The organism is Bergeyella anatis (assembly GCF_036016955.1).
Taxonomy (GTDB): domain Bacteria; phylum Bacteroidota; class Bacteroidia; order Flavobacteriales; family Weeksellaceae; genus JAYWXI01.
On record NZ_JAYWXI010000003.1, the window covers coordinates 1 to 57671 of the forward strand.

The window sequence follows — 57671 nt, forward strand, 5'->3', positions numbered from 1 at the left end:
ATATATCGTACCTTTGTCGTATTGAGTTCCGATGAAAATCAATGAAATCAAAAGAAGCAAGTTGAGTTACTAATTCGTTACCTGAAATTGAAAAAATGCTTATAATTTTTTATATATCAATAACTTAATGAATTAGTGTGAATTTTAAAATATAAATCATCTTCGTTAATTGTGAAATCATTTATACGGATTTGATTTTTTGATATGATATTGTTTACAATTCCTATAGATGTTATTTTTTCTGATAATTCTGCTGCTGACCTATTGTTTTTATGATTCAGGTAAATAAATCTTGTAAGGATATAGACGGAACAAATTGGGATAGCTATGCTGAAAGCATAGAAAAACATATACAAAAAGTTTAGAAAACTTAATTGTACTTTGCTAATTATCAAAGAATTGTAGAAATATCCGAGTGTAGAACATAATAGAATAATGACTATTATCTTGGTGATTTCTTTTCCTAAATTCCATTTTTTTATTTTTTTTAGTGAAAATAAATTTACAAAATAGAATACCGAAAAAACAATCAGAGAGTAAGGAAATAATATTTTGACAAGTTTAAAGTCTGATATGGAATTTGTTCCGAAAGGTTGAAAAACTAACAGGAATGAATAAGCGGAAATTCCGACAAGAATTGATGAAATGAATATCTCTTTTTTGGATTCGGATTTTGGATAAGATAAATCAAATATCATTATTTTTCTTTTATGGTACGTAACAATGGATTATCCGAAATAGGCTTGGATTTTTTCGATTTTTAATTCGTCAAAATCGTAAACGAGTAAATCGGCAGTGTCGTAGTTTTGGCGTAAAGAATGTTTACTGGCGTAGGCGGCGCAAAAAATTCCTGCGGCATTAGCGGCCTTTATTCCGTTGGTGGAATCTTCGATGACCAAGCATTCGTTCGGATGGGCATCGGCCAACTGGGCGGCCAGCTGGAAAATTTCCGGATGAGGCTTGGATTCCTTTAGATCGGCTCCGCTGACTTTTGTTTTGAAAAAAGAATTTAAGCCGAATTTTTCAAAAACCCAGTGGATGGTGTTCATGTGTGCCGAGGAGGCCAAAATCAAGGTAAGGCCGTTGCGATGGTAATGTTCGATGAGGGCACGGACACCGGGAATTAAGTCGAATTCGGGATCGGTATCAAAAAAATGTTTGAAATAGTTTCTTTTGATTCCAGCTAAATCCTGCCATGTGAAATCCAAATTGAAATGAGCGATAAGTTTTTCGCAAACGCTTTGGGTGGATGCTCCGGTAAAAGAGGCGTAGAGGTCGTCTTCCACTATAAGGCCCAATTCACTGAACATTTTGTAATAGGCTTTTCGGTGGAGGGGTTCGGTGTCTACAATGACTCCGTCCATATCGAAGAGCACGGCTTTTAATGGCATGATTTTTTGGTTTTTACAAAAATAACAATTCGTTTCGGAATGGGAAAGGTTTTATAAAGGGATAGTGGCAAAGAGCATTTTGGACAGGAGTTCGGCGGAAACGATGCCTGCGGCAAAGGCCAGCCAGGAAGACCATTTTTTTTGCATTGACCGCTGTTTTGAAGCCGAAAAAAAGGAGAAGGATTTGATAAAGACTTAATAAAAGCAAGGCGGAAGCAAAGATTAAAAGAAAGACTATTTCCGAAAGCAGGAGGTTTAATTTTTCGGGGGATTGGGTGGCATTCAAAAGTTTAGGCGTCAGGGCGTCGATAAAAGGGTTGTTGACGAAAACGGCCGAGAGATAGACTGGAATACGGCTGATGAGCGAGACATTGAGCAGGTCGATGGCTCTGGTTTTGGCGTTTATGGATTTGCCTATCACAAGGAGAACGACGAAGACCAGGGTGGTGTTCACGAGGTTTTCGAGGAGGCTGGTGGAGAAAGAGGAAGAACCTAAGTGCACGTCCATTACCCCGTCGTAGCGTACATTGTTGAAAGCTCCGATTAGGCTTCCGATTAAAAGAGCAGAGGTTCCTAAAATCAGGAGGATTTTTTCGTTAAATTTTTCAAACGGATTCAGGAAAAATTTGGCTTTCATAAGAGGTTATTTTTCAATGGTGATTGAAGGATTGATTTTACGGAGTTCGGTTTCGAAGGTTTTAAGATTGTCGGGAGAAATGATGAGGTGATTTTCATCCCAGTATAAACTTATACGTCCGAATACGCTTGGGGCGGGGGAAGCAATGAGATTATTGGTTTTTTTTATTTTGCGAATGCGGCGGATATCGATGGTAGTGGTTTCGAAGATGGAGTTTTTGACGACCAAATCATGCCCTCGGATATGATACTGGATGGATTTCATCAGGAGAAGTACGGCTAAAAGAAGCCCTCCGTTGAGAATCAAGGGGAAGTAATGCTTTTGTTCATAGGCGTCGATGGAACTCGGAAGGATAAGCAAACCGATGAAGATTAATACTTCCCATCCCATTTTGGTTTTTATTTTTTTCATGAGTTAAGGGGTTAGGGTTAGTTGTTTTATTTTTTCGATTAAATCGTCCATTTTATTCCGCATGGTCGGGTAAGATAGTTCGGCTTGTTTAGCCATTTCCTTGATGCTGCCACTGGAGAGGAAGAAGTTGAGGATGAAGTCCTGTTCTTCCGGGGTTAATTTAAGGTAGAGAGGGAGTTTGTAGGTGCCCTGAATTTTGGTTTCGCAATTGGGGCAGGCCAAGTGGCTTACGATGAGTTGGTTTTCGCAACTGGGGCAAATTACAGGAAGTTTCATTTATTTTTTTGTTTTCTCAAATTTAAAAATATTTTTAATAAAATTAAAATTAATTTTATTAAAATAAAAAAAAGACTACGTATTGTAGTCTTTTGTATTGGTTTTTTCTGTTTTTTTTAGGGTAAAACATCGGCTTCGATGAAGCTGTCCCCGAAAATTTTGATGAAGGCTTTGGTGTAGTCTTCTTTGGTGGCTAAGTTTACGTTGTCGATGTATTTTTGAGGGTTGACGGTAAACAAAGGGAACCAGGTGCTGGCGATTTGAATTTGAATTCGATGGCCTTTTTTAAACGTGTGGACAACGTCTTGCAGGGGGAATTCGATTGGTGTTTTTTCATTGGGGACCAATGGTTTCGGGGTTTCTTTGGATTCGCGGAAGCGGGCAGGCATAATTTCGCTGCGCACCATTTGGTGGTAGTTTCCGTAGACGATGCCTTCTTTCTTTTGAACGGGCTTAAAGTCTTCGGGGTAAACGTCTATCAATTTTACGACAAAATCGGCATCGTCGGAGGAGGAAGCGATGTTTAACCGTGCCATGAGCTCTCCGGCAAAGGTAAGGTCTTGGGTTAGGACTTCGGAGGTGAATGTTAGAACGTCGGGACGGCTTAGGGCAAAGCGTTGATCTTCGGTCATGTAATTTCTTGGAGTGAAGCCGTTAAAGCCCTTCAGGTCGGTGGAACTCGGGACGGGATTTTCGGGATCGCTGTAGTACTGCGTATAGGAATCGGAAGGTTCTGTTTTCAGGGTTTTATCCGCCAAGTGAAATTTTATTTTTCGGGTTTCCTTTGGAGGGTATGCGTCGAAAGCTCTCCATTGTTTGCTGCCGGTGTCGTACATCATGGCTTCGGGTAAGGCGGCTTTTGCTTTGGTATTGCCTTTTAGGTAATGGTTGAAAAAAGGGGTTTCCAGGTTTTTTTGATAAAAGGTGGCAAGGCTGTCTCCGAAGTAAATGGCATTGTGAAAGTGGGAGCCTTGTTCTTTGGACCATCCGCCGTGGGAAAAGGGGCCCATGACAATGGTGTTTTGGGCTTTGGGGTTGTTTTTTTCAATGGTTTTATAGATGTTCAAAGGGCCGTAGAGGTCTTCGGCATCGTACCATCCGCCTACGGTCATTACTGCATGAGAAATGCCTTTCAGGTGGGGAAGGAGGTTTCTTTTTTGCCAAAACTCGTCGTAGTTGGGGTGTTGCATGATTTGGGTCATAAAGACGTTGTCTTTGTAATATTTTTCGTAGCCTTCTTTCAGGGTTCCCAGCTCTCGGTAAAATTTCAGACCGTCTTCGGAAGAGGTTTTAATCATGGAGTCGCTATACCATGCTTTGTTTTCGGCTTTGGTTTTGGGAACGCCAAAGACGGGAAACGTACGGAAATACCCTAGCATAAACCTTCCGTTGTGCATGAAGTCGTCGTGCCAAAAATCCGCAATGGGCGCTTGGGGGGAAGAGGCGACTAAGGCTGGATGTCGGGAGAGGGTGCCTACCGCGGTGTAAAATCCGGGATAAGAGGTGCCGTATTGTCCTACTTTGCCGTTGTGGTGAGGGATGTTTTTCAAGAGCCATTCGATGGTATCGTAGGTGTCGGTGCTTTCGTCGACGTTTTGACGGGTCTTACGGCTAACTTGCGGCGTCATGTTGGTGAAAGTGCCTTCGCTCATGTAACGGCCGCGTACGTCTTGGTAAACGAAAATGTATTTTTCTTTCATTAGGAAAGGGTTGGGGCCTAGAGACGAGCGGTACTCGTTTTCGCCGTAGGGGGCAATGCTGTAGCAGGTTCGCTGCATGAGAAAAGGATATTTTTGGCTTTTGGCGATGTCTTTCGGGATGTAGATGGCGGTAAATAGCTTTATGCCGTCTCGCATGGGGATATAGACTTCTTTTTTGTCGAAGTGTTCTTTAACGTAATCGGAGTTTTGGGAGGATTGAGCCAGTCCCCAAAACGAGAAAATAAAAAAGATAAAACGGAAACCAAATTTCATAAGACTATTTTTTGCGAAGGTAGTGATAATGTGGTTTACAGAGAAAATTTAAAGGCAGCGGCTTTGATGGGAATGCTAAATAATATGTTTGGTTTTAAGCGGGTTAGTTTAAAATTAAGAAAACTTTAAAGGTTTTCGTAAGTCTTGGTACGAATTTTATTATTACATTTGATAACAACTAAACATTGAACAATAACGTAATTTAAAAAGACTATGAAAAAAACATTTGCAATGGCGGCTTTGGCTGTCGCAGTCTCTTTCGGATCAATTGCTTGTAAGAAAAAGGTTTCGGATGCGGAGCTTCAGACTCAGGCTACAACGGTAGTAACTTCCAACCCTACGGCTTCTGTGGAGGTGAAGGATGGGGTTGCTCATCTTAGCGGTACGTTTGCTTCTCAGGAAGAGAGAGATGCCATGATTGCTTCCTTGAAAGCGATTTCCGGAGTTAAAGACGTGCACGATATGACGCTTGTTCAGGCTCCTGCACCGGTGGTGGTGAACGAGGTTGATGCGGCGGTTCTTCAGAGAGTTCAGGATGCGGTAAAGGATTTTCCTTCCGTTAAGGTAGAGGTGGTTAACGGAGAGTTGACCCTTACCGGGAATGTATCGGCGGCTCAGGCTAGAAAAATCAAGGAATCTGTGGATGCTTTGAAGATTGGAAAATACAATAACAATTTGGTCGTAAAATAATTTAAAAAAATAATTAAGAAATGAGTACATTACAAGATAAATATTCCGGCGTAATTTCTGCGGCTCAGGCGGCGGGCGTATCTAATCTTTTGGTTCGCGAGCAGGATGGGATTCTTTACGTTTCGGGAGAGGCTTCTTCCTCGGCGGTTAAAGATGCCGTTTGGAATGCTTTGGGAGCTATTGACCCGACTTATTCTGCAACGGATATTAACCTGGATGTTCAGGTTTCGGGGCTTGCAGCGGGGGCTAACCTTACGGTGGCTACCGAAGAATCCAATCTTAACATTCGTCAGGAGCCTTCAACAGAGGCCTCTATTGTAGGAAAAGCAGGAAAAGGCGAATTGGTGACTTTGGTGGAGCAGAGCTCTAGCGATTGGTGGAAGATCAGAACTTCCTCAGGCGTGGAGGGGTATGCTTATGCCCGATACCTTAAAGCCTAAACGGTAGAATCGTTAAATTAAAAAAAGAATCTGCGGCAAGTTATCTTGTCGTAGATTTTTTTTGAGGTTGAATCCGTATTTTACTTATCGGAGACGAAACGGAATTAAAAAAGGCTGTCCAATATGGGCAGCCTTTTTGGAGATAGAAGTTTCGTTTTAGTGTGCGTTGGAACTTTCTTCGCCAATATTCCAAGTCAAACCGAAGCGAAGGGTATTATCCAATGCCGTATTGATTTTGGAGGTATTGATAAGGTAGGAAAGGTCCAATCCGAAAGACTGGTATTTTAGCCCTACGCCGACAGTGGCGTATTGGCGGCCGCCTTGTTCTGCGCTTTCGTGGAAATAACCGGTCCTTACGGCAAAGGCGTCATCGTAGGCGTACTCTAATGCTCCACTAAACATGACGCTTTTTGGATTATTGAAGGACTTGCCTACACCGCTAAGGACTCCTACGTTTGGAATATCGTAGACGGGGTTATCGTTAATGTCGGTTCCCACTTGAACGGATCCGGGAGCCAAAATTTTACTGGCTTCGGCGGTAATACCGATTTTGTTGTAGTCATCCAAGTAAAGATCGTAACCGGCGCCTAGTCTTGCCATGGTCGGAAGGTAAGAGCGGGAAGCTTCGTCACCGGTGTAGTCTAATCGGGGGCCTAAGTTCTGAATGCTCCATCCGGCACGAGCTTGCCCTTCGTAGTCTCCGAAAGACGAATGTTTTTCGGACTGGAAAAACCCGGATACATCAACGGCAAAGGAATTGGCTGGTTTCAAGGTGTTATTGCTGTTGAATCCACCTGAAAGATCGGATCGGATATAGCGCCCTGTAACGGCCATGGAATAATGGTCGGATAGTTTTAGTCCGTAGGCGATGTCTATGGCAAATTCGTTAGGTTTGGCAATACCGTCGCTAACGACTTCTGTTCCTACGATTCTGGACAAATCGACTTCCCCCATATTGAAATAGTAAACACTGGCCGAAAGGGTCGAACGTTCTTCTTGCCCTAAAAACTGATGGTATGAAGCATAGAGCAGGAAAATATCGTTGGTCAATTTACTCATGTAAGGCGTGTAGCTTACCCCTACCGCGGAGGTCGTTTTACTGAAAGGGTATTTAGCCGCATTCCAATATTGGGAAAATGCATCGGTGGAGGTGGCTACCCCTTGGTCGGCCATACCGCCTGCTCTTGCGTCAGGGGAGATTCTAAGAAACGGTGCACCGGTCAGTACGGGGCGTACGTTTCCGATTTGTGCGGAAGCGAAACTCGCTAATCCCAGCCCGAGGCCTAAAAAAAGTTTTGATTTTAATTTCATAGTTTTGATTTTGATCATCTGAATTTCTATTTTAAAAGTACCATTTTTTCCACTGCACTTGCGCCTCCTTTGCAGCGATCTTGGTTTTGACTTTTGGCAAAGACCTTAAAAATATAAGTTCCTTTGCCCACACTGTCGCCAAAATCGTCTTTTCCGTCCCAAATAATGGCTTGTCTTGGGGTGCGGTATCCTTCCATAAACGGTTCGGCACTTACCGGGATGCTTAGCGTTCTTACCAAACGCCCTGTGAGGGTGTAGATTTGAACGTTAACCTCCAAGACATCGTCGCAATTGTGCTCGAACTGTATCGAGGTGTGGCTGGTAAAAGGATTGGGCCAGTTTAGCAGTCGGTTGATTTTCAACTTTTGGTCGCTTTCGTCCTTTACTACAAAGTTTAACGTGGAGGTGGTGGAATTATTGTTTATGTCCCAGACTTTGAATGTCAATTGATGCGTTCCGGGCGTGAGGTTTCGGAACGGATAAGTTACGGAGCCTTTTTGGTAGTCGGCCAAAGAGGGATTAAGGCATCCGTTGGATTCGCCTGCGGCAAAAAAGTCGTTCAGCACGATGGTGTTTACGACTTCGCCATCCAAGATGACTGTAATGTCGTGCCCGATACCGGATCCTGTGGAGTTAATGCCGGTATTGTCGGTAATACAAGCCAAAAGGGTCGGATTTTGGTCGGTAATTCCACCGTCTGCGAAGTGGGTGTTGTTCATGTAGAGGTGGACTTTCGGAGGTTCTTTGTCGTTTAATCCGTTTTCATTGATGCCTCCGATGTTGAGGTTTTGGTTGTTAAAGACGTCATAGGCGGCAGATTTGGCTGTTTCGAAGTTATCAGCATACAAAAGTAATCGACCTTCTCCTAAATCGTAGTTGATGTCTTTGGGGACATAGAACTCCATGGTGAATGTTCCGTTTACTACTTTTGACGCAGCTTTTACAATGGCGCTTCCTTCTTCCGTAAATTTCAGTTTTGGAAGCATATTGGAGCTGTTGTCGTTATTTAGGGTTTCTTTTTGGAGTTTCTTGTCAAAGACACTGGCTACGGCTTTTCCGTTAAAAGTTTGATCCAAAGTGCCGTCTTCCCGGAGGACTTTTCCCGTGATTTTAACAAAATCCAATGCTCTTAGTTGGCCATCCACTGGAGTTTCAATTTTGTCGATGGAAAGAAGTGGTTTGGGGCGGCTTAGTTTCATGGCCGGGTCGCCGAGGAAGTTTACCCTTAGGTGGTTGGAGTCCAGTCCTTTGCGTTTTTTTGCCGCTAGGAAAGCATCGCCTAACCGCAAAAAGTCGTTATTCTGGAGTTGAAACATATATTGGGTAAAAATATCGGTAAATTGCCGGCCGTAAGGAACCCCGATAGCCCTGCTGGAGGTAATCATGGTTGCCGCTCCGCCGCTGTTGTGTTTAATAACCTGTTCGCCTGCCGATTGGACTTCGGGCTCGTCCCATAGCGTGAATTCGCAAGTAATGGTGGAAACCAATGGAAATCGGCTGTAAACACTGGTGAAATTATTGAAATTTTGGATGTCGTTTACGGTCAATACCCTTTCTTGAGCCCAACCGTTGATTCCTCCATGGCCGAAGTAAAAGAGATACAAACTATTGCCCACCGCATTGCTGATGGCTTGGTTGATTTGAGGAAAACGTTGCCCTGCGGCCGTGGCTTGGGCGGGGTAGGCATCCAAATACAATTTTCCGATATTATATTCTTTGCGTAAACTTCCCGTTTCAAAGGTATTGATTAACGAGTTTTCCATGACGTTATGGAAAGGGCTGCCTCCATCGTAATCGTCATCGACAACGAAGTTCAGATTCATCCGCCAAGCTCCGAACGGAGAGGATTGTCCGGGAAGAGCGTTGTAGTAGGCCAAGGTTTTGTCGACAAGTAGTTTAGCTTGTTGAAGATTGGAGGCTGGTAATCTTCCCACGGGAATATCAGGCATATTTGCGGCGATTGAAGAGGCTGTTTGAGGGGCCGTCATAGCAAAATAATCGTCCGTGACGTAACTGTTGATGAAATTACCGCTTTCTTCGCTTTGATAGGCGGGGATAATGTTGTCGTTAAGTGGGGTTTTGTTTTTGTAGTCGTAACTGGTATCTCCCAGTAACAGGAGGTATTGGAGGTTTCCGGTTTCGTTTTTCAGGCGGGAAACAAAATCTCTTATGGCTGTGATGTCTTTGCTTCCGCTGCTGAATTCGTTGTAAATAGCTTCGACATCAACGACGGCTGTGCGCCAGTTGTTATTGGTTTCGTGGTGGGAGGCCAGTCGTGCGGCTTGTGGTATCATGGCTTTGCTGGTGACGATAAGGTAGTCGATGTTTTGGAGGCCGTGTAGATCCTGAGGGTCGATTCTTCCCAAGAAATGGGGCGAATAGGCAGAAGCGTGTTTGAAGGCGACAAATTCGTTATTAAACACTTCCGAATCTGCATTGTAGGCAAAGCTGTATGTGCCGTTAGAGGATGACAGGTTAATTTTCCTTTTGACGTTGGTAAGGTCGGATACGTCCCATACCTGCTCTGCTCCGAGTGCATTGGATAAGGCGAAACCGTAGCGGGTGCCAGTCCCTTCCCTTACGTCGTACGAACGGAAATTCATTTGAGTTCCATTATAGTCTAAATCTTCTTTGTAAATTATTTCCGCGTAATCAATGTAAAATAGTCCCGCGGGATTGGCCGTGAGGTTCGGCGTAATGTTGATTTGGATATCGGTTCCGCTGAATCCGGTGGTAGAGCCGTTGTAAGAGGTGTATTTTACCAGATCCGAAATGGGAGAGCCCACATTTTGCGTTAAGGGAGAGAGGCCGTTGATATCGAAGGCGATGCTGGTGTTTTGGGCTTTATAAGCGGCTACGGCTACCCGGTAAATCAGGACGTCATCAGGGCGGAAGGGCGATCGTTTGGAAAACTTGACCTGGTATGGCGAGGTAATGGCGTCGCCGAGCCATAACCTACCGATTTTAAGGATATTGGTTTTATCTTCGTTGATGTATTGGTAATCATCGTATCGGGTCAACAGGGTGGTGGGTAGAGTGGTGGTGTCGTCCAAAATCCGTTTGCCTTCTCCCAAATCGAAATTGATGAAGTAATACGCGTAATCGTCGTAGATGTTAACGAAATTATGGCTACGGTCGGTTCGGGTTTCGGTTCGGGTATTTCTCAAATAGGCTTGATGACCGGAATTATATACATTGAAACCGTGTGGTCCTTGGGCATAAAAGAGAATATAATCTTCTTCATTGAAGACGCCGTCTTCTTCGCCAACCACTTGAATGGCATTTTCTTGGAGAGAGGCGTAGCGGCTGTCTTCATTGAATTCGGGTAAGGCAAGCCCTCCGTTCCCGTAAATACGGATATTTTTAGGGTTGATGGAGGACGGATTAATGCCGTTGTTTCTTAAAAATTGGGGGGTGATTTTGAAAATCCCGCTTTTATCGACTCTTATTTTGTAAAAGGTTCCGTTTTTTAAAGGATTTTCGGTGGTTCCTATTATTTTGGAGGTGTGGCCTTTTGTTTTGGCGGGCGAGGCCGTTTGATCGACAAGCGTAAAGGAACGTAAACGGTAGATTTTTCCGTTTTCATTTTTTAGGGCGGCCAAACGTGCCGTGAAAATTTCGGTGTTATCGGGGGAGAGATGGTAGTTGATGTTGGTTTCGTCGTTTTGGGGAAGTTCATTGGCGGAGAGGCCGTAGAGTTCCTTTGGGGATATTTCTTCCCATGCCAGCGAGGCGATTTGGTATTTTTTGCCATTGGAAGCGATTTGGTGGTTGAGATATACGGTCAACCCGGATGCTTCGTAGCCTTTGTTTTCAAATTTGGGATAGACTATCTTTTCGCTACCGTAGTCTACGGTTTCGGTGTCGTTCCATACCAAATCGACCTTCTGAGCCGTCAAAAAAGAAGCGGAAAAGAGGGCAGCTAAAAAAAATAATTCTCTCCTCATGGTTTATTTGAAGCACAAATTACGTGAAATTTTACAAAAATAACGATAAAACAAAATAAAAATTATTTAAGCCCGTTAAGCTAAAAAAGTCTCTTGAGGATTTGATTAATTTAATTTTTTAGTTTTTCTTTGTACTTTGAAACTTTTTATATCCGATATGAAAAAAATAAAGTTGTTTTCTCTGATGGCTCTTAGCTCTGCCTTTTTGTTGGTGAGTTGTGGAGGAGGGAATACCAAAAACGGAGGCGGTACCAAGCGGTTCACCAGTAAAACCGGATGGAAGCCGAACGACCAAAAGGGGTGGTTCTTTTCCGGTAAGCAAGAAAAAGTTAAAGGTTGGCCGGGGATGGTTTATGTAGAAGGGGGGACTTTTACCATGGGATTGGTGAAGGACGATGTGATGCACGATTGGAATAATACGCCTCGTAGGATGCAGGTGAGCTCTTTTTTTATAGGGGAAACCGAGATTACCAATTACGAATATAGAGAGTATGTTACGTGGCTGAAATATGTTTTTCCTCCTTCCGATCCGAGTTTTAAGGAGATTTACACGGGAGCACTACCGGATACTTTGGTTTGGAATAACCGTCTTTCCAGAAACGACTTGGCGGAAACTTATTTCCGTTCGCCGGAGTATGATTATTATCCTGTGGTGGGGGTTTCGTGGCAACAAGCGAACCGCTACTGCGAATGGTTAACGGATCGGGCCAACGAAAGAGCATTGATGGATAAAGGGGTTTTGTCGAAGGATCTTTACGTAAGCGATACGGGGAACCAAGGGGAGAGTTCTTTTACCTTGGATAAGTATAAGGCTAATGACCCGGCGATGCAAGAATATATTAATCAGCAGAGGGCTCAGAAAGCGACGGGAATTCGTACGAAGAATCAAAGAATTTTGGCAGCCAATAGAAATGCAACTTCCGGCGTGGTGGAGAAGTTTCGTCTTCCAACCGAGGTGGAATGGGAGTTTGCGGCTTTGGGCTTGCAAAAGAATAGGGATTATAACAATTATTTGGAGAAAAAACCAAAGATTGAGGAGCTTCGTGGTCGTAAAGGAAGAAATCGCGGAATGTTTTTGGAGAACTTTAAGTATGGGGTGGGCGACTATTCCGGTGTAGCGGGGTGGAAGAACGACGGTTCGGCCATCACGGCGGATGTGAAGCAGTACCCTTCCAATGATTTGGGGATTTACGGAATGTTTGGCAACGTTGCCGAATGGACGGCGGATGTTTATCGTCCGATTATCGATCAGGAAGGAAACGATTTTAATTACTACCGAGGGAATGTGGTTAAGCAGACGGTTCGTAATGCGGACGGAACGTATGAAACCATCAATGGAAGTAATCTTAAATACGATACTTTGGCGGATGGGCGTTTGGTTTATCGGGGACTTCCGGGGCAGTATCAGAGGGAAGTGGTAGCGGATTACCGTAACTTTAGGGACGGGGATTATAGGTCTTCACTTGAGGTGGGTTACGGCCGCGAAGCGGATAGTGCTTCCTCTTCCTCATACAATATGTATAATGCGCCTGCTAGACGTTTTATCGTGGATAACAAGGGGCGTGTCATTTTGGAAAAAGACACCAAACAGAGAACGTCCAACATTACCAATGAGGTTCGTGTGATTAAGGGCGGCTCTTGGATGGATACGGCTTATTGGCTGGATCCGGGGCAGCGTCGTTATCGGGATCAGTCTAAGGCTTACGGCTGGGTTGGTTTCCGAGTGGCGCAAGATGCTAAGGCTTCCAAAAAAGGAAGAACCAAGAGGTAATTTGGGTTAAAATATTTTATCGTCCTCCCTTTAAAAACGGGAGGATTTTTTTATTTTTGGCAGATGAACGTAGCAGATTTTTACGCCTTGTTTTTACGCTGTGGCAAGGTAACGATAGACAGCAGAACGATTGAGAAAGGCGATTTGTTTTTTGCTTTTTCGGGGGATAATTTTAATGCGGCGACCTTGGCCGAAGCCGCGATGGACCAGGGGGCTTTGGCGGTGGTTGTGGAGCAGGAGGCTTTTGAAAATCGGGAGCGAAATATTTTTTATGTACCTTCTACTTTGGCTTTTTTGCAGGAGTTGGCTCGCTACCATAGGGAGCGTATTGGCATTCCTGTTATAGGTTTAACGGGAAGTAATGGGAAGACAACGACCAAAGAATTGATTTCTGCGGTGCTTTCTAAAAAATATAATGTGCAATATACCAAAGGCAACCTTAATAATCATATTGGTGTTCCGCTGACATTACTTTCCATTCGTTCCGAGCATACAATGGCGGTGGTTGAAATGGGCGCTAACCATCAGGGCGAGATTGCTTTTTTATGTGAAATAGCTCGTCCGGATTATGGTTATATTACGAATTTCGGAAAAGCTCATTTGGAGGGATTTGGAGGATTTGAAGGGGTAATTAAAGGGAAATCGGAACTTTACGATTATTTGAAAGCCAATGGTAAGACGATTGTGTACAATACTTCGGATGCATTGCAAGTGGGGAAAGTAGAGGGCTATGCTCCTACGGTATCCTTTGGTGTTCGAGATTCGGATTATTGTTTTGAGCGTCTTTCGAAGGATCAGTTCGTAGGGATTCGTTTGTCGGAACATTCGGTGGTTACGAATCTGACCGGAGAATATAACTTTACCAACCTCTGTGCGGCGGCAGCTTTGGGGCTTCATTTTGGCGTTGAAGAAGAAGCGGTTGCATCGGCTTTGGCGGAGTATATGCCTACCAATATGCGTTCGCAAGTGATGGAAAAAAACGGGAAAATTTTAGTGTTGGATACTTATAATGCCAACCCGAGCAGTATGACGGTTTCGTTGGAAAACTTTAGCGAATTTAACGGAAGCAAAACGGTAATTATGGGCGATATGCTGGAGCTTGGGGAGGCCAGTGGAGAAGAGCATCGGTCTTTGTTGGCTTTGGCCGAGTCGTTAGGATTTGAAAGGATAATCACGGTCGGAAAACATTTTCAGGCGGTGCATTCAGGGGAGGCTTTTACCGGTACGGATGAACTTAAAGCGCATTTGTCGGAGCATCCTATAACGACGGATAATGTTTTGTTAAAAGGTTCTCGAGGCGTTGCATTGGAGCGGATGGTTGAGGTGATTTAAAGCCATATAAAACAAAAAATAAACCCGTCATTCGGAACAATGACGGGTTGTTTATTATTTTTTCAGCACAGCCCATGCTTCACTGATTTTATTTTCTTTTAGTAGTGTTTTGGCTTTTAGATGAACGGCCGTATCGGAGTGGAACTCGGCATGGGGAAGTTTTTCGATATTGGCCAACATTCCCAAATCGTTACCGGAGAACACGGTGCTGTAGCGGATGGTTTCGGGAAGTTCGTCGAAACCGATGCCTAAAGTGGCTAAAGGTTTTGGTACTTCGAAAAGGCTTTCGCCCGAAGATCGGGAATACCAATTGCTTCCAAGCCTTGCAACCAAATCGAGACGGTGTTGATCCAAGAGTCCTTCAGAATTCAAATACTTTTCGTTCAAGTGAATTTTAACGATTTCACAAATGACCAAGTTGCCTGCCCCACCTTCGTAGCCTAAGGGTTTTACCTCCAGTACTTTACACTCGAAATTTACAGGGCATTCTTCGATGAGTTTTGGGCGGACGCACTCGGCTTCTTTCATGGTGAGTCCTGATTTGACGAATTCGTTTATGCCGTTCCCATATTCGGTGGAGGACAGCGATACTTGCTGCACCATGTCGAAATTTACGTTTCCAATGACGACCTCGGGCACTTTCAAGAGGTTTTCCAAGGTATGTTTGGTGGTGTTATCTCGTACCCGCCTTGCCGGAGAGAAAATGAGAATTGGCGGAACGGTACTAAACATATTGAAAAAACTGAAAGGCGAAAGGTTAGGGGTTCCGTTCTCGTCAATGGTTGAAGCCAAAGCGATTGGGCGTGGTGCGATGGCCGCCTGCATGACCATCTGCAGCTGGGCCGCAGAGAGATCTTTGGGAGAAAGCGTTTTAATCATAATTACAGTATTTTACAATGACGGAAGTAGGGTTCCACTTACTTCTCCAAAACCGACACGTATGCCGTCTTTTTCGGCCCAACCTCGCATAATTACGGTATCGAGATCTTCAATAAATTGCCTTTTTTGGCCGTCATTCAGAACGATAGGTTGTGTGCCTCTCCAGGTGAGTTCCAGCATGGAGCCGTACGAGTCGGGGGTTTGCCCGGAGATGGTTCCTGAGGCATACATATCGCCCACCTCCATGTTGCATCCGTTAATGGTGTGATGAGCCAATTGTTGGCACATGTTCCAGTATAGGTATTTGTAGTTGCTTTGGCAGATGAGGGTTTCATTTCCTTTATCGGGAGCGATGGCGACTTCCAGTCGGATGTCGTAGTTTTTGTCCCCTTCGAACTTAAGATAATCTAATACTTCAGGATTTTGTTTTGGAGAAGCGCAACGGAAGGGTTCCAAGGCTTCCAGAGTAACAACCCAAGGGGAAATGGAACTGGCGAAATTTTTGCCCAAAAACGGCCCTAAAGGAACGTACTCCCAGCTTTGGAGATCTCTTGCAGACCAATCATTGAAGAGAACCAAACCGAAAATGGCTTCTTCGGCTTGAGAGGTGGAGATGCTTTCGCCCATTTCGGTATTTCGATTAAGAATGAAGGCCATTTCCAGTTCGAAATCCAATTGTACGGACGGTCCAAAGACCGGTTTATCGCTGTCGGCTGGCTTTCTTTGCCCTTTGGGACGGTGGATATTCGTTCCGGATACCACAATCGAGGAGGCTCTTCCGTGATAGCCGACGGGAAGATGCTTCCAGTTGGGGAGCAAAGCGTTGTCCGGATCGCGGAACATTTTACCAACGTTGGTAGCGTGCTCCATGCTGCTATAAAAGTCGGTGTAATTTGGGATATGGACAGGCATGAGCATTTTGACCTCGTCAAGTTGGTAAAAGCACTCTTCGATGGTTTTTTCGTCGTTGGCCAGTTTGGAGTTTTCCAAGAACAGATTTTGCAATCGTAGTCTTACGGCATTGGTTACGGGCTTGCCTAATTCGATGAACTCGTTTAAGGTATAGGCTTCAAAGACGTTATCGTTGAGCCCCTCGATGTCGTCTAAATAACCAAAGTCGTAGAGGGTGGCTAAATCGACGATTACATCGCCGATACGGGTAGCGCAAGCAATGTACTCTTTATTGAATACGGCCACACCGAAAGGAATGTTGTGAATGGAAAAATCAGATTTGGGAGAATAATTAACAAAAGATTTCATTTGTCAGTTTTTATTTTAGTAGGGTTTAGTTTGAAATCAAAAAGGTAAAAAAGCTCGGAACCCTAAGGTTCCGAACTTGGTTGGTATGGATTATTTCCGTTTGGGCTTTAGGGCAGATTCTTCGATCCAGCGTTCTTTGGTGGTAATATCCATCAGGTAAAGAATGTTTTTTTGCCGGGTTAGAAGAAGGTTTTTGGTTAAGGGCAAGGCCAGTTTGCTCCCCTCCAAACGATCGAAACGAAACGATAGTAGGTTTGCCTCGGTACGAACCACATCTCCCGTAAAAACGTTGGAAGAGCTTTCTCCGTCTTTTTTATCATCGAAAACTTCAGCATAGGTGGCTTGGTTTCCGTTAATGGAGATGAAGAGCCGTTCGGTATGGTCGTCAAAATTTTTGATCAAAACAAACTTTTTATGATCAATATTTTCGTTTTTTAGCTCTTGGTTTAGCCCTTTTTTTTGTTCCAGCAAGCAGAGTCGGGCAATAATTTCCCCGTACTGTGCACTTACCGTCATGGAAGTCGTAATCAGGCACAAGGCCACTATCAGTTTATTCATACGTCGGTTTTAGATTGGTTACCCCATCAAAGATGATGCCTTTTAAGCCGCTGTAAACGGAATTTTAAAGGTTTCCTCGCCGGGCTTGTTCTTTTTCCAAGGCCTCGAATAACGCTTTGAAGTTACCGGCTCCGAAGCTTTGGGCTCCGTGGCGTTCGATGATTTCAAAGAACAGAGTGGGGCGATCTTCCACGGGTTTAGTGAAAATTTGCAAAAGATAACCTTCTTCATCCCGGTCGATAAGGATGCCTAATTCCTGAAGTTTTTTGAGATCTTCGCCAATAGGACCGACGCGGTCGGGAACCATTTCGTAGTAGGCTTGAGGAGGTGCAGATAGGAACTCGACCCCTCTTTTCTTAAGTTCGGAAACGGTATGAATAATGTCCTTGGTTGCCACAGCAATGTGCTGTACGCCCTCGCCTTCGTAAAAATCCAAATACTCTTCTACTTGGGATTTTCTTTTGCCTTCAGCGGGTTCGTTGATGGGAAATTTGGCGTAACCATTGCCATTGCTCATGACTTTCGACATTAATGCCGAATATTCCGTATTAATCTGTGTGTCGTCGAAGCTTAGGATGTTTACAAATCCCATGACATCCTCGTACCACTTTACAACGGGAAGCATGCGATTCCAACCGACGTTTCCTACGCAGTGATCCACGTAGAGCAATCCCGTTTCAGTAGGATTGTAATCGCTTTGCCAAGGCTCGAAACCAGGCATAAATGCTCCTTTATAGTTCTTCCTTTCCACGAACATATGGACGGTTTCTCCATAGGTGTAGATTCCGCTCATGCGAACCTCACCGTTTTCGTCGGTTAGCGTAACAGGTTCCTGATAAGGTTTTGCTCCACGGCGGGTGGTCTCTTCGAAAGCCTTATAGGCATCGTCAACCCAAAGAGCGAGCACTTTAACCCCATCGCCGTGCTTGCGGACGTGTTCGTTAATGGGAGAATCCGATTTTAGCCCTGTAGTAAGCACCAGGCGGATTTTACCCTGTTGCAATACATAAGACGCCCGATCCCGAACGCCGGTTTCCGGGCCGGCGTAAGCCAGACTTTGGAATCCAAAAGCTGTTTTGTAGAAGTGAGCTGCTTGTTTGGCATTCCCGACATAGAATTCGATGTAGTCGGTTCCGTTAATGGGAAGGAAATTTTCGGCCTGCGCTATTTTTTCCGCAAAAGTGAGTGTTGACATTTTTATTCTTTTTTTAGATTGAGCCAATATAATCAATTTTAGCGAAATGAATTTTAGGATAAACCGAAATTCTTTTTTCAGAGTTTTGATGTACAGCAAAAAAAGAGTTTGTTTTGGGATGAAAAGGATAGCTTTGTACGGTAACGTTCGCTATTGAAAGGAAAAGCCAATGTATTGGAAAAAGATGGCTCTTTTCTTAAAAACCGTTTTTTTGAGAATAAACCTATAGTCCTTTAAAATTTCAAGGCTCAAAGCTTTCAAAAGTGCCGTCTTCAAAGAAAAAAACAATACGTTTTATTTTATTTTCCTGATTTTCAGTAGATTGTTTTACCGTAGGGGATTCTTTTTCGGCTAATCGCTGAGAATCGTCTATTTTTTCGCTGGCTTGACTAGGAGGGGCTATAGGAGATTCTCGCGAAGTTTCTGAGGACTGGGATAAAACTGGAGAGGGAGCCTCTTTTTTGTTTTGAGGGGCCTCTTTCCCAAAATGCTCATCGTCAATAATTGTAAATAAGTCGGGCAGAGGCGAAGAGGGTTTGGACGTTTCTTCTTTTTCCGAGGTTTGCGTTAGGGGAGGAAGTAGCATGTCGCCCTCTCCGTTAATCAGCCAATCCCATCCGATTTCTGGAAATTGTTCTTTTACTTTCATCAGAAAATCCAAGGAGGGTTTGTTTCTTCCCGAAGCAATATGGGAAATGGTAGCCCGAGGAACTTCAATGGTATCGGCAAACACGGAAGCCGATAAGCCGGAATAAGCAATAATTTGGGTGACTCGTTCGTTAAGACTCATCGGAAAAAGAATAATTTACATTTACAAATGTAAAAATAAATAAACGGCCAACAAAATACAAATGTAAAAAAATGAGTCTTTAATATATTTTACAAAAGTAAAATCCAGTATTTAATACTGGATTTTAATTTATTATGTGATTTACAAATTTATATTTAATGCCTAAGATGATCGTTATTCTCGGGATCGTATTTTAGTTTTCGATCTTTTTTCTTCTCAGGAAAGAGAAGCGAAGCCAGTACGCTTATGCCCAAAATAGAGACGATAATCAGTAGCGAGTGGGTGGTTTCGAATCCGAAATTAACCAAATAATGATGGAAAACCATTTTAAGCCCGATAAAGGTTAGTAGAAAGGCCAGTCCTATTTTAAGGAAGCGGAATTTATCAATAATACCTGCTAGAAGAAAGAACATGGACCGAAGCCCAATAATCGCAAATATATTTGAGAAAAAGACGATATAAGGGTCTTTGGTTACCGAAAAAATAGCGGGAATACTATCCACGGCAAAGATTAAATCGGTGGCTTCAATGATGAGAAGAACCAAAAATAAAGGGGTCATTTTTTTCACACCGTCTATACTCACCCAAAACTTTTGCCCGACAAACTGGTTATGCACTTTAAAGTATTTGTTTGCAAACTTTACCACGGGATGATTTTCGGTATCAATGCCTTCATCTTGATCTTTGTCGAAAAACATTTTTACTCCCGTAAAGACAAGAAACCCTCCAAAGACGTACATAATCCAACTAAATTTAGCTATCAGGGCCGCACCTACGAAAATGAAGATAAAACGCATGACAATCGCGCCGAGAATCCCCCAAAATAAAACCCTATGATAGTTTTTTTCAGCCACTCCAAATGCAGTAAAAATCAGAATCATAACGAAGATATTGTCCACAGAAAGAGCGTATTCCACAATATAACCGGTAAGGTATTCCAGCCCTAAATTCTGGTTATAAAGTTTAATGGAGCCTTCCAAGTTATCAGGCATGATTTTGACGGGATGGTGGTGCTTGGCTACAACCTCTTGCAGACGTTCCATACTATCGATGCCATGAAGAAGGTGGCCATAGGAGAGGAGTAGGAGGTAGAAGCACATGGAAAGTGCAACAACAAAAAAGCTCATGATTCCGGCTTTTTTCATTGAGACGACGCCACCCGAGCGTTTCCCCAAATTCAAGTCAATGGCAAGGATTACCAAGATAAAGGCGATGAATCCCGCCATAAATAAAAACTCACTGCTCATAAAAGAATATAATATCCTACAAAGATATTCAAAAAAGCAAAACTTTAATAATTCACATTTGTTAAACAGGTTATTTAAAGCAAGTTTTCCACTATAATACCGTTTAATTTAAAACTCCATAAACGAGTAAAAAAGCCTATAGATAAAGTTAAAGTTAATTTTATAAATAACTTTACTTAAAAATTTTAAATAACTGATTTTAAACTAATTATTAAATAAAATTAAAAATAATTCAATCCACAAAATTATCCACAGACATTCTGTCATTTACAAATGTTTGATTTTTTTACAAAAGTTAATTCTTTGTTTTCCTTTAAAAATCGATTAAATTTGAACATTGTAAATTTTTATTTCATGGATGTTGCAGCACTTTACCTTAAAAATCCTAATTTCCCATACCGCTATATATCGCCTCAGGTTTTGGAAAAATACCTCTGCGAGAATCTCAGCGATTATGTTAGTCCGATAGGCGTCTCCACTTTGGGTAAAACCATTTATAGGGGGACTTTCGGAAAGGGGCCGATCAGGGTTTTGGCTTGGTCGCAGATGCATGGAAATGAAAGCAATGCGACGCATGCGATGTTGGATTTGTGGGAAATGTTTTTGGCGCATCCCGTGTTGAAGGATTCAATTTGGGACAAAATTTCTTTGGATTTTATATTTCAGCTTAACCCGGACGGTTCTGAAGCTTGGACAAGGCGCAATGCACTGGATATCGATCTTAATCGGGATTTTTTAAAGCGGGCCAGTAAGGAGTTGCCTCTTCTCAAATCGCTGGTGGAAGAAGGAGGGTATGATTATGGCCTTAACCTTCATGAACAGAGGACGATTTTCAGTACGGACGGAAAACATCCGGCCACACTTTCGTTCTTGGCTCCGTCTGAGGAGGTAACCCGGGCGATTACGCCTACCCGAAAGAAAGCCATGGCGGTTATTTCGGCGGTTAGAAAGCGTTTGGAACGATGGATTCCCGATCAGATTGGGCGCTACAGCGATGAATTTTATCCGAGTTCGACGGGGGATAATTTTACCAAATTGGGACTTCCGACAATTTTGTTTGAGGGAGGGCATTTTTTAGAGGATTATCAGAGGGAAGGGACGCGTAAATATTATACGTTGGCATTGTATGAGGCTTTGAGGGCGATTGCGGAGCTTAACGGTTCTACGCAAGGTTGGGAAGAATATGCTTCGATTCCCAAAAATAAGGAAAGCCATTACGATGTTATCTATCGCAATGTGAAACTTCATACGGATTTTGATTGTGTTTTGGACGTGGCGATTCAGTATAAGGAAATAATAAAGGAAGGGGATTCCGATATTTCGTTTGTTCCGATTGTAGTGGAAGTTGGGGACTGCAGTCGTAAAAAAGGCTGGAAAGAGGTCGATTGTACGGGCCGTTTCTTCAAAAGTGCCAATAAATACCCTAAGCTGGATGCTCCGCAGAATTTTGAAATACTTTAGATTTTTAAGTTAAGCGGGGGAATAGGATTTCGGCTTGAGGTTGCTTGTGCAGTCCGAAAAAGATGACGAATTGCTTTTTTGTTAATAAAACTAAACAACGTTTTACGACTTCCGTAGAACGTTGTTTCTTTTTGGGGTAAGGGTTATGAATTCACGACTTTTACGGCTTCCGCTACAAAACGGATTTCCGGTCGGTCTTTGGTTATGGCGTTTATTTCGGCTGGTGTTTTTCCGGCGTCTTCGGCGTAATGTTTTAGTTCTTTTGCGGGGACAGTTATTCTTTCGGCGTTACCTTTTAGGATGACGGTTTTTCCGGCGAGATCTTTTGGAACGAAATACGCATGGTCTTTGGTTCGGATGAAGAATCGTTCCTGATTGGACGTTAGCAGAGTTAGCCAGCAGCCTTTGGCTTGGCATACTTCTGTGACCTTGCCTTTTACGGTGATACCGGTAAGTTGTTTTTTACGGTTGAGTTTGTTTTGGACTTGGGTTACGGACAAGGGGCGGTTTCCGAATGTCGTGCTGGCGCCATACGATACGGGTTGGGAAACCGGGGTATGGGGTTGCTTTTGAGCGAAACATTGCAGGGCAAGGCTTAAAGCGACTAAGGTAAGGGGCTTTTTCATGAGTTTAAATTTTTATCAAAAATAATCAAAAATAAGGAATGAATTTGCCGGAGTAAGAGAAAAGAAGGTTGAAAAATACTTACCTTTACTTTTTAAAGAATAAAAAAGACGATGAGTGAAATATTACAAACCATTATGCTTTATACCCTTATACCGATTGTGACGTTTGTGGGGGGAGGGATTTTAGCGGCGTACCGCAAGCCGAGTCCGGCATTTAGGAGTGTTATTCTTCATTTTTCGGCGGGGGTTATTTTCTCTGTGGTGGCGGTGGAGCTCTTGCCTGATATTGTGGAAAAGCACCGGCCGTTTTATGTGGTTGTGGGTTTTTTGGCGGGTATTTTTTTAATGTTGATGATTAAGAAATTTGCGGATAAAGCCGAGAACAAACAAAAATCTTCGGAGTTGATTCCCAAAATTCCCATTGCATTTGTGGTGGCGATAGGAGTGGATATTTTCATTGACGGGCTTTTGCTTGGGATAGGGTTTGCTTCGGGGGCGAAGGCGGGGATGCTTTTGGCGTTTGCGATTGCTTTGGAGATGTTTTCGATGGGGATGGCGGTGGCTTCGGAGCTTACGGCGGAAGGGATTTCGAAAGGGAAATCGGTTCGGCATATTGTTTTGCTTTCCAGTTTGTTTATGGTGAGTGCGGTTTTGGGCGGGACGTTATTGCAGAACTTGGGGGATCGGTGGATGGAGCTGGTGCTTTCTTTTGGACTTTCGGCATTGCTTTATTTGGTAACCGAAGAGCTTTTGGTTAAGGCGCACGAGGAGGAAGATAAGCCTTGGTATACGTTTACTTTTTTTCTTGGTTTTTTGGTTTTTCTCGTGTTGGGAATGGTGGTGTAGAAAGGCTTGGTCTAAGTGGCTCATTTCCAGTTTTTGAGAAATGAAAACCTTGGGATGGGGTTCAAAATTTGGTGTAAAGTTTTTTTTTACTCGAAAAAAGAATTACTTTTGGGGAATGGAAAACTTCATTGTATCCGCGAGAAAATACCGCCCACAGGAATTTGATACCGTTGTGGGGCAGTCTCACGTGACCGATACTTTGGAGCATGCGATTGACAACGGGCAGTTGGCTCAGGCGCTTTTGTTTTGCGGCCCACGTGGGGTTGGCAAGACGACTTGTGCAAGGATTTTGGCTCGGAAAATCAACGAGAAAGACGGTTCGGTTTCCGAGGACGGCTTTGCGTATAACATTTACGAGTTGGATGCTGCTTCCAATAATGGGGTTGAGCATATCCGGGAACTGACCGATCAGGTGCGTTATGCGCCGCAGGTAGGGAAGTATAAGGTTTATATCATTGACGAGGTGCATATGCTTACGGTGCAGGCGTTCAATGCTTTTTTGAAAACCTTGGAAGAGCCGCCTGCGCATGCAATTTTCATTCTTGCGACAACGGAGAAGCATAAGATTATTCCTACGATTCTTTCCCGTTGCCAGATTTACGATTTTAAGCGGATTACCATTGAGGATATTCAGGCGCATTTGAGGACGATTGCGGATAAGGAGGGAATTACCTATGAAGACGATGCGCTTTATTTGGTGGCTCAAAAGGCGGACGGGGCGCTGAGGGATGCGCTTTCGATTTTTGATCGTTTGGCGACTTTTTCCAAGAAGAACATTACGTTGGCGAAAGCGGCGGAGGTGCTTAATGTTTTGGATTATGACGAATACCTCAGGATTGTGGATTTGGCTAAGGCTCAAGATATTCCGGGGATGCTTTCGGCTTTTGATGGCATTGTGAAAAAGGGATTCAATCCTCATGTTTTTATTGCGGGGCTGGGGTCTCATTTTCGGGATTTGATGATGGCGCAGAATCCTTCGACGCTCGGATTGATTGAGGTCGGCGAGCGGACTAAGGAGAAATTTGCGCAGCAGTCGAAACAATGGTCGGCTCAAGAACTCATTAATGGGATTGAAATCTGCAACCATGCGGATATTAATTACAAAAATTCCAAAAATCCGAGGCTTACTGTGGAAATTGCTTTGATGCAATTGGCTTCGTTGTCTTCGGAAGTATCAAAAAAAAAAAATTCTTAATCCATCCTCCGCTTCTTCTTAGGCGGAAGGAATCCGACGGTACACAGACTACGCCATCCGATGCGGTGGCGAAAGAAACTCCGGTAAAGCCGGAAGCTGCGGTTGCGCCTGCGGCTAAAACGACGGATAAACCTTTGGGGACGGAACGGAAGCCCTCTAAATTCAGCATTCAGCAAATGTTGAATCAACAGGAGCAAGAGCAGGAGTCGGAGGTTGCGGTTTCGGAGGAGCACTTGCCCAATCATCATTTCAGCGATTCGGATTTGCAGAACGAGTGGACTTTGTTTTTGAGTAAAATCCGTTCGGACGATATTGTGCTTTATAATGCCATTAGCGGGTTTCGTTTGGTTAAAGTGGATGAAGATACCATTCGGATTCATTACCCTTCGGCTTCGGCTAAGGCAGAATTTGAGGCGGTTCAGGGGGATTTTTTCAATCATTTTAAACGCAAGGTTAACCACTACCGTTTGAATGTGGATTACCAAATGGATTTTACTTTGAAGCAGGAGATTCTCACGAAACGAAAGCTCTTCAACAAAATGGCGGAAAAAAATCCTTTGCTTTACGAGTTGGATGAACTCTTTAAATTTGATTTATCCTAAAAATATTCCTTACTTTGCAACCTTATTTTTTTGAATTTTAATATACTAGGAGGCGGTCTTCTAAGCGACCGTTATTGACTGATGGAACTAAAAGACTTGAAAAACGAGTGGATTGAAGCGTTTTCCAAACCACTTATTATTGCCGGGCCGTGTAGTGCGGAGAGTGAAGCACAGATGCTGGAGACGGCAAAGCGTATTAAAGAATCGGGGGCAGAGGTGCCTGTTTTTCGGGCCGGGATATGGAAGCCGAGAACCAAGCCCAACGGATTTGAAGGGGTTGGGGTGATTGGTTTAAATTGGTTGAAGAAAGTAAAAGAAGAATACGGATTTAAAACGGCTACTGAAGTGGCCAATGCCCACCACGTGTTTGCGGCTTTGGAGGCGGATGTGGATATTTTATGGATTGGGGCTCGTTCTACGGTGAATCCTTTTACGGTTCAGGAAATTGCCATGGCGCTTCGTGGGACCACTAAGACGGTATTGGTGAAGAACCCTGTGAATCCGGATTTGGCGCTTTGGATAGGTGCTTTGGAAAGGCTTTTGGGGCAGGGGATTTATAATCTTGGGGTTATTCATCGCGGTTTTTCCAGTTATCAAAAAACCAAATACCGTAATACGCCCAACTGGCAGATTGCTTTGGATTTTAAGAATCAGTTTCCGAATATTCCGATGGTGGTGGATCCCTCACATATTTGTGGCAATCGGGTGGATTTGGCTTCGGTTTCCCAAGAGGCGCTTAATGTAGGGTATCATGGGGCCATGATCGAGACGCATTGCAATCCCGATGCGGCATGGAGCGATGCGGCGCAGCAGATTACGCCGGAGGTTTTGGCGGAAATGATGGCAGGCTTGCAGATTCGTAATATGGACATCTCGGGCTATGAAGATCAGTTGGAGCAGCACCGTACTTTGATTTCTGATATTGATTTTCAATTGATTTCTTTGCTGTCTCAAAGGATGAAAATATCCGAAAAGATTGGTGGGGTGAAGAAGGAAAACAATATTGCGATTTTTCAGCCTGAGCGTTGGAAAGTCATCACCGAGTATGCTTCGATGAAAGCCGAAGAAACGGGAATGTCTCAGGATTTTATCGAAAAAGTGTTCAAAGCAATTCATGAAGAGTCGATAGAAGTTCAGAATAACGTAATGATTAATAAATAACTAATCTTGAAGGTTAAATTAATTCGTTAATTTAGCCTTTATTTTTTGTATGGACTATAAAGGACTTGTCATTAAATCTACGGGGAGTTGGTATCAGGTTATGGATTTAGCCGGCGGGCGCGTTTATGAAGCCCGAATTCGCGGAAAGTTTAAATTGGTTAAAACCCGTTTGACTAACCCTTTGGCGGTAGGCGATCGGGTGAATTTTCAGTTGGAGAAGGATGAGACGGCTTGGATTACCAAGATTGAACCGCGGAAAAATTACCTGATCCGGAAATCGGTCAATTTATCGAAAGAAGCCCATATTATTGCGTCCAATGTGGATATAGCGGGATTTATCTTTACCTTGAAATCGCCTGAAACCTCGCTGGGTTTTTTGGATCGTTTTTTGGCGTGTTGCGAGGCTTACAGCATTGAGCCTTTGATTTTGTTTAATAAAGTGGATCAGCTGAATGCGGAAGAGCTCGAGATGATGGAGGCTATTGCGGCTTTGTATCAAACCATTGGTTATTCGACTTTGGCCATTTCGTCGTACTCGAGGCATAACCTTCCCGAACTTCAGGCACGCATAAAGGATAAGACCACGGTGTTTTTTGGGCATTCGGGAAGCGGAAAGTCCACGTTGGTTAATGCTTTGCAGCCGGGGTTGGACATTAAAACGGGTGAAATTTCGCAGACGCATCAAAAAGGGAAGCATACCACGACTTTTGCGCAGATGCATTTTTGGAGTTTTGGCGGTGCCGTGATCGATACCCCGGGCGTGCGGGAGTTTGCCATGATTGATGTGGAAAAGGAGGAGATACAGCACTATTTTCCGGATATTTTTCGTGTGGCTCAGACGTGCAAGTTTCACAACTGCCTGCATGTGAATGAACCTAAGTGCGCCGTAATTCAGGGGATAGAGGACGGCACGGTGGATGAAAGCCGCTATATCACTTATCTGAAACTTATGGAAGAAGCGCAGGAGCAGGGCAAATAAAAAACCCAGCCGAAGCTGGGTAAAAACTAATAACCATGAAAACTCAAATTAAACATGAGAATCTGTAAGATTAAATACAATACTCGTGCCAAAATGATTTCGGGGGATGTTTTTTTTAATATTTTTTCTGAAAAACAATTTGTATTTTTGCGGGCTAAAACAATATAATTTATGTCGAATATTACGTTTACAATGATTAAACCGGATGCGGTAGCGGACGGTCATGTAGGGGCTATTTTGGGTAAAATCACGGAAGCCGGATTTAAGATTAAGGCCATGAAGCTCACTCAATTGACGGTAGCGGATGCTAAAAAATTCTACGAAGTTCATGCTGAGAGACCTTTCTATGGCGAGTTGGTGGAGTTTATGTCTTCCGGACCTATTGTGGCAGCCGTTTTGGAAAAAGATAACGCGGTGGAAGATTTCCGTACTTTAATCGGCGCGACCAACCCTGCGGAAGCGGCAGAAGGTACCATTCGTAAGATGTTTGCCAGAAGCGTGGGAGAAAATGCCGTACACGGTTCGGATTCCGATGAAAATGCTTTAATCGAAGCTCAATTCCATTTTTCGGGAAGAGAAATTTTCTAAAAATTTTTTTCGAGATAGCAAAAGGACGGCCTAAAGCCGTCCTTTTTTATTTTTAACCTAAAATGGTTACGCCTTGTTCCAAAAGTTGGTAAATCGCATCTCTGCCGTTTTCGGGTTTGACGTTGACGGCTTTGGTTCCATTGAAATGCAAGCAGGTTATAAAGCCTGCATTCACCGCGTCTATACAGGTGTATTTCACGCAATAATCCAACGCCAGTCCTACGATTTCCACCAGTTCGATGTCGTGGTATTTCAAGAAGTCTTCCAGCCCTGTTTTCATGAAATGGTTATTATCCTGAAAAGCACTGTAGCTGTCAAAAGACGCATTGGTTCCTTTTTGGATAATATGGGTGGCTTTAGAGGCGTTTAAATCTTTATGGAAGTCTGCCCCCGGAGTGTTTTGGATGCAGTGATCGGGCCACATGAACTGGGGAATACCGTTTAGGGTAATGGTTTCGCCAACTTCACGGTTATTATTGGAGGCAAAGCTCTTGTGATCGGCCGGATGCCAGTCTTGAGTTAGAACGATTTGATCGTACTGGTTTTCTTCCATCAAAACGTTGATATAAGGGATGATGTCGTTGGCTTGGGGAACGGCTAATGCGCCACCTTCGCAAAAATCGTTTTGCACATCTACAACAATTAAGGCTTTTTTCATAAGATCGTTGGTTTGCATTTGTAGTTAGCAAATATATAGCCACATTCTTTTTCTGCCAAAAAGGCACGGATTATTTTGTATATTGGCGTGTTGGTTAATGTTTCGCACTGTACAATGATAAATGGAATTAAAAATACCCAATAGAGTTATAGCGACAATCATCATTTTGACGAACATCTATTTTGTTTCATTAAACTATACCGTAATCAGAGACGCAGGTGGTATGGGTTTTTAATGTTACCTATTCTATTATCGACAAACTTTCTCTTGATAACAGCAGGGCTAACGTTTAAAGATAAATTTAAGAGCAGTATATTTTTATTGATTGTAAATGGTTTAGGACTGCTATGGAATTTATTTAGACTTTGTGGCTACTATTGACAACACCTAAATGGACTAAATGAAAAAGAATATTGTTTGAAAAATTGGATGAATTTATATAACTACGTTTAATAAGTTTAACATTGTATTTATTTAGCTATGCTGACTCTTCGATTGGTAAAGTTTTTTCATAAATTTGGAAAATGAAAGGTTGTTGCTCGGGTTAGATTATAAAACCTACGGAAATGAAATTAAAATTTGGATTTTTCTTATTATTCATTGTATTTCTTAGTCAAACTTTTGCTCAATCAATTGCAAGGGTTGAAAGTATCAAAATACACTCAAAAGCCTTAAATCAAGAAAGAGAAGTTTTGATCTATACACCTGTGGATTATGATTGGAGAGTGAACGAGTACTTTAATGTGATTTATGTTTTTGATAGCCAAAACAGAGAATTTTTTGATTATACGAGTTCGATTATTTCTTTCTTGACAGACGGAAATAGGTCTTTTATCGTTGTTGGGATAACCTCGCCTTTCAATGAAAAACTTGACTATTCAAGGAATAACGACTTATTACCCATTTTGGAAACGGAAGAATCCAAAAATAGATACGGTAAATACTCGGGGAATGCCGACCATTTTTTGAATTTTGTCGAAACAGAATTAATTGCTTACGTAAACTCAAAATACAGAACTTTAGATCAAAACATTGCCGTAGGTCATTCTTTAAGTGCTTCTTTTATTTTGTATTCTTTACTTCAGAAGCCAAATCTTTTTCAAAACTACGTGGCAATTTCGCCAAATCTTGCCTATGATAACAATAAGTTAAGTAAAGAGCTTGTTAAATTTGACTTTTCAAAATTGAAAAAGCAATCCTTTATTTATTTGAGTAATGCAAATGAAGGCGTGGACTATTGGAAAGAATGGAAACCCGCACGCGAGAGCGTTTATTCTTTTTTCAAAGACGCCATAAAGAACAAAAACCTTACCGTTGAAATTGCTGAATACCCTGAAAATAACCATTGGAATACATTTCCACCAAGTTTGAATAAGGCTTTGAAATTCTACTTTGAAACTATTCAGAAAAAGCAAGAAAGTGAATTAAGCAAGGAAATATATGAAATCAAGATAAAAGTAAAAGTTCATAATAAAAATGATAGTGTTTATCTAACAGGAAACCAACCAAACTTGGGCGATTGGAATCCTAACAAAATTGAAATGAACAAGACTTCTGATTATGAAAGGAGCATAGTTTTGAAAGTTCAAAGTCCAGCTCAATTCAAATTCACAAAAGGTAGTTGGGATACAGAATTACAGGTTATTGGAACATATAACAATGCGATTATTAAGCCTGAAATAAAGAAAGAATTTGAATTTGAAATTGTGAAAAATGACTAACTCCACAACCGTTCTTCGGTTTGATTTAGCCCGCGTTCTACCAACTTGTCGGGGTATCAGACGTTAAATAGGACGACAAAGAATCACAATGGAGATATTGTTCACTATAATAGCATTTGTTCTTTTACTTGGCCTAATAGTGGTTCCGATTATTCTTTTCATGGTGCTGAAAAAGTGGTATCGGCTAAAGTTTGGCTTTATGGTTTATCTCGTGTCAGGATTGGTTTTTACTGCGGGGGGCATGTGGGCTTATGCTTGGTGGGCGGACTACTCGGATCAGCTTTTAATGGGTTATTACGGCTATGATTTTGAGGCCATGAACGACACGGGGAGGTATGCAAACGTTAAATCGGAAAACCTTGAAAAATTAAAACGACTCGAAATTGGATATTTTGGCGTTGGTTGGCCATTAAAAGCGGGTATGTTGTTTGTTTTTTATTCACCGTATTTATTGCTTGTCTATCTAATTGGGCAAGGGATTGCAAGCCTGAAAAGAAAAAAGAAATGAAACCGATTTAACAGAGATTTACGAAAAATGCGAAATATGAAGTGTTATTTTAGCAGGAATAAAAAACACGCATCTCACCGAATGAAACCGTTGAAACTACTGCTTCTTTTTATATTTTTGATGGGGTGCAGTCAAAAAGCCCGGACGCAAAACAATGGTGAGCCGAATACAGGTGTGGAAAATCGCTATCGTTCTTACGGCGAAAAACTTATTGCCAAGGGGTTTCTAAAATATGCAGACCATTCAAAAATTGAAAATTTAAAGTTCCAACTCCTAAATAATTTTGCTATTTATGAGGATGACTACTTCAAAATGGTCTCCATTGATGCGGAAGAACTTGCTGAATTTAATTTTGATTTTTTCCTTCCACAACTCAATAAACTGTTGGAAAAAAGAAAAATTGGCTTAACTGTAAAATTGGCTGAAGATTATGAAAAAACGAATGATCTGATAATCAATGGGGAAAGATTCAATCTTTATACGAAAGAAGAATTTGAGAATCGGGTGTTTTGGGATTCGGCAGCGAGAAACTTTTTTAGGAAAATAAACGAAATTCTAAAAAATCAAAATTTAGATGAACGGTTTTATCTGCTTTATGGCGGAAATGATTTGCAAGCGATGCTTTTAACGGACGAGCAGTTTTCAATCATAGCCGAATACTATAACACCAACGAAAAAGAAAGACCGTACGCGCCTTAGTTGCGTTTAATTTGGGGCATTGGGAAAAAACTGGGCAGAATTGAACTTTTTATTCTATTTTTGAATTGTTTTTGAAGAGGCTTTGCTCTTTTGGATTGGGCAGAGGATGGATTTTGTAATGTTTTTTGGTAAAATAAATGAAGTTATTTGGACGTTTTTTTGGTCGTAAATCGGATTCGGGGCAAACCCGTGAGTCTTTTTGGCGGGATTTGGAGGAAGTGAAAATGTTGGAAGAACTTGAGGCGGTTTCTTTTGAGCGCGAGGTTTATGTTTTTAAACATTCCACGCGTTGTTACATTAGCCGTATGGTTTTGGCTCGTTTTGAGCAGGAGGTGGAGGAAAGCCATGCTACCGAAACGAATGCTTATTATTATTTGGACTTGCTGGCTCACCGCGAGATTTCCGAGGCTTTGGCGGAGCGTTATGATTTGGTTCATCAAAGCCCTCAGTTGTTGGTGCTTCGGAACGGGGTTTTGGTGCATAGTGCGTCTCATCAGTCGATAACAATGAAAAAATAGCATGGATAATCTGTCGGACTATCTTTCTCGGGTGTTTAATCTTCCCATGGAAGCGGCTTCCATGTGCGGGATGTATTATACGTCCAAGGATTTGAAAAAGGGCGAAGTGGTTTTAAGATCGGGCGAGGTTTGTCGGTTTATTTACTTTGTGGAAAAGGGGCTTTTGAGGATGTATTCGGTGGATCGGGCCGGTAAGGAGCATATTATTCAGTTTGCTCCGGAAAATTGGATGGTGAGCGACAGGAGTTCGCTTTACTTTAATGAAAAATCCTTTTATTATATCGATGCGGTGGAGGATTCACGGGTGTTGTGTCTCAGTCCGGATTTTTTTCTTAATCTTAAAAAACAGTACCCGGATGCGGTGGGAAATAACGATTTAATTCTTCATAAGCATATCCGCAATATTCAAAACAGGGTGAATTCGCTTTTGGCCGAGACGGCTCAGGAGCGGTATTTGGGTTTTATTCGGATGTACCCTAATATTTTGCAGCGGGTGCCTCAGTGGATGGTGGCATCGTATTTGGGCATTACGCCGGAGAGTCTTAGTCGGGTGCGTAAAGAATTGGTTAAAAAATAAAAACATAAAAAAATGAAATTCAGTCCCATTATTGTTGGAACGATGCGTTGGGGAGTTTGGGGGGCAAACCATTCGGTGGCCGAGGTTAGTGAACTGATTGCAACGGCAATGGACGAAGGGCTTTATACTTTCGACCATGCGGATATTTACGGAGGATATACCACGGAATCGCTTTTTGGGGAGGCTTTGGCTTCTTTGGGGTTGGCGAGGGAGTCTTACCAACTGATCAGCAAATGCGGCATTGAATATCCTGGCGGAGTTAAGCCTTACGCGTTGAAGTCTTATAATTATTCCAAAGCTTATATTTTGAGGAGTGTCGAGGAGAGTTTGAGGAATCTTCGTACCTCTTATCTTGATGTTTTGCTGTTGCACCGTCCATCGCCTCTTATGGATCCTTATGAGGTGGCGGCGGCTTTTGAGGCTTTGCGGGAGAGCGGTAAGGTTAGGGCTTTTGGGGTTAGTAATTTTTCGGTTTCGCAGTTGGAGCTTTTGCACGGTGTCTTTCCGGATTTGATTACCAATCAGGTGGAAATTTCCATTAATCGGTTAGAGGCGATGGAGGACGGGCGGTTGGATCAGATGATGATGAAGCGGATGGTTCCTACGGCATGGTCGGTTTTGGGGAATTACTTTACGGAACAAACGGCTCAAAACGAAAGGATTAGAAGCGTGTTGGCGCATTTGGTGACAAAATACGAAGCGGAAGAAAATCAAATTCTTCTTGCTTTCTTGCGGAAACACCCTTCGGGTATTATTCCGGTGGTTGGTACTTCCAAAACCGCCACTTTAAAAACTTTGAAAAAGGCTTTGACGTTGGATTTGGAGAGGGAAGACTGGTTTCTGTTGTTGGAGGCTTCCAAAGGAAAGCGGGTGCCGTAATGAAAAAACCGATTTCCCTTTCGGGAAACCGGCAAACTATGAAAACTATATTTAGTCTGAATGACCTGATGGTTTTTAAGGAGCAAAAAGTGTGACAAAATTTTTTTAAGGGGGCTTCTAACGAATAATTTAACTAAACTTTAAGAGGTTTTGTCTTTATTTCTTAAAAAAGGGAGGGATTGTTTTAGGTGGATGGATCGGTGCTGAAGGCGTCTTTTTTAATAGGAGAATATTGTTTTTCAATGCCAAAATCTTAATTATCTTTGCGCTTGGTTTATTGTTTTTTTTCATCAATTATTATAAATCAAAACTATGAAGAAAATATATTGTGTGGCGCTTTTTGTTATGGCGGTTGGAGTGGTTGAGGCACAGGAAAAAGCCGGCGCGATCGAGGGGGTAAGTCTTCAGGGGAAATTCCTGAACTTGCCTTATGCTAAGGTTAACGAGAACGTTACGGTTATCACTCGTGAGGTTTTGGAGGTTTCTCCGGCTAAGAGTATCGATGAAGTTTTGCAGCAGTTTGCGGGGTTGGATATCCAGCGGCGTGGGGCGAACGGGGTGCAGAGTGATATTTCGATGCGGGGTGGTTCTTTTGAGCAGGTGATGATTTTGGTTAACGGCATTCGGATGAATGATGCTCAGACGGGGCATAATTCCATGAATATTCCTGTGGATTTGTCTAATGTGGAACGTATCGAAGTGGTTAAAGGGCCGGCGGCAAGGCGTTTTGGAAATAATGCTTATGCGGGGGTTATCAATATCGTTACCAAGGCTTCCGATAAGGAGACGGTTCGCCTGACTGCGGAGGGCGGGGATTATTCCACTTACCGTTTGGGATTGGGGGCGACGTTTGGTAACGAAAAATGGGCGAACTTGTTTCAGGTCAATTCGTCTTCATCGGAAGGTTACCGTTACAATACCGATTACCGCATGAATAATGTGTTTTATCAAAACCAACTCCGGCTCAATAACGGACAGCTTAAATTTCAGGCGGGGTTTTCAGAAAAAAAATTCGGCGCCAATGGGTTTTATGCTTCGCCACTGGCGACTGAACAATATCAGGAGGTTCAAGTGTCGGTGTTAAGTGCAATGTTGCGGCAGTCTTGGGGGCGTTTTAATTTGAATTCCAGTATGTATTGGCGTCGCTCTCAGGAGTTGTATTTATACAATCGAACCAATCCTTCTTTGTATCGGAATACGGATCAGGGGCATGGGATTGGCGGAGAAGTCAATGGCAGCTACAAGTCTTCTTTGGGGATTACGGGCGTTGGGGTAGAGCTTAGGAAAGAACTTCTGACGAGCAATAATTTGGGGGATCGGAATCGGTTTATCACTCAGGTGTTTTTTGAACATCATTTTTCTTTTTTTAACGACAAGTTGCAGGTTTCTCCGGGGGTTTCGTGGGCGGATTTTTCGACAAGCGGCTCTTTCTTCTATCCAGGGTTGGATGTGGGGTATGATTTGGGGCGAAATCATAAACTGTATACCAATATTGCCAAGGTTAGCCGTGTGCCTTCCTTTACGGATCTCTATTATGAAAGCCCGAGGGAAAAGGGGAATCCCGATTTGAAACCCGAAAATGCTTTATCTTACGAACTGGGTTACCGTTATTTTAAGAGCGGTTTTCAGGTTAAATTAAGTGCGTTCGGCAGACAGACTAACGATGCGATTGATTGGGTGCGTAATGATCCTAATGCGCTTTGGCGTTCCGAAAACATCGGCGATATTAAGACTTCGGGGCTTGAAGCGGAAGTGGAACAACGTTTTTCAGGGTTTGTAAAGTCTTATTCTTTGGGGTATATGTGGGTGGATAATCGTTTGCAGCAGAAGGCGAAATATTCAAAGTATGCTCAGGAAAATTTGAGACACCAGTTCATTGCCAAAGTGGAGAACGCTTTGGGGAAAAAATGGACGAACCAATTGATTTACCGTTATCAGGAGAGGGCGAGCGGCTACCGCTATCATCTGCTGGATGAGAAGCTTTCTTACAATCACCACCGCACGGCTATTTATCTTTTGATTAATAACCTTACGGCGACCCGGTACACCGAGGCTTTTGGGGTTCCCATGCCGGGGCGTTGGTTTCATTTGGGGGTTTCTTACGATCTTCCATTGGGAAAATAAGAGGGGAAGGACTTTTTTTGAAAATATAAATCATTTAGAAAACCGTTTTTTAGACGGTTTTTTTATTGCGACGAGGGGGAATGATCTGAGGGATAACTAAAATTCTTGGCGGGGCAACACGGTGGTTAATAGATTTTTTCATTTGTTTTTTTTAATCGAATAGTTTTTATCTATATTTTGTTTTGAAACTTTAATACAATTTAACGTGATGGTATGGGGGAATCCTCCTACATTTGTCCAAAATAACATCAAAACAGAATTATTATGAATCATTCCGAACAAGGGAAATGTCCTTTTTCCCATTCCAATGGATCCGATGAAAATCAAAATGTTAGCGGCTCTGAATTCCAAAGGGATTCCGATAACAAAGGCAAAAACATAGCCTCTTCAGCGGGGAAGTGTCCGGTGATGCATGGGGCTAATACCGAGGAAAGTCAGTCCGTAATGAGTTGGTGGCCTAATGCGCTCAATTTGGATATTTTGGCCCAGCATGATACGAAGACCAATCCTCTTGGAGAGTCGTTTAATTATGCGGAGGAATTTAAAAAACTGGACTTGGAGGCGGTGAAAAGCGATTTGAGGGCTTTGATGACCGATTCTCAGGACTGGTGGCCTGCGGATTACGGAAACTATGCGGGGATGTTTGTCCGTACGGCTTGGCACTTGGCGGGGTCTTACCGTAAGGCGGACGGTCGGGGAGGCAGCAATACGGGAAACCAGCGTTTTGCGCCGTTAAACTCCTGGCCAGATAATGTGAATACGGACAAGGGACGTCGTTTACTTTGGCCGATCAAGAAAAAATACGGCAACAAGATTTCTTGGGGCGATTTGATCATCTTGGCAGGAACGGTGGCTTATGAGTCAGTGGGGCTTAAAACGTTTGGTTTTGCGGGTGGAAGATCCGATATATGGCATCCCGAAAAAGATATTTACTGGGGCTCCGAGAAGCAGTGGCTTGCCCCTACAGGGAGCGAAGGCACTCGGTATGACGGCGATCGTGAGAGTTTGGAGAACCCTCTGGCGGCAGTGATGATGGGGCTTATTTATGTCAACCCAGAAGGGGTGGATGGCCATCCGGATCCTCTTCGGACCGCTCAAGATATGCGGGTGACTTTCGAGCGAATGGGGATGAATGACGAAGAAACGGTGGCGCTAACGGCGGGAGGACATACGGTAGGGAAATGCCACGGAAATGGACGAGCCGAAAAACTTGGTAAAGACGTGGAAGGCGCCGATGTAGAGTTTCAGGGGTTGGGCTGGCATAACCCTGAGGGAACAGGTAACGGCGCTCATACGATGGTTAGCGGGATCGAAGGGGCTTGGACGACGCATCCGGACCGTTGGGACAACGGCTTTTTCGATTTGTTGCTGAATCACGAATGGGAGTTGAAAAAAAGCCCTGCGGGAGCATGGCAATGGGAGCCGGTGGATATGGACGAATCCAAAAAACCGGTGGATGCTCACGACCCGACCGTAAAAAGAAATCCTATCATGACAGATGCCGATATGGCTCTGAAAATCGATCCGGAGTACCGTAAGATTTCGGAAAAGTTTTACAATGATTTTGATTATTTTTCTGACGTTTTTGCTCGTGCTTGGTTTAAGCTGACTCATAGGGATTTAGGGCCTAAGTCCCGTTATTTGGGGGCGGATGTTCCTTCGGAGGATTTGCTATGGCAAGACCCGATTCCTTCTGTGGATTACGTACTGACCGAGCAAGAGGTGGCGGATTTAAAACAACAGCTTCTGAACAGTGGGCTGACCAGGGCAGAACTTATTGCTACGGCTTGGGACAGTGCGCGGACTTACCGAGGTTCGGACTATCGTGGTGGGGCTAACGGAGCGAGAATCCGTCTGGAGCCACAGAATCAGTGGGAAGGAAACGAACCCGAGAGACTTGCTAAAGTCCTGAAAAAACTCACGGAAATTCAGAATGGTTTTTCTCCTAAAGTGAGTTTGGCAGACCTTATCGTGTTGGGTGGAACGGCTGCCGTGGAACAAGCGGCCAAGGAGGCCGGAGTGGAAATTAATGTTCCGTTTGCTCCTGGTAGAGGAGATGCTTCTCAAGAAATGACAGATATCGATTCGTTTGGCGATCTTGAACCGATTCATGACGGTTTTAGAAACTGGTTGAAGAAAGATTATGTGGTTCCTTCGGAGGAGCTGCTTTTGGATCGGGCTCAGCTTATGGGGCTTACGGCTCCTGAAATGACGGTTTTAATCGGAGGGATGCGTGTGTTGGGAGCCAATTATGGCAGTGAAAAACATGGCGTGTTTACTCAACGGGAGGGCGTTTTGACCAACGATTTCTTCGTCACGCTTACCGACATGAATTACCGTTGGGTTCCTGCAGGCAATAACCTTTACCGTATTGTGGATCGCTCTTCGGGGGAAACCAAATATACCGCTACCCGTGTGGATTTGGTGTTTGGCAGCAATTCTATCTTAAGGGCTTATGCGGAAGTTTATGCTCAAGACGATAACAAGGAAAAATTCGTCAAAGATTTTGTTAAAGCATGGACTAAGGTGATGAATGCGGATCGTTTCGATTTGAGATAAAATTTTTGAAAGACCAAGAAAAAAGCCACGCTCCGTTTGAGAGTGTGGCTTTTCTATTAGAGTGCATTAGACTTAGCGCTGTAAAATTTCGCTTAATTTTTTGGTGAGAGCCCGCCGGGAGTAACTTTCGATATCGGTTCGGGAAAAATTGCAAACGGTATCGTGATTTTTCCATTGGCGGTAAGTTTCCAGAATAAAGGTTTTTACTTTCTCTTTTTCATCATAGGTGAAATGGCTTCCGGAGTGGGTTTCCTCAAGAATTCGTGCTACGTCGGCTCCATTGGGACCAAAGGATAAGATGGGTTTTCCCGAGGCTAAGTATTCAAAAAGTTTTCCGGGGATGATGCCGCGGGAATGCGCTTCGGGAAAGTTGGTTAAAAGGAGCAAGGCGGCATTGGCCATTTCTTCCAAAGCCTCTTGGTGGGAGAGGTAGCCTGTGGAATAGACGGCAGAGGAAAGCAACGTTGATTTTAAAGTGTGGGCTATTTTTTCGTCTACCCGTCCCACAAAGCGAATCTCGAGATCGGATTTAAAATCGGGGCTTTCTCCAACCAGTTCTTCCAAGGCCTGCCAAAGGATTTTGGGGGTTCTCAGTTGTTCTAATACGCCGATATAGCTAATCGCAAAGCGTTTGCTTTTCGGGCTTGGGGCTACGAGCTGAGCCTCTTTATCAAACCCATTGGTGAGGCATACGGCATTGGCTCCTTTTTTACGGAAGTTTTCGGCATCGGTAAAACTCGTGGCTAAAGTAAGGTCTGCGGTTTTGAATACCTTTTCTTCCAAGACACGGTGTTTACGGTCGGCCCATGAGGTTAGTTTCAGGTGTTTGTAGTAAGAAATTTCCGTCCAGGGATCCCGAAAATCGGCAATCCATTTCAAATCAGGAAAATGCCGTTTTAGTTTCAAGCCTATAAGGTGAAGCGAGTGGGGTGGTCCCGTGGTGACTAAGGCTTCGTAGGAATGCTCCCGAAGGTGTTTTTTTAAAAAATTTACGGAAGGACGAACCCAAAAGACTCTCGCATCGGGAATGAAAAAATTACCTCTTACCCAAATGGAAAGTTTGGACTTCCAGTTTTGATGGTGGCCGACATCAAATTGACCGGCTTTGTATTTTTTGTTGTTTTTATTTAGTTTTTCGGCCCATTGGTAAGGCTCCCATATGGGGGTTCTGATAGTGGAAATACCTTCGGGGACCTCATCCACGAGACTTTCGTCCATGAGGGGATAGCTCGGATTCTGAGGGATGAATACCGTGGGAGACCATCCGAATTCGGGCAGGTATTTGGCAAATTTCAACCACCGCTGGACGCCCGGTCCACCGGCAGGTGGCCAATAATAAGAAACGATTAAAACTTTTTTTTCGGCCATTTTTACAAAATCAATGCGCTAAAATACGAAAACTTTAGAGGACAAGCCGAAAAGAAGTGCCTTAGCGTATTTGGATTTACTTTTTCTCTATCGTTTTTGCATAGGCGGTTGCAAAACAATTAAAAGTAAAAAATAAAAAACCGGCGAGCACTAAATCCGGAATCAACCAAAATAAACCGGAAGCCAAAAGAGTAACCGCTAAAGCTAATGGTTTTCTTTTGAAAAGGATGACATAGCCTTGTATAAAGGCTAAACAAGCTATCAATGCAAAGAAAACGCCTACGAGAGGGAATAAAAGGGTGCTCATGGGGATTTCGGTTAAGGGAAGCAAATGTAATGAAAAAGACAAACAGACAGAACGTGAAGTCGTTAGATTTTATCAAAAAAATTAAATGGCGTTAAAGGTTGTATTCGGTTTAAAACACAACGCTCCGAATAAGATTCGGAGCGTTGTTAATTAAGCTTTTGGAACGGTATTTAGTAGGTTCCTTTTTCGACGAAGTGAGCTGCTACTTTTTCGGTTAGGGCGACCACGTTCGGTGCGTTGGTGTATTTAGTGAAACGTCTTAACCCTGAAAGCATCATTCTTTGTTCGTCGCCTTCAGCAAAGGAGACAATCCCTTCTTTGGCTGCCGCTGTAATGGCTTCGACTGCTTTGTAGAGGTTTAATCTGGCCATTGCGGCTTCAACCGAGTCGGTATCAAAATGCTTTTCTGCTCTTAAAACTGCAGATTCTGCCATGTAAATTTGGTTAAGAATTTCGGAGGCGTTCAACAGCAAATGCTGTTGCTTTTCGATTTCCATCATGTATTTCTGAAGGGCGGCTCCGGAAACCATAAGGAATACTTTTTTAAGGTTGGCGATCAACGCTTTTTCTTCACTCATGTATGCGGAGTAATCGGGCACTTCAAAAGAAGGAATACTCATCAGCTCTTTTCCGATGGCCATAGCGGGCGTCAAGAGGTCAATCTCGCCTTTCATGGCTCTTTTAATTAGCATTCCTACGGATAATAGACGGTTGATTTCGTTGGTTCCCTCGTATATTCTTCCGATACGGGCATCTCTCCAAGCGGCTTCCATAGGCGCATCCTCGGAAAAGCCCATCCCGCCGAAAATCTGGATGCCTTCATCGGCTGTATGCTGCGTAAGATCCGAAACGAAAACTTTAAGGATAGAGCATTCTACGGCGAATTCTTCAACGCCTTTTAACTCGGCTTGTTGGTGATCCATACCGTTATTCGTAAGTTCGGTGATTTTGTCCTCAATGTTTTTGGCTGCTCTGTAAGAGCCTGCTTCACAGACAAACACGCCGGTTGCCATTTCGGCTATTTTTTTGCGGATTGCTCCGAAGGAAGAAATACTGACGCCGAATTGTTTACGATCGTTAGCGTATTGGATGGAATGGTTAAGGATTCTTCTTTGTCCGTCCAGTGAAGCGGCAGCCAGTTTTATCCTTCCCACGTTTAGGGCGTTCAGGGCAATTTTAAACCCGTTGTTACGCTCGCCCAAAAGGTTTTCCACGGGGATTTTCATCTCGTTGAAAAAAACCTGGCGGGTGGAAGAGGAGCGGATCCCCAGTTTATGCTCTTCTTCTCCGAAGGAAAGCGACTCTGGATTTTCCAATTCGGAGCGGTTAACCACGAAGCCCGTGATGTTTTTGTCGTCGTCGATTTTTGCAAAAAGAGTAAATGTATCGGCAAAACCCGCATTGGAAATCCACATTTTCTGCCCGTTGATAATATAATGTTTACCATCTTCCGAAAGGCGGGCTTTGGTTTTTCCGCTGTTGGCATCCGAACCGGCATCCGGTTCGGTTAGACAGTAGGCTCCAAATTTCAATCCTTGTGCAAGATCGGGAAGGTATTTGTTTTTTTGCTCTTCCGTACCGTAAAAAAGGATGGGAAGGGTTCCGATACCGGTATGTGCTCCATAGGCGGTGGCCAAAGATCCGTTCGCTCCCGAAGCGACGTCACAAGCCAGCACGGTGGTTACAAACCCCATGCCTAATCCGCCGTACTGCTCGGGAACGGCAATGCCCAAAGCGCCCATTTCCCCGAGTTTCTTCATGCACTCTTCGGTGAGGGCATAATCTTTTTTCTCGAATCGGTCGCGATGCGGAATCACCTCGCGGTCAATAAATTCACGAATGGAGTCGCGAAGCATCTTTTGTTCTTCATTCAGCTCTTCAAGACTGAAAATCTCGGTGGCAGGGGTTTCCTTGATTAAGAATTCTCCCCCTTTAAGTATTGTGCTCATTTTTTCTGTATTTTTTAGGATTAAGTGATTTAATTGGTTTTATTTTAGGCGTTCAAAAATACTTGCGGCGCCTTGTCCCGTTCCTACGCACATGGTAACCATACCGTATTTCTGTCCTCTCTTTCGCATTTCATCCAAAAGCTGAACGGTCAGTTTGGTGCCGGTGCACCCGAGCGGATGCCCTAAAGCAATGGCTCCACCATTTACATTGAGGATTTCCCGATTAAGATCCAACTCTTTTATAATGGCTACCGATTGGGAAGCAAAAGCCTCGTTCAATTCGATGAGTTCAATATCTTTTAAGGTTAAACCGGCTTGCTTCAAAGCCTTGGGAATGGCATAAACCGGTCCCATGCCCATAATTCGGGGCTCTAAGCCGGCGGTGGCATAAGATACCAGTCGGGCCTCAGGTTCCAACCCGAGTTCTTTTACCATTTCTTCGGACATGACGATGACAAATGCCGCTCCGTCCGACATTTGCGAAGAATTTCCTGCCGTTACGCTTCCTCCGTTTGCAAAAACGGGTTTCAGTTTGGCAAGCCCTTCCAGTGAAGTGTCTTTTCTGGGGCCCTCATCCACTGAAAATTCAAAGGATTTGGTCTGTAGTTTTTGATTTTCGTCAAGGAAGTTATACTCCACCGGAATAGGGACAATCTGTCCTTCAAATTTGTTTTCGGCTAAAGCCTTGAGAGCTTTACGGTGAGAGTCAAAAGCAAAAGCATCTTGTTCCTCACGGCTAATCTGATACTGCTGAGCTACCGCTTCGGCCGTATATCCCATGCCCCAATAATAGTCGGGGTTGGACTTGGCCACGTCGGTTTCCGGTACGGGTTTGTAACCGCCCATGGGAATGAAACTCATGGATTCTGTCCCCCCAGCAATGATGCAGTCGGCCATTCCCGCCTGGATTTTAGCCGAAGCAATAGCAATGGCTTCCGATCCCGAAGCACAATAACGATTCACGGTTACTCCGGGAACCCGATCCGTGTTTAGTCCCATCAGGGAAATAAGTCGGGCCACATTCAGCCCTTGCTCCGCCTCAGGCATGGCATTACCTACAATTAAATCGTCAATTCGGTTCTTGTCGAGTTCGGGTACGTCGGTCATCAGTTTTTCGATGACTTTGACCGCCATTACATCGGGACGCGTAAACCGAAGCGAACCCTTAGGGGCTTTTCCTACAGCTGTTCTGTAGCCTTTTATGATGTATGCTGTTTTCATTTTTTTGCAGTATTTAATGGTAAATGTTTCGTATTAATTTCTCAGAGGTTTTCCTTTTTGAAGCATGTATTGGATGCGCTCCAATGTTTTGCGTTCGCCGCAAAGCTGCAAGAACGCTTCCCGTTCCAAATTGAGTAAGTATTGCTCTGTTACCAGAGTTTCTTCGGACAAATTTCCTCCAGCCATAACATAAGCCAATTTATCGGCGATTTTTTTGTCGTGCTCGGAAATGTATTTTCCGGCCAACATTTGATCCGTCCCTACATAGAACATTCCCAAAGCATCCCGACCGAGGACCCTTACTTTTTGCCCGATGGGTTGGGTATAACCACTTTCGGCCATCAGTTTGGCGGTTTTCTTCGCTTCGGCTATCTGTCTGTTTTTATTAACCACTACCGTATCCTTACCTTGTTGAAGAAGCCCCATGTCGTAAGCTTCGTAAGCTGAAGTGGCTACTTTTCCCATGGCGATATTCATAAACGCATCTCTTAAACGGTTGTTTTTTACATCGTCTTTGTAGAGGTCGTTCATTGTTCTCAGGGTCATCTCTTTGGTTCCTCCACCGCCAGGAATAACGCCGACGCCGACCTCGACAAGACCAATATAGGTTTCTGCTGCAGCAACCACACGGTCGGCATGGAGTGTCATTTCACAGCCTCCACCTAAGGTTAGCCCAAAAGGAGCCGCCACGACAGGAATGGACGAATAACGCACACGCATCATGGATTTTTGGAAGTAAGCAATCGCCATGTTGAGATCATCCCAATCTTGATCGATGGCCATCATCAGAATCATAGCCAAATTTGCTCCTACCGAGAAATTAGCCCCTTGGTTGGCAATCACCAGACCGTCGTATTCTTTTTCGGCAAGATCGATGGCGCGGTTTAAGCCGTCCAAAACCTCACCGCCCAAAGCATTCATTTTGGAGCGGATTTCAAAGTTGAGGATGCCGTCTCCCAAATCTTGAATGGCTGCGCCCGAATTACTCCACAAGGTTTTCTCTTTCCGGATATTATCCAAAATAATAAATGCTTCTTGCCCCGGTATGGTACGGTAATCGGTGTCGGCTTTATTGAAGAAGAGCGTGTGCCCTTCGGCATTAATTTGATAAAAAGATTGCCCGCAGTCGGCTAAGTTTTTTACCCAGTCGGAAACCTCGTAACCGGCTTCTTTGGCCAGCTCGATTCCTTTGGCTACCCCTACAGCATCCCAAATTTCAAACGGACCGTTTTCCCATCCGAATCCCGCCCGCATGGCATCGTCTATTTTGTAAATTTCATCGGAAATTTCGGGAACTTTATGAGAAACATAGGCAAATAAAGCTCCAAGTGTACTGCGATAGAGTTCACCGGCTTTGTCTTTACCGCTTATCAAAACCTTGAAGCGGTCAATCGCTCGGTCGATGGTTTTGGTCAGCTCCAAAGTGGCAAAAGACGATTTATCCTGACTCTCGTATCCGAGGGTATTGAGGTTAAGTCCCAAAATTTCAGATTTTCCATCCTCGGTTTTTACCTTTTTAAAGAACCCCTGTCCGGATTTCGATCCTAACCATTGTTGGTCCATCATGTGCTGAATATAGCCCGGAAGTTGGAAAACTTCTTTGAAGGCGTCCGATTCTACACCGCTTTCTCTTACGCCATTCGCTACATGCACCAGCGTATCCAATCCTACCACGTCTGCTGTTCGGAACGTTGCGGATTTCGGGCGACCAATCACCGGTCCGGTAAGTTTATCCACATCGGAAACCGTGAGGCCTAACAATTTGACCTTATGCAGAAGATCCATCATGCCAAAAACACCAATGCGGTTGGCAATAAACGCCGGAGTATCTTTGGCTAAAACAGTAGTTTTACCCAGGAATTTAGCCCCATAAGCCATATAGAACTCTACAATTTCAGGAGCTGTCTCTGCTGTAGGAATGATTTCCAATAGTGGGAGGTATCGCACAGGATTGAAAAAATGTGTTCCGGCGAAATACTTTTTAAAATCGTCGCTTCTTCCTTCCGTAAGGAGATGAATCGGGATGCCGGACGTATTGGAGGAAACGAGCGTTCCGGGTTTACGGTATTGTTCGATTTTTTCGTAAACCGATTTTTTGATGTCCAATCGTTCTACAACCACCTCGATAATCCAGTCGGTATTTTTGATTTTGGCCAAATCGTCTTCAAAATTGCCAATGCTAATTCGGTCGGCAAAACTCGGAGAATAAAGCAGGGCAGGGCTGGCTTTTTTCAGTTTTTCCAAGTTTTCCGAAGCAATTCGATTTCTGAAAGCTTTGTTTTCTTTGGTGATTCCTTTCTGTTGTTCTGCCTCGTTTAGTTCGAACGGGACAATATCGAGCATCAGCACTTCCACACCGATGTTGGCAAAGTGCGCGGCAATCCCCGCGCCCATAATCCCCGATCCGAGAACGGTAACGTGTTTGATTCTTCTTTTCATATTAATGGTACTATTATTTGTTTGATTAAGGGTTATTTCTTGCGGTGGAGTTCGTTGGCGGTCTTTAATATGGTTGCCATGACTTCCTTGAAAATCTGAATTTTTTCGGGACTTACTTTTTCCGTTATGATTTTATTGAAATTAATTACCACGTCCTTGGATATATCACGGTGTCGAAGTCCTTTTTCCGTTAGTTTGATGATGACCTCTCTTTTATCCTGTGTTGTTTTTTCCTTATAAATGTAGCCGTTGTCTTCCAAAAGTTTTACGATTCGGGTTAAAGACGTCGGTTCAATGGCCATTTTGGGGCCGAGGTTGGTGCTACGCGTTCCTTCTTTCGGATCGATTTTCAAAAGAGTGAGCGCCTGAACTGCCGTACTATCGTATTCGGAAGCCAAATCGGAATACATTTTGGATACGGCCAACCAAGTCGATTTTAGAATTAAATCAATGTTTTCTCTATTTTCTTTATCGTTTTTTTTCATCCTGTCCAATTATCTGTTGCAATTTACCAAAAATAAAAATTATTATGCATGCATAATATATTTAGAGTGTTAATGTTTTGTTAAATAGTGATAATCAGAGGTTTAAATTTTATGAAAAGCATAATGCCAATGTTGGATGTTTGGGAAAAATCCTGAAACAAAGTTTTTTAGCCTTTAAGAGGGCAGAATGGAAAGAAGTTCTTCAAAAGAAAATACTTTTTTTTGCCAATCGCCTTTGGAGACAGTCCAGGCATCGTCATGATAAACGAAAGAAAATGCCGAAACTTCGCGATTTTGCTTGATGAGAAGGGAGGTAAGAAGTTCGGCCTCGGAAGTAGGAGCCGAAATAAAAGGCAGGCTTTCGGAAGGCAGCTCAGGAAGAAGCCGTAAATCGTTCAGTAAACAATGCGTTTTTAAGACATCTTCCACGATGCCTGTGTATAGTTTTCGATCTTTGACTAACCATAATTTATCCGAAAAAGCTTTAGCTAAACGCCAATCGTGTGAAGAAAAGAGGATGGCTTTATTTTGGGTTTTGGCTAATTGTCGGAGGAGTTGGAGTATTGCTATTTTGTTTTCTTCGTCCAAATGGGTGGTGGGTTCATCCAAGAGAATCATCGGGGTATTTTGCGCCACGGCCCTCCCGATAAATGCTTTTTGGAGATTTCCGTCGGATAGTTTACCTAAGGGGTAGTGCCGGTACGGAGAAAGACCGAGGTTTTCTATAATTTCTTCCACTTGCCGACGATCCGAAGTTTTGAGGCTGAAGTAGTAAGGGTAATGAATGTACTTGCCTAAAGCAACGAGATCCTCTACGGTAAGGTAGGGAGAGTAGTCGGATTTGGAGAATACCACGGCGATTTGGGAGGCCATCTGAACCGGTGAATAGTCTGACAAGGGTTTCTGATGAAGAGTGATGCGGCCTTTCAAAATCGGATGTTGTTTCAGAATGCTTTTTAACAGGGTGGTTTTTCCTACGCCGTTATTGCCGATTAAGAGGGTGGTTTCCCCTAAATTTAGTTTTGCGCAAGCTTCTTTTATCAAAGGATGCTTGTAGCCTATATCGGTATGCTGAAGTTCTAAAAACATTTTTTTGAGGGAATTAGAGGGTTCTTTTTTTCATCAGCATAGCCAAAATTACAGGAATTCCGAATAAAGAAGTAATGACATTTAGGGGGAAATGCGTGTGCTCCGAAGCAACGGAAAACACTTCCATAACTAAAACGCCCAAAATTAGGTTAAGAATCCATTGGTGCCATAATTGGGAAGGTCGGTAAAGCATTCGGCTGAAATGAGGCACTACGATACCGATGAAGAGAATGGGGCCTAAAAAAGCCGTAACTGCCGCGGAAAGCAGGGAAGAGGACAGAATGATGAAGAGTTTTAGACGTTGCAAATCCACGCCTAAGCTAGACGCATAAGCTACACCTAAGCTGTGTCCGATTAGTGGTTTTATGCATTGGAAAGCACCTCCTATTCCCAAAATAACCAATCCTCCCAAAATAACGACTTGTTGGCGGGTGACAGTACTTCCTGCCCCAAAACTCCATAGAACATAGTTTTTTAGGCTTTGGTTATCGGCATAAAGCTGCAGTACCGACACGACGGCTCCGGCCAACGCAGATACGAGAAAACCGAAAATAATAAGGAAAGATTTATCGTGAAAGCGTCTGGTCAGCCCGATTAAAACCAACATCATCAAGAGGCTGCCCGCAATGGCCGACAAGCTGATAAAACCGTTTTGGAGAAGTTCGTGCCAGCCAAAGTCCGAAGACAAAAACATATAGAAAGCTACGCAAAGGCTGGCCACGGAACTGATGCCAAGCACCGAAGGGCCGGCCAAGGGATTCTGAAAATATTCTTGTAACAAAAAACCGGAGGTGGGCATTGAAATCCCAACTAAAAACATCGCCAATACCCGATTGATCCGAAGTTCAGCAATGGTAGCATTGGCTGTCGAACCGGTAAAATCGGCCAAAGACAACGCCGTGTATCCCGTCCCTAAATTCAGGAAGACGGTCAACACGGTACCAAACAGGAGGATAACGCAAAGCCGGCGAAATTTCATTGGTTTTAAGAAGCGGTTTTATTTGACTTTTGCTTTAGACGATAACCCAGATCAAGAACCGAAAGCAAGATAAACAAACCGAACACCAGTCGGGAGAGGGTTTTTCCTTTGCGAATAACTTCAGGCTCAAACGTCATGGTTACGGTATGCTTTCCGGCCGGAACATGAACGGCTCTCAAAAGATAGTTGGCTTTGAGGTAAGGCACCTCTTTTCCGTCTAAAATCACTTTCCATCCGTGAGGGTAATAAATTTCCGAAAAAACAGCCAATTGCGGTGTTTTGGATTGGGTTTCGAAAGTCATTTGGTTAGGGCGGTAATGTTTTAGCGTAACGAAAGCCGTGGAATCTTTGGCCAGGGTTTTACCGTTGAAATAGGCTTTGTCGGAGGCCGAAACAACTGCCGTCTTTTTATTGTCGATGGTGCCGATGGCTTCGATTTCTTCATTGGGCGTCTGGGCAAAATGAATGTCGGAAACCAGCCACGCATTGCCGTTGGCATTGGGATTCATCACCGCCTGAGGTTGTTCGGCATTACCGAAAATCATGTATTTGGCGTTGAGCATATTGAGAATCCGAGGCACTTTGGCGGTGTCTATTTCACTGAAGTAATGATTGATTAAGTCATCGTAGCGTCTTAGTTTGGCTGCCGAATAACCCCCGATGGACGACTTGAAGTAAGACGTATTGGTTTCGCTGAATGTCCCTAAGGTTTGATTGTAAATACGGTAATGGGAAGGGTCTTTTTCCGCTATTTCTTCAAGGGTTTTATTGAGGTTAACTTGGGAAAGAAGTCCTTGAAGATAAGGATTTTCAGCGGCTTTACCGCTTAGGAAATCGGAATTCTCTGTTAAGAAAGGGGTCTCTGCAAAGGTTTTTTCTACGAAATTCCCTTCGTTAAGGTACCGTTTGTTTACGCTCCACAAATCGAATAAACTGACTAATCCGATGACGACCAAAGCTAAATTTTGGGATAGCTTTTGCTTGGCACTAAACCATAATGCCGCTGCTGTTATTCCGACATACAGCATGGCTTTCAAAACGTCTTCCCGAAACATGGCAAAACGGAATTCGGTAAGATAATCTAAGAAATAAGGGGGAAGGTACTGCTTTTCGTTTGCAGTATGGAAGCCGAAGAGGCTTTTTCCAAAAAGAAGAAAAACGAGCAAGAGCCCCAAAAGACCTCCTGATACCGAAAGAAGAATTTTTTCACGGTATGGTTTTTCGAGGGTTGGGTCATTATAGAAGCGGTAGATGCCTAAAATGGCAATCAAAGGGAAGAGAAGCTCCACAACGACCAAAATGGAAGAAGGCGCCCGGAATTTATTGTACAAAGGAACCGACTCGATAAAGAAATCGGTCAGTGGGGCAAAATGATGCCCCCAAGCCAAAAGAATGGTTAGAACTGAGGCTCCCAAAATCCAGTAGCGGTATTTTTTTGCGGCGAAGAAAAAGCCTAAAACAGCTAAAAAAATCACTACCGCACCTTGATAAGCCGGTCCTGAGGTACCCGGTTGATCGCCCCAATAGGTCAGCGAGCCCAACGCCTGAGAAATCATTTGTTTTTCGTGATCGGAAGCATTAGCAAACATTTCCTGGATGTCGGGAAGCATTTTTTCGGCGCCAGGCTCTTGGCTTCCTCCTCCCATTAGCCTTGGGATAAAGAGGTTCAGGGTTTCGAGTTTTCCGTAGCTCCACATGGTAATACTTTCTTTATCCAAACCCGAGGCCTCGCTTTGGTGACGTTCGTTGGTAAGAATCTGTTTTCCGCGAGTGGTTTCCTTTACGTATTCGGCGTTTGCCAAAAGCCTTTGGGCATTCATACCGATTCCGATGGCGAAGGCGGAAGCCAAAATACCGGTGGAGATAAGAAAATGCCTCCATGTTTCTTTTTGTTTTGCCGTACGAACCAGCTCAGAAAGGAAAAGGAAAGCCAAGGCTATAAAAAGATAATAGGTCATCTGCGGGTGGTTTGCCGCAATCTGAAGTCCCATGGCCAGAGCCGTTAGGATAAAACCGAGAATGTATTTCTTGCGGACGTAGACCAAAAGAATCCCAGCCAACAGCGGTGCAAAATACGCAATAGTATGAACTTTACCGTTGTGACCGGCCGCTATAATGATATAAAAATAAGTGGAAAGCCCGAAAAAAGAAGCCCCGAGAAGCGCATAAGTCCAACGTTTTGTAACGACCATTCCCAAAAGGAAAAAGCCCAAAAAGAGAAGGAAAAGATAGTTCGCAGGTCTTGGCAGAAAATTAAGCGCATAGTCTACTTGTTTTATCCAATCGCCCCGAAATTGAGCTCCAATTTGATAAGTGGGCATTCCGCCAAACATGGAATCACTCCAATAGGTTTCCTCGCCTGTTTGAGCACGGTAGTCCAAGAGTTCTTTGGCGCCGCCTTTGTAATGGACAATGTCGGGTTGTATGATGGCTTTCCCCGATAAAACGGGATGGACATAGATTAAAGCCAGGATAACGAATAATGCGATGCTTCCAATGACCGCGATGATTTTGGTGCGTTCTTTCATCATAACGACAAGCTGGTAAATAACATAAAAACCCTTCTGTCGCACCAGGCGCGGAAGGGTTAGGGGTAAACGATTATTTTTTTTGTTTGGTTTCTTTAATTTCTTCGTACTCCACGGTTTCGGCATCCCACTTCAGGCCGCTTTCTTTTGGGGAAGTCGGCTCTTTCGGTTTTTGGGAAGGCTTGGGAAACTGGTAAAAAGTAGAGAAGAACATCCGTTTGAGAATATTCCATACGAAGAAGAATATAATAGCCGATAGAATCGTCAGCAGGATGAATTTCATAGTAACAAATTAACTGTTTTTCGGATTGACAATAACGGTAGAGTTGGTCGAACTTTTCATGGACTGGGTTTGTTTTCCGTCGCTGATGGTCTCCGTTTGGGTGGTTTTTACACTAACGTTTTGGTTGATGATCCACCCTGTTTTTTGGTCAAACTTAATGGTTCCATTTTGTGCCAGCTCGGAACTAAGGCTGTGGGAAAGGCCTTCCTGATTTCTTTTATCCGTTTTTTTAGGAATTCCACCCGATACGGTTAAGGTAACGACTCCGTTTTCGATGCTTTTCAAGGTGTAGGTGGTGGTTAGTTTAACACTTCCGTCGGGAGTGGCATTTTCTGTTTCGGTCCATTTTTGGCCGATTTTGGCTCCTTCTTTCGGTAGGATGATAAGGTTTTTACCGAATTGTTCCTTCAGTATTTTTTCGTTGAAACTCTGCTTGAATGCCTTCATGAATTCGGCTTTTTCCGTGGCGTCTTTAATTTGCGCGGAAGCGGCCGAAGAAATTTTGTTATAAATGGCATCGAAACCGCTAATGGAAACCACTTCGCCGTTTTCTTTCATTTTCATTTGCAGTTTGTTTCCGGTTAGGGCCTTGTTGATGGTCCACATGATTTTGAGGTTAGCGTCCGAAGGTGCAGCGGCTTTGGTATCGATACTGACGGTTTTTCCGTTGGCAGTTTGGGAATTGGTTTTTCCTATAAGATTAACGCTGAGGTCGTACACCCCGTCTTTGAAATCATTGACGGTAAAAGTCATATCGTCGGTTGATTGGCTGGTGGCCGATACGGATTTACCGTCCGGGCCAGTCATGGTCTGAATGTTACGCTGGAATGTTACCAATGGATACGTCTCGCCTTTCTGGAGTCTGAATTGCTGAGTGTAGACGCCGTTATTTTCCGTAAAAGCATAAACTTGTTGCGGAGAAGCGGTATCTTGCGAAGTTCCGACCACCGCCGAGTCTCCGACGGGAACTTCTACCTTGATGGTATCACCGGTTACGGGATCAATTTTGGTAACGGTTTTGGTTTTATCTTTTGTGCAGGCTGTCAGTAGAATAGCGAGCGCTGCCAATGTGGTTATCTTTTTCATTGTTTGTTTTTTTAATGGGTTAATTTTTGTCTTACGGCTTCGTACAACAAGGCACCGCAAGCGACCGAAACGTTCAGACTTTGGGTTTTGCCCTCAATGGGGAGTTTTATTTTTTCATCGGAATGATGCAGCACTTCTTTGGAAATACCGGTTTCCTCGTTGCCCATTACAATGGCGCAGGGTTCGGTGAAACGCACGTCATAAATCAATTTTTGTGCCTTTTCGGTTGCCGCAAAAACAGAAACTCCGCTTTGTTGAAGAAAATCTACCGTATGAGCCAGATTCTTTTCTTTGCAAATTTTTACGTTGTAAATGGCTCCTGCTGAGGTTTTTATAGCATCCGAATTGATTGGAGCTGCACCTTTCTCCGGGATAATAATGGCGTGCACACCCACGCACTCGGCCGTGCGACAAATGGCACCGAAATTCCGTACGTCGGTCAGACGGTCCAGCATGAGCAGAAAAGGCACTTTACCCTCTTCAAAAAGCTGAGGAAGCACGTCTTCAATCTTGTGGAACGGGACATCAGAAATAAAAGCCACCACCCCTTGATGATTTTTACGGGTAAAGCGGTTTAGTTTCTCAACCGGAACGTAATTGGCTCTCAGTTGGTGCTTGGCCAATAGTTTTTTCAGCTCGGCTACGATGGGGCCTTGCAGGCCGTTTTGTAAAAAGATTTTATCGATGGTTTTTCCTGCTTCGATGGCTTCGATAACCGGACGAAGTCCGAAAATGAAATTGTCTTTCATTTGGTTTTATTTGATTTTTTGTCGGATGTTATTCCTTAGTTTTAATACATTTCACCTAATAGAGCTCTTTTCTGAGCCAAAACATAGCCGTAATGCAAGCTCTCGTGAATATTGTTGAAGGTAATGGCATCTTCGATACTTTTCAAATCCAATCCGAAACTGGTGGTGTAGGGGCTGTAAACGCCGAAGTATTCTTGGTCATAATCTTTCACCAACAATTTGGAGGTTTCAATAAGCATGGATTTCAGATGCTCCATTTCGTCTTGCGAGACGTTAAGGTTTGGCAACGTTCCTTTTTTATAGGTTTCCACCCAGTATTTGTCGATGCGAAAGCTTTTTCCGCTCAAATAATAGTGGAGGAGTTGTTGGGTTGCCATGGTGTGGGCAATGTTCCAATAGATGTTATTGTTAAAGCCGTCAGGAATTATCAGTAACTCTTCTGGAGAGGTGCTCTCCAGCACTTCGAGAAGATTCTGACGGATTTGCCTATGCGCCAAGAAATGATAGTTCATTTTTACAGGGGATTTTAGAATCCCAAAAGTAGAGTAATTAATTGTAAATGGCAAAAATTGGAGGCCTAAAACCACACCTATCGCCATAAATATTCCATTCGTCCGCTCGAATCAAGTTTTGATCGGGTTGGATGGGAGAGGGAAATGCGGCTTTTCGGAAAAAGTATTTGCGAAAAACGGGGGCTTTCTGCATACAAATTCAAACGAAAACCATATTCACTCCGTCTTGGGGGAATAAACATTATCGGCCGTTTGGTCTCAGAACTTAAAATTTTGCAGTTCGTGATAATCGCTCTTTGAATATATTTTTTCAATTTTTCCGTCTTGTAAAATTGCAATTTGATCGCAAGTATGAAACAGCGTTTCAATGATATGAGAACTGACGATGACAATCTTATTTTCGGATTTTAATTCCTGAATAATTTCATAAAGAATATGAACGCCTTCAAAATCAACTCCATTAAAAGGTTCGTCCAAAATATTTATTGGTTTGTCAAGCATTAACATTCCGATTAATGCTAATTTCTTTTTCATTCCGCTTGAATAATACTGAGCGAATTTGTTAAGAGGAAGTTTAAATCTATCAACTAAATTTTCAAGTTTTTCTTTGTTTTCTTGAGAAAAATAATCAAGATATTCTTTTCCTGTTATGAACGGATAAAAGTAGTTTTCGGTTTCTAAATAGGCGATATTTTCACGCTTTAACGGCAAATTGTCCCAAGATATTTTACCGTCATATTTTATACTTTGATAAAGCGTTTCAAAAAGCGTCGTTTTTCCTGCACCATTTTTCCCGAGTAAGCCTAAAATAATTCCCTCTTCAACTTCAAGATTTAAATTATTCAAAATATTTTGGGTTTTATAACTCACATTTAGATCCTTAATTTCCAACATAATGCTTTAAGTTTTTTTTCGCAGATTTTATATTTGAATTTAATATAAAAATTGCAGGAATTATTGTGATACTACAAAAAAAGTATTCTAAATAAATGCCTATATTGTAATTAATCGTTTTTTCTTTATGATGGTAATTTTTGTATTTTCTTGTTAATATGAGCAAATAGTATAAGTTTATAAATGCCATGTAATAAATGAGATATAGACTTTGCTCATGGTTAAAAAAGATGAAAACCAAATAGGAGGGAAGTAGCAAAAGATTTAAAAAAATTAAATTTTTTCGAATCTTGAAATTGAAGTCAAACTTTTTGAAATACATTTCCAACATCTCTTTACTTTCATTAGTCCCGAAAACAGCTGAAAAATCAAGCAAAAAAATACCGCAAAATATCAAAGTTGCTGTTTGATAGCCTGAAATTATAGAAATCGCAAACACAATGATTGAAAGCCAAGAATATTTTCGTAAGAAACTTTTCCATTCAAAGAGATGGTTTGGTACAAAATTCCACTTTAAAGAAATATCTGGCTTTGATTTTAGGAATAAAAACGACAAAAATGAAATTGCAATGATTCCAATAATTCCAATCTTCTCAAACTCATAATTGACATTGATAAGCAGAAAGAAACTATAAAGCAGAACGTTTTCTAAAAATAGAATCAGCCTCCAATTTCTTACAAAAATTTTTTTCAAAAACGGAACATCTTTTCTATTGAAGTGAAAAAATGCGGTTAAAGCCGAAAATAGCATTGGGTAGTAGTCGTTTTCGGGAAGTTTTACAATTGTTAGACCTCCTAAAATAAGAATGATGGGAAAACTCAACTTGGGCATTAAGTTAAAAATGCGCAATCCTTGTTTTATTCTAAACAAAAAATGGCTGAAAATTTTATTCAAGTTTTCTATTTTTGAGGTTTCTTTTAATAAAACGGTAGCTATCAATGAAGCGGGTTAGCATTAATCTGCCATTTTGCCAAACTATTGTTCTGTCAGGGCTATTTTGATATTATTTTTTCACTAAATTGTTTTCTTTCAGTCCATCGGCTTTCAATAACGTTCCATTGCTTTCTTTTCCGTTTACGATATAACTTTCCTTTAATCTACAATCATGGCTTCCAATATATCCAAACATTCCATAATGCAGATAAGCATAATGATGAAATCCTGAAATATTGTAAAATCGCTTGCAATTTTCTTTTGTTTCTACAATGATGGTATCCGTTTTCAAAAATTTATCAAAAGGGATTTCGGTCGAAAAATAATCCTCTACAGAAGTAACAGTATAATTCACCAAGGTATCTTTAACCACTTTATTATTCCTAATAATATAATATTTCAGGGCATTTATTTCTGATTTGTCAAAACCTCCAAGTGTAATTGACGGTTTTTCTGTAATCACTTTTAGGTTATTACATTCTCTCGAATATTTAATTCCATCTTCTTTCGCTCTATTTTGATTAGTTTTCACAGACCACCAAAACCAAGTTACAAAAGAAGCGAAGATTAAAAGTATAATACCCGAAATAATTAAATGGCCTTTTAGATATTGGTTTATCCTCATTTTAGTCCGGTTTTGGAAGAATTGCAGTCCATGGTAAAAATGGTACTTTTTGTCATGCAAAACCACTTCATAAATCGAATTTACGAAGTGGTTTTGAAAAAGTTGGAGAGCAAAATTTATTTTACCGATTTTTTCGGGCTCATCATCATAATCATTCTCTTGCCTTCCAGTTTGGGCAACTGATCTACTTTTCCGACGTGCTCCAAGTCCTGAGCCAAACGAAGGAGCAGAATTTCCCCTTGGTCTTTGAAGATAATTGAACGGCCCTTGAAGAAAACGTAGGTCTTCAGCTTTGAGCCTTCTTCCAAGAACTTTTCGGCGTGCTTTTTCTTGAATTCGTAGTCGTGATCGTCGGTTTGAGGACCGAACCGAATCTCCTTCACTACGACTTTCACCTGCTTGGCCTTCAGTTCTTTTTGTTTTTTCTTTTGTTCGTACAAGAATTTTTTGTAGTCCATAATTCGGGCTACGAAAGGCTCGGCCTTATCGGAGATTACGACCAAGTCCAATTCTTGTTCTTGAGCCATTTCTTTGGCTTTTGCAGTGGGGTAGATGCCTGCCTCCACGTTGTCGCCCACGAGACGAAGCTCCTTCACACGGATCTTGTCGTTAATCAAGTGTGCATCCTCTTGTTGCACTCTTCTTGGGCCTCTGTTGCGGTTGTTAAATTTCTGTGCTATTGCTTTAGGTTTTTAAGTTAATTTCTCATTTAAGTTTAGGCCGGTGTTTTTCCGAATTCAAATCCGGTATCGGCTTCTTTTTTGAAGTAAGCTACGAAATCTTCGATGCTCATGCTTCCCAAATCGCCTTCACCACGTCTTCTTACGGATACGGTTCCTGCCTGTTCTTCGTTTTCGCCGACAATCAGCATGAAAGGGTATTTGTTGATTTCGGCGTCTCTGATTTTCTTCCCTGTCTTTTCGTTTCTTTCATCAATCAGACCGCTAATATCGTTATTTTCCAATAATTGTGAAACTTTTTTAGCATAGTCGGTGTATTTTTCTGAAATCGGAAGGATGATGTACTGGTCCGGAGCCAACCAAAGCGGGAAATCTCCGGCGGTATTCTCCAGTAAAATTGCAATAAAACGTTCCATAGAACCAAACGGAGCACGGTGAATCATTACAGGGCGGTGCTTTTCGCCATCGCTACCGATGTAGTGAAGGTCGAAACGCTCGGGTAGGTTGTAGTCCACCTGAATGGTGCCCAGTTGCCATTTTCGACCGAGGGCATCTTTGACCATGAAGTCTAATTTAGGGCCATAAAATGCGGCTTCACCGTATTCCACGACGGTTTTAAGCCCTTTGTTGGCCGCCGCTTGAATGATGGCTTTTTCAGCTTTGTCCCAGTTTTCGTCGGTACCGATGTATTTTTCTTTGTTGTCGGGATCCCTGAGTGAAACTTGGGTAACGAAATCCTTAAAGCCAAGGCTTCCAAAAACGTATAGCACCAAGTCGATAACGCCTTCAAATTCTTTTAAGAGTTGATCCGGTGTACAGAACAAATGGGCGTCGTCTTGAGTGAAACATCTTACCCGGGTTAATCCGTGAAGTTCACCCGATTGTTCGTAGCGGTATACCGTGCCGAATTCAGCGTAGCGTTTGGGTAAATCTCGGTACGACCACTGGCCGATTTTATAAATTTCACAATGGTGCGGGCAGTTCATGGGTTTTAACATGTACTCCTCACCTTCGTTAGGGGTTTTAATGGGTTGGAAACTATCGGCTCCGTATTTTTGGAAATGGCCAGAGGTTTTGTACAATTCCACGTTACCGATATGGGGGGTCATGACAAATTCATAACCAGCTTTCTTTTGGGCAGCGGAAAGGAAGTTTTCCAGTTTTTTTCTCAATGCCGTTCCTTTGGGGAGCCAAAGCGGAAGCCCTGCACCCACTTTTTCCGAGAAGGCAAAGATCCCAAGCTCTTTACCCAGTTTTCTGTGATCGCGACGTTTGGCCTCTTCCAGTTTTTCAAGGTATTCGGTGAGTTCCTTTTGTTTCGGGAAAGAAATACCGTAGACTCTGGTCAGCTGAGGGTTGTTTTCATTACCTCTCCAGTAGGCCCCTGCGGCGTTTAGAATTTTAACTGCCTTAACGATTCCGGTGGAGGGAATGTGCCCTCCGCGGCACAAGTCCGTGAAGTTGTCGTGGGTACAGAACGTGATTTCTCCGTCCTGAAGGTTGGAAATCAATTCGGTCTTGTACGGGTTGTCGGCGTATTGCTTCAGAGCATCGGCTTTGGAAACAGAATACAAATTGAAGGTGGCGTCTTTTCGAGCGTTTTCGAGCATTTTTTTCTCGATTTTCTCGAAATCTTTTTCGCTGAGGCTTTCGTTGCCAAAGTCCACATCATAGTAAAAGCCGTTTTCGATAGCCGGCCCGATGGTTAGTTTGGCATCGGGATAAAATTCCAAA

The 57671-nt window shown here is 43.1% G+C and carries 51 protein-coding genes (1 of these 51 running past the window's edge); 19 read left to right on the forward strand and 32 right to left on the reverse strand.

What is annotated here, in order from left to right:
• Positions 1 to 728: 728 nt before the first annotated feature.
• From VQ048_RS02740 to VQ048_RS02760, 5 genes are all read right to left on the reverse strand, one after another.
• Entirely contained in the window at positions 729 to 1391 is a 663-nt protein-coding gene (locus VQ048_RS02740) for an HAD family hydrolase (RefSeq protein ID WP_327610153.1), read from the reverse strand.
• Positions 1392 to 1404: 13 nt separating this feature from the next.
• Entirely contained in the window at positions 1405 to 2028 is a 624-nt protein-coding gene (locus VQ048_RS02745) for a hypothetical protein (RefSeq protein ID WP_327610154.1), read from the reverse strand.
• Positions 2029 to 2034: 6 nt separating this feature from the next.
• On the reverse strand, positions 2035 to 2439 hold the full coding sequence (locus VQ048_RS02750; protein WP_327610155.1) for a PH domain-containing protein: 405 nt from the start codon (positions 2437 to 2439) through the stop codon (positions 2035 to 2037).
• Between the two features lie 3 nt (positions 2440 to 2442).
• Positions 2443 to 2715 (reverse strand): DUF2089 family protein, encoded by a 273-nt coding sequence (locus VQ048_RS02755; protein ID WP_327610156.1) that lies wholly within the window; start codon positions 2713 to 2715, stop codon positions 2443 to 2445.
• Between the two features lie 116 nt (positions 2716 to 2831).
• Positions 2832 to 4688, reverse strand: a complete 1857-nt coding sequence (locus VQ048_RS02760; protein WP_327610157.1) for a CocE/NonD family hydrolase — start codon at positions 4686 to 4688, stop codon at positions 2832 to 2834.
• Between the two features lie 213 nt (positions 4689 to 4901).
• On the opposite strand from VQ048_RS02760, the gene VQ048_RS02765 reads away from it, so the two are divergent.
• Together VQ048_RS02765 and VQ048_RS02770 are read left to right on the forward strand one after the other, a co-directional pair.
• Entirely contained in the window at positions 4902 to 5378 is a 477-nt protein-coding gene (locus VQ048_RS02765) for a BON domain-containing protein (protein ID WP_327610158.1), read from the forward strand.
• Positions 5379 to 5398: 20 nt separating this feature from the next.
• Complete coding sequence (locus VQ048_RS02770; protein WP_327610159.1) at positions 5399 to 5818, forward strand: SH3 domain-containing protein; 420 nt, start codon at positions 5399 to 5401, stop codon at positions 5816 to 5818.
• A 156-nt stretch (positions 5819 to 5974) separates the two neighbouring features.
• Here VQ048_RS02770 and porV read toward each other — a convergent pair whose 3' ends face one another.
• Together porV and porU are read right to left on the reverse strand one after the other, a co-directional pair.
• Entirely contained in the window at positions 5975 to 7129 is a 1155-nt protein-coding gene (porV, locus tag VQ048_RS02775; RefSeq protein ID WP_327610160.1) for a type IX secretion system outer membrane channel protein PorV, read from the reverse strand.
• A gap of 26 nt (positions 7130 to 7155) precedes the next feature.
• Complete coding sequence (gene porU / locus VQ048_RS02780) at positions 7156 to 11076, reverse strand: type IX secretion system sortase PorU (RefSeq protein WP_327610161.1); 3921 nt, start codon at positions 11074 to 11076, stop codon at positions 7156 to 7158.
• 157 nt (positions 11077 to 11233) lie between these two features.
• Between porU and gldJ the strand changes: the two genes are divergently transcribed.
• Positions 11234 to 12847 (forward strand): gliding motility lipoprotein GldJ, encoded by a 1614-nt coding sequence (gene gldJ / locus VQ048_RS02785; RefSeq protein ID WP_327610162.1) that lies wholly within the window; start codon positions 11234 to 11236, stop codon positions 12845 to 12847.
• A 63-nt stretch (positions 12848 to 12910) separates the two neighbouring features.
• Positions 12911 to 14179 carry a UDP-N-acetylmuramoyl-tripeptide--D-alanyl-D-alanine ligase gene (locus VQ048_RS02790; protein ID WP_327610163.1) on the forward strand — a complete coding sequence of 423 codons (1269 nt, stop codon included), beginning with the start codon at positions 12911 to 12913 and terminating at the stop codon, positions 14177 to 14179.
• Between the two features lie 54 nt (positions 14180 to 14233).
• On the opposite strand, the gene VQ048_RS02795 is transcribed toward VQ048_RS02790, so the two are convergent.
• The 6 genes from VQ048_RS02795 to VQ048_RS02820 form a co-directional block, all read right to left on the reverse strand.
• A complete protein-coding gene (locus VQ048_RS02795) occupies positions 14234 to 15055 on the reverse strand; it encodes a flavin reductase family protein (protein WP_327610354.1) in 822 nt (273 codons plus the stop codon).
• 15 nt (positions 15056 to 15070) lie between these two features.
• Positions 15071 to 16318, reverse strand: coding sequence for a fumarylacetoacetase (gene fahA / locus VQ048_RS02800; RefSeq protein WP_327610164.1), 1248 nt, complete (start codon positions 16316 to 16318; stop codon positions 15071 to 15073).
• Between the two features lie 90 nt (positions 16319 to 16408).
• Positions 16409 to 16876, reverse strand: a complete 468-nt coding sequence (locus tag VQ048_RS02805; RefSeq protein WP_327610165.1) for a hypothetical protein — start codon at positions 16874 to 16876, stop codon at positions 16409 to 16411.
• Between the two features lie 64 nt (positions 16877 to 16940).
• Positions 16941 to 18071, reverse strand: coding sequence for a 4-hydroxyphenylpyruvate dioxygenase (hppD, locus tag VQ048_RS02810; RefSeq protein WP_327610166.1), 1131 nt, complete (start codon positions 18069 to 18071; stop codon positions 16941 to 16943).
• A 241-nt stretch (positions 18072 to 18312) separates the two neighbouring features.
• The gene (locus VQ048_RS02815; protein WP_327610167.1) at positions 18313 to 18861 is read right to left on the reverse strand and encodes a helix-turn-helix domain-containing protein; all 549 of its coding nucleotides are present in this window, start codon (positions 18859 to 18861) and stop codon (positions 18313 to 18315) included.
• A gap of 155 nt (positions 18862 to 19016) precedes the next feature.
• On the reverse strand, positions 19017 to 20108 hold the full coding sequence (locus VQ048_RS02820; RefSeq protein ID WP_327610168.1) for a TerC/Alx family metal homeostasis membrane protein: 1092 nt from the start codon (positions 20106 to 20108) through the stop codon (positions 19017 to 19019).
• A 354-nt stretch (positions 20109 to 20462) separates the two neighbouring features.
• Here VQ048_RS02820 and VQ048_RS02825 point away from each other — a divergent pair, with 354 nt between their 5' ends.
• Entirely contained in the window at positions 20463 to 21569 is a 1107-nt protein-coding gene (locus VQ048_RS02825; protein WP_327610169.1) for a M14 family metallopeptidase, read from the forward strand.
• Between the two features lie 143 nt (positions 21570 to 21712).
• Here VQ048_RS02825 and VQ048_RS02830 read toward each other — a convergent pair whose 3' ends face one another.
• The gene (locus tag VQ048_RS02830) at positions 21713 to 22195 is read right to left on the reverse strand and encodes a DUF4920 domain-containing protein (RefSeq protein WP_327610170.1); all 483 of its coding nucleotides are present in this window, start codon (positions 22193 to 22195) and stop codon (positions 21713 to 21715) included.
• Between the two features lie 111 nt (positions 22196 to 22306).
• Between VQ048_RS02830 and VQ048_RS02835 the strand changes: the two genes are divergently transcribed.
• The 6 genes from VQ048_RS02835 to VQ048_RS02860 all read left to right on the forward strand — a co-directional run bounded on the left by VQ048_RS02835 (position 22307) and on the right by VQ048_RS02860 (position 27566).
• Complete coding sequence (locus VQ048_RS02835) at positions 22307 to 23041, forward strand: ZIP family metal transporter (RefSeq protein WP_327610171.1); 735 nt, start codon at positions 22307 to 22309, stop codon at positions 23039 to 23041.
• A gap of 115 nt (positions 23042 to 23156) precedes the next feature.
• Positions 23157 to 24236 carry a DNA polymerase III subunit gamma/tau gene (gene dnaX, locus VQ048_RS02840; RefSeq protein ID WP_327610172.1) on the forward strand — a complete coding sequence of 360 codons (1080 nt, stop codon included), beginning with the start codon at positions 23157 to 23159 and terminating at the stop codon, positions 24234 to 24236.
• 65 nt (positions 24237 to 24301) lie between these two features.
• Entirely contained in the window at positions 24302 to 24838 is a 537-nt protein-coding gene (locus VQ048_RS02845; RefSeq protein WP_327610173.1) for a DUF8439 domain-containing protein, read from the forward strand.
• Positions 24839 to 24919: 81 nt separating this feature from the next.
• Positions 24920 to 25999 (forward strand): chorismate mutase, encoded by a 1080-nt coding sequence (locus tag VQ048_RS02850; RefSeq protein WP_327610174.1) that lies wholly within the window; start codon positions 24920 to 24922, stop codon positions 25997 to 25999.
• Positions 26000 to 26048: 49 nt separating this feature from the next.
• Positions 26049 to 26978: a ribosome small subunit-dependent GTPase A gene (rsgA, locus tag VQ048_RS02855; protein ID WP_327610175.1), complete on the forward strand. Its 930-nt coding sequence runs from the start codon at positions 26049 to 26051 to the stop codon at positions 26976 to 26978.
• 171 nt (positions 26979 to 27149) lie between these two features.
• Positions 27150 to 27566 carry a nucleoside-diphosphate kinase gene (locus VQ048_RS02860; protein ID WP_327610176.1) on the forward strand — a complete coding sequence of 139 codons (417 nt, stop codon included), beginning with the start codon at positions 27150 to 27152 and terminating at the stop codon, positions 27564 to 27566.
• Positions 27567 to 27618: 52 nt separating this feature from the next.
• Here VQ048_RS02860 and pncA read toward each other — a convergent pair whose 3' ends face one another.
• Positions 27619 to 28224: a bifunctional nicotinamidase/pyrazinamidase gene (gene pncA, locus VQ048_RS02865; RefSeq protein ID WP_327610177.1), complete on the reverse strand. Its 606-nt coding sequence runs from the start codon at positions 28222 to 28224 to the stop codon at positions 27619 to 27621.
• Between the two features lie 566 nt (positions 28225 to 28790).
• Here pncA and VQ048_RS02870 point away from each other — a divergent pair.
• The 8 genes from VQ048_RS02870 (at position 28791) to katG (ending at position 37809) form a co-directional block, all read left to right on the forward strand.
• The gene (locus tag VQ048_RS02870) at positions 28791 to 29945 is read left to right on the forward strand and encodes an alpha/beta hydrolase-fold protein (RefSeq protein ID WP_327610178.1); all 1155 of its coding nucleotides are present in this window, start codon (positions 28791 to 28793) and stop codon (positions 29943 to 29945) included.
• Positions 29946 to 30033: 88 nt separating this feature from the next.
• Complete coding sequence (locus VQ048_RS02875; protein ID WP_327610179.1) at positions 30034 to 30453, forward strand: hypothetical protein; 420 nt, start codon at positions 30034 to 30036, stop codon at positions 30451 to 30453.
• An 81-nt stretch (positions 30454 to 30534) separates the two neighbouring features.
• Positions 30535 to 31152, forward strand: a complete 618-nt coding sequence (locus VQ048_RS02880) for a hypothetical protein (protein WP_327610180.1) — start codon at positions 30535 to 30537, stop codon at positions 31150 to 31152.
• A 137-nt stretch (positions 31153 to 31289) separates the two neighbouring features.
• On the forward strand, positions 31290 to 31670 hold the full coding sequence (ytxJ, locus tag VQ048_RS02885; RefSeq protein ID WP_327610181.1) for a bacillithiol system redox-active protein YtxJ: 381 nt from the start codon (positions 31290 to 31292) through the stop codon (positions 31668 to 31670).
• A 1-nt stretch (position 31671) separates the two neighbouring features.
• On the forward strand, positions 31672 to 32247 hold the full coding sequence (locus VQ048_RS02890; RefSeq protein WP_327610182.1) for a Crp/Fnr family transcriptional regulator: 576 nt from the start codon (positions 31672 to 31674) through the stop codon (positions 32245 to 32247).
• A gap of 12 nt (positions 32248 to 32259) precedes the next feature.
• Entirely contained in the window at positions 32260 to 33126 is an 867-nt protein-coding gene (locus VQ048_RS02895; RefSeq protein ID WP_327610183.1) for an aldo/keto reductase, read from the forward strand.
• Positions 33127 to 33438: 312 nt separating this feature from the next.
• Positions 33439 to 35250 (forward strand): TonB-dependent receptor plug domain-containing protein, encoded by a 1812-nt coding sequence (locus VQ048_RS02900; protein ID WP_327610184.1) that lies wholly within the window; start codon positions 33439 to 33441, stop codon positions 35248 to 35250.
• A 264-nt stretch (positions 35251 to 35514) separates the two neighbouring features.
• Positions 35515 to 37809, forward strand: a complete 2295-nt coding sequence (gene katG, locus VQ048_RS02905; protein ID WP_327610185.1) for a catalase/peroxidase HPI — start codon at positions 35515 to 35517, stop codon at positions 37807 to 37809.
• A 72-nt stretch (positions 37810 to 37881) separates the two neighbouring features.
• Here the strand turns inward: katG and VQ048_RS02910 are convergent, their stop codons facing one another.
• The 17 genes from VQ048_RS02910 to thrS all read right to left on the reverse strand — a co-directional run.
• The gene (locus VQ048_RS02910) at positions 37882 to 39177 is read right to left on the reverse strand and encodes a glycosyltransferase family protein (RefSeq protein WP_327610186.1); all 1296 of its coding nucleotides are present in this window, start codon (positions 39175 to 39177) and stop codon (positions 37882 to 37884) included.
• A 477-nt stretch (positions 39178 to 39654) separates the two neighbouring features.
• Entirely contained in the window at positions 39655 to 41433 is a 1779-nt protein-coding gene (locus VQ048_RS02915) for an acyl-CoA dehydrogenase FadE (RefSeq protein WP_327610187.1), read from the reverse strand.
• A gap of 39 nt (positions 41434 to 41472) precedes the next feature.
• Entirely contained in the window at positions 41473 to 42654 is a 1182-nt protein-coding gene (locus tag VQ048_RS02920) for a thiolase family protein (protein WP_327610188.1), read from the reverse strand.
• 33 nt (positions 42655 to 42687) lie between these two features.
• A complete protein-coding gene (locus VQ048_RS02925; RefSeq protein WP_327610189.1) occupies positions 42688 to 45093 on the reverse strand; it encodes a 3-hydroxyacyl-CoA dehydrogenase/enoyl-CoA hydratase family protein in 2406 nt (801 codons plus the stop codon).
• Between the two features lie 32 nt (positions 45094 to 45125).
• On the reverse strand, positions 45126 to 45578 hold the full coding sequence (locus VQ048_RS02930; protein WP_327610190.1) for a MarR family winged helix-turn-helix transcriptional regulator: 453 nt from the start codon (positions 45576 to 45578) through the stop codon (positions 45126 to 45128).
• A 174-nt stretch (positions 45579 to 45752) separates the two neighbouring features.
• The gene (locus tag VQ048_RS02935) at positions 45753 to 46667 is read right to left on the reverse strand and encodes an ABC transporter ATP-binding protein (RefSeq protein ID WP_327610191.1); all 915 of its coding nucleotides are present in this window, start codon (positions 46665 to 46667) and stop codon (positions 45753 to 45755) included.
• A gap of 13 nt (positions 46668 to 46680) precedes the next feature.
• Positions 46681 to 47646 (reverse strand): iron chelate uptake ABC transporter family permease subunit, encoded by a 966-nt coding sequence (locus tag VQ048_RS02940; protein ID WP_327610192.1) that lies wholly within the window; start codon positions 47644 to 47646, stop codon positions 46681 to 46683.
• A gap of 5 nt (positions 47647 to 47651) precedes the next feature.
• Positions 47652 to 50177 carry a YfhO family protein gene (locus VQ048_RS02945; RefSeq protein ID WP_327610193.1) on the reverse strand — a complete coding sequence of 842 codons (2526 nt, stop codon included), beginning with the start codon at positions 50175 to 50177 and terminating at the stop codon, positions 47652 to 47654.
• 70 nt (positions 50178 to 50247) lie between these two features.
• On the reverse strand, positions 50248 to 50457 hold the full coding sequence (locus VQ048_RS02950) for a hypothetical protein (protein ID WP_327610194.1): 210 nt from the start codon (positions 50455 to 50457) through the stop codon (positions 50248 to 50250).
• Between the two features lie 9 nt (positions 50458 to 50466).
• On the reverse strand, positions 50467 to 51543 hold the full coding sequence (locus tag VQ048_RS02955; protein ID WP_327610195.1) for a DUF6263 family protein: 1077 nt from the start codon (positions 51541 to 51543) through the stop codon (positions 50467 to 50469).
• A gap of 11 nt (positions 51544 to 51554) precedes the next feature.
• Positions 51555 to 52292 carry a 23S rRNA (guanosine(2251)-2'-O)-methyltransferase RlmB gene (gene rlmB / locus VQ048_RS02960; protein WP_327610196.1) on the reverse strand — a complete coding sequence of 246 codons (738 nt, stop codon included), beginning with the start codon at positions 52290 to 52292 and terminating at the stop codon, positions 51555 to 51557.
• A 41-nt stretch (positions 52293 to 52333) separates the two neighbouring features.
• A complete protein-coding gene (locus tag VQ048_RS02965) occupies positions 52334 to 52804 on the reverse strand; it encodes a DinB family protein (RefSeq protein WP_327610197.1) in 471 nt (156 codons plus the stop codon).
• A 258-nt stretch (positions 52805 to 53062) separates the two neighbouring features.
• Entirely contained in the window at positions 53063 to 53698 is a 636-nt protein-coding gene (locus tag VQ048_RS02970) for an ABC transporter ATP-binding protein (RefSeq protein ID WP_327610198.1), read from the reverse strand.
• On the reverse strand, positions 53685 to 54638 hold the full coding sequence (locus VQ048_RS02975) for a hypothetical protein (RefSeq protein WP_327610199.1): 954 nt from the start codon (positions 54636 to 54638) through the stop codon (positions 53685 to 53687). Before VQ048_RS02975 ends, VQ048_RS02970 begins: the two co-directional genes overlap by 14 nt.
• 64 nt (positions 54639 to 54702) lie before the next feature.
• A complete protein-coding gene (locus VQ048_RS02980) occupies positions 54703 to 55257 on the reverse strand; it encodes a hypothetical protein (protein WP_327610200.1) in 555 nt (184 codons plus the stop codon).
• Between the two features lie 116 nt (positions 55258 to 55373).
• Complete coding sequence (gene infC / locus VQ048_RS02985) at positions 55374 to 55874, reverse strand: translation initiation factor IF-3 (protein WP_327610355.1); 501 nt, start codon at positions 55872 to 55874, stop codon at positions 55374 to 55376.
• A gap of 98 nt (positions 55875 to 55972) precedes the next feature.
• A protein-coding gene (gene thrS, locus VQ048_RS02990) for a threonine--tRNA ligase (RefSeq protein WP_327610201.1) crosses the window boundary here: on the reverse strand, positions 55973 to 57671 show its 3' portion. It continues 248 nt past the right edge of the window; only the last 1699 of its 1947 coding nucleotides appear in the window; the start codon falls outside the window, past its right edge — the gene reads right to left on this strand; the stop codon is at positions 55973 to 55975.

Coding starts and splice junctions, on each gene's coding strand:
- VQ048_RS02970 (WP_327610198.1), bottom strand. CDS start 53,698: ATGTTGGAAATTAAGGATCTAAATGTGAGTTATAAAACCCAAAATATT.
- VQ048_RS02880 (WP_327610180.1), top strand. CDS start 30,535: ATGAAACCGTTGAAACTACTGCTTCTTTTTATATTTTTGATGGGGTGC.
- gldJ (WP_327610162.1), top strand. CDS start 11,234: ATGAAAAAAATAAAGTTGTTTTCTCTGATGGCTCTTAGCTCTGCCTTT.
- VQ048_RS02850 (WP_327610174.1), top strand. CDS start 24,920: ATGGAACTAAAAGACTTGAAAAACGAGTGGATTGAAGCGTTTTCCAAA.
- rsgA (WP_327610175.1), top strand. CDS start 26,049: ATGGACTATAAAGGACTTGTCATTAAATCTACGGGGAGTTGGTATCAG.
- VQ048_RS02945 (WP_327610193.1), bottom strand. CDS start 50,177: ATGATGAAAGAACGCACCAAAATCATCGCGGTCATTGGAAGCATCGCA.
- VQ048_RS02760 (WP_327610157.1), bottom strand. CDS start 4,688: ATGAAATTTGGTTTCCGTTTTATCTTTTTTATTTTCTCGTTTTGGGGA.
- VQ048_RS02915 (WP_327610187.1), bottom strand. CDS start 41,433: ATGAGCACAATACTTAAAGGGGGAGAATTCTTAATCAAGGAAACCCCT.
- VQ048_RS02965 (WP_327610197.1), bottom strand. CDS start 52,804: ATGAACTATCATTTCTTGGCGCATAGGCAAATCCGTCAGAATCTTCTC.
- porV (WP_327610160.1), bottom strand. CDS start 7,129: ATGAAATTAAAATCAAAACTTTTTTTAGGCCTCGGGCTGGGATTAGCG.
- pncA (WP_327610177.1), bottom strand. CDS start 28,224: ATGAAAAAAGCCTTAATTGTTGTAGATGTGCAAAACGATTTTTGCGAA.
- katG (WP_327610185.1), top strand. CDS start 35,515: ATGAATCATTCCGAACAAGGGAAATGTCCTTTTTCCCATTCCAATGGA.
- VQ048_RS02895 (WP_327610183.1), top strand. CDS start 32,260: ATGAAATTCAGTCCCATTATTGTTGGAACGATGCGTTGGGGAGTTTGG.
- VQ048_RS02910 (WP_327610186.1), bottom strand. CDS start 39,177: ATGGCCGAAAAAAAAGTTTTAATCGTTTCTTATTATTGGCCACCTGCC.
- VQ048_RS02755 (WP_327610156.1), bottom strand. CDS start 2,715: ATGAAACTTCCTGTAATTTGCCCCAGTTGCGAAAACCAACTCATCGTA.
- VQ048_RS02835 (WP_327610171.1), top strand. CDS start 22,307: ATGAGTGAAATATTACAAACCATTATGCTTTATACCCTTATACCGATT.
- VQ048_RS02920 (WP_327610188.1), bottom strand. CDS start 42,654: ATGAAAACAGCATACATCATAAAAGGCTACAGAACAGCTGTAGGAAAA.
- VQ048_RS02900 (WP_327610184.1), top strand. CDS start 33,439: ATGAAGAAAATATATTGTGTGGCGCTTTTTGTTATGGCGGTTGGAGTG.
- fahA (WP_327610164.1), bottom strand. CDS start 16,318: ATGAAATCTTTTGTTAATTATTCTCCCAAATCTGATTTTTCCATTCAC.
- VQ048_RS02805 (WP_327610165.1), bottom strand. CDS start 16,876: ATGAATAAACTGATAGTGGCCTTGTGCCTGATTACGACTTCCATGACG.
- dnaX (WP_327610172.1), top strand. CDS start 23,157: ATGGAAAACTTCATTGTATCCGCGAGAAAATACCGCCCACAGGAATTT.
- VQ048_RS02875 (WP_327610179.1), top strand. CDS start 30,034: ATGGAGATATTGTTCACTATAATAGCATTTGTTCTTTTACTTGGCCTA.
- VQ048_RS02930 (WP_327610190.1), bottom strand. CDS start 45,578: ATGAAAAAAAACGATAAAGAAAATAGAGAAAACATTGATTTAATTCTA.
- VQ048_RS02955 (WP_327610195.1), bottom strand. CDS start 51,543: ATGAAAAAGATAACCACATTGGCAGCGCTCGCTATTCTACTGACAGCC.
- VQ048_RS02925 (WP_327610189.1), bottom strand. CDS start 45,093: ATGAAAAGAAGAATCAAACACGTTACCGTTCTCGGATCGGGGATTATG.
- VQ048_RS02820 (WP_327610168.1), bottom strand. CDS start 20,108: ATGAGCAGTGAGTTTTTATTTATGGCGGGATTCATCGCCTTTATCTTG.
- VQ048_RS02750 (WP_327610155.1), bottom strand. CDS start 2,439: ATGAAAAAAATAAAAACCAAAATGGGATGGGAAGTATTAATCTTCATC.
- VQ048_RS02830 (WP_327610170.1), bottom strand. CDS start 22,195: ATGAAAAAGCCCCTTACCTTAGTCGCTTTAAGCCTTGCCCTGCAATGT.
- ytxJ (WP_327610181.1), top strand. CDS start 31,290: ATGAAGTTATTTGGACGTTTTTTTGGTCGTAAATCGGATTCGGGGCAA.
- VQ048_RS02860 (WP_327610176.1), top strand. CDS start 27,150: ATGTCGAATATTACGTTTACAATGATTAAACCGGATGCGGTAGCGGAC.
- VQ048_RS02815 (WP_327610167.1), bottom strand. CDS start 18,861: ATGAGTCTTAACGAACGAGTCACCCAAATTATTGCTTATTCCGGCTTA.
- VQ048_RS02890 (WP_327610182.1), top strand. CDS start 31,672: ATGGATAATCTGTCGGACTATCTTTCTCGGGTGTTTAATCTTCCCATG.
- VQ048_RS02980 (WP_327610200.1), bottom strand. CDS start 55,257: ATGAGGATAAACCAATATCTAAAAGGCCATTTAATTATTTCGGGTATT.
- VQ048_RS02950 (WP_327610194.1), bottom strand. CDS start 50,457: ATGAAATTCATCCTGCTGACGATTCTATCGGCTATTATATTCTTCTTC.
- VQ048_RS02770 (WP_327610159.1), top strand. CDS start 5,399: ATGAGTACATTACAAGATAAATATTCCGGCGTAATTTCTGCGGCTCAG.
- VQ048_RS02745 (WP_327610154.1), bottom strand. CDS start 2,028: ATGAAAGCCAAATTTTTCCTGAATCCGTTTGAAAAATTTAACGAAAAA.
- VQ048_RS02765 (WP_327610158.1), top strand. CDS start 4,902: ATGAAAAAAACATTTGCAATGGCGGCTTTGGCTGTCGCAGTCTCTTTC.
- VQ048_RS02740 (WP_327610153.1), bottom strand. CDS start 1,391: ATGCCATTAAAAGCCGTGCTCTTCGATATGGACGGAGTCATTGTAGAC.
- porU (WP_327610161.1), bottom strand. CDS start 11,076: ATGAGGAGAGAATTATTTTTTTTAGCTGCCCTCTTTTCCGCTTCTTTT.
- VQ048_RS02935 (WP_327610191.1), bottom strand. CDS start 46,667: ATGTTTTTAGAACTTCAGCATACCGATATAGGCTACAAGCATCCTTTG.
- hppD (WP_327610166.1), bottom strand. CDS start 18,071: ATGTCAACACTCACTTTTGCGGAAAAAATAGCGCAGGCCGAAAATTTC.
- rlmB (WP_327610196.1), bottom strand. CDS start 52,292: ATGAAAGACAATTTCATTTTCGGACTTCGTCCGGTTATCGAAGCCATC.
- VQ048_RS02825 (WP_327610169.1), top strand. CDS start 20,463: ATGGATGTTGCAGCACTTTACCTTAAAAATCCTAATTTCCCATACCGC.
- VQ048_RS02940 (WP_327610192.1), bottom strand. CDS start 47,646: ATGAAATTTCGCCGGCTTTGCGTTATCCTCCTGTTTGGTACCGTGTTG.
- VQ048_RS02870 (WP_327610178.1), top strand. CDS start 28,791: ATGAAATTAAAATTTGGATTTTTCTTATTATTCATTGTATTTCTTAGT.
- VQ048_RS02790 (WP_327610163.1), top strand. CDS start 12,911: ATGAACGTAGCAGATTTTTACGCCTTGTTTTTACGCTGTGGCAAGGTA.